The 57671-nt window shown below is 55.0% G+C and carries 46 protein-coding genes and 3 rRNA genes (2 of these 49 running past the window's edge); 35 read left to right on the forward strand and 14 right to left on the reverse strand.

What is annotated here, in order from left to right:
• The 14 genes from AC4EYZ_RS16815 to AC4EYZ_RS16880 form a co-directional block, all read left to right on the forward strand.
• Positions 1–557, forward strand: the 3' portion of a protein-coding gene (locus tag AC4EYZ_RS16815) for a GNAT family N-acetyltransferase (RefSeq protein WP_035538127.1). It extends 55 nt beyond the left edge of the window; 557 of the gene's 612 nt are visible here — the last part of the coding sequence; its start codon lies off the left edge, out of view; it ends in the stop codon at positions 555–557.
• 100 nt (positions 558–657) lie between these two features.
• A complete protein-coding gene (locus AC4EYZ_RS16820; protein WP_155706023.1) occupies positions 658–795 on the forward strand; it encodes a hypothetical protein in 138 nt (45 codons plus the stop codon).
• Positions 788–3022, forward strand: a complete 2235-nt coding sequence (locus AC4EYZ_RS16825) for a type VI secretion system Vgr family protein (protein ID WP_490203922.1) — start codon at positions 788–790, stop codon at positions 3020–3022. Before AC4EYZ_RS16820 ends, AC4EYZ_RS16825 begins: the two co-directional genes overlap by 8 nt.
• Before the next feature lie 3 nt (positions 3023–3025).
• Positions 3026–4180: a DUF2169 family type VI secretion system accessory protein gene (locus AC4EYZ_RS16830; RefSeq protein WP_490203923.1), complete on the forward strand. Its 1155-nt coding sequence runs from the start codon at positions 3026–3028 to the stop codon at positions 4178–4180.
• Positions 4170–4883 (forward strand): hypothetical protein, encoded by a 714-nt coding sequence (locus tag AC4EYZ_RS16835; RefSeq protein ID WP_490203924.1) that lies wholly within the window; start codon positions 4170–4172, stop codon positions 4881–4883. The genes AC4EYZ_RS16830 and AC4EYZ_RS16835 overlap by 11 nt, the downstream gene beginning before the upstream one ends.
• 223 nt (positions 4884–5106) lie before the next feature.
• A complete protein-coding gene (locus AC4EYZ_RS16840) occupies positions 5107–5571 on the forward strand; it encodes a hypothetical protein (protein ID WP_490203925.1) in 465 nt (154 codons plus the stop codon).
• Complete coding sequence (locus AC4EYZ_RS16845; protein ID WP_490203926.1) at positions 5572–5961, forward strand: DUF7674 family protein; 390 nt, start codon at positions 5572–5574, stop codon at positions 5959–5961.
• Between the two features lie 279 nt (positions 5962–6240).
• Positions 6241–6579: a DUF2169 domain-containing protein gene (locus AC4EYZ_RS16850; RefSeq protein WP_490203927.1), complete on the forward strand. Its 339-nt coding sequence runs from the start codon at positions 6241–6243 to the stop codon at positions 6577–6579.
• 318 nt (positions 6580–6897) lie between these two features.
• A complete protein-coding gene (locus AC4EYZ_RS16855; protein ID WP_490203928.1) occupies positions 6898–7317 on the forward strand; it encodes a hypothetical protein in 420 nt (139 codons plus the stop codon).
• A 36-nt stretch (positions 7318–7353) separates the two neighbouring features.
• Positions 7354–8370: an IS30 family transposase gene (locus AC4EYZ_RS16860; protein ID WP_317998401.1), complete on the forward strand. Its 1017-nt coding sequence runs from the start codon at positions 7354–7356 to the stop codon at positions 8368–8370.
• Positions 8371–8726: 356 nt separating this feature from the next.
• Entirely contained in the window at positions 8727–10139 is a 1413-nt protein-coding gene (locus AC4EYZ_RS16865) for an SEL1-like repeat protein (protein ID WP_474191893.1), read from the forward strand.
• Between the two features lie 82 nt (positions 10140–10221).
• On the forward strand, positions 10222–10965 hold the full coding sequence (locus AC4EYZ_RS16870; protein WP_027956896.1) for a hypothetical protein: 744 nt from the start codon (positions 10222–10224) through the stop codon (positions 10963–10965).
• Between the two features lie 186 nt (positions 10966–11151).
• Complete coding sequence (locus AC4EYZ_RS16875; protein ID WP_474191892.1) at positions 11152–12363, forward strand: YeeE/YedE family protein; 1212 nt, start codon at positions 11152–11154, stop codon at positions 12361–12363.
• A 191-nt stretch (positions 12364–12554) separates the two neighbouring features.
• Positions 12555–14234: an NAD-dependent malic enzyme gene (locus tag AC4EYZ_RS16880; protein ID WP_039859571.1), complete on the forward strand. Its 1680-nt coding sequence runs from the start codon at positions 12555–12557 to the stop codon at positions 14232–14234.
• Positions 14235–14298: 64 nt separating this feature from the next.
• Here AC4EYZ_RS16880 and acnA read toward each other — a convergent pair whose 3' ends face one another.
• On the reverse strand, positions 14299–17031 hold the full coding sequence (gene acnA / locus AC4EYZ_RS16885; RefSeq protein WP_027956894.1) for an aconitate hydratase AcnA: 2733 nt from the start codon (positions 17029–17031) through the stop codon (positions 14299–14301).
• 272 nt (positions 17032–17303) lie between these two features.
• On the opposite strand from acnA, the gene trxB reads away from it, so the two are divergent.
• Positions 17304–18254, forward strand: coding sequence for a thioredoxin-disulfide reductase (gene trxB, locus AC4EYZ_RS16890; RefSeq protein ID WP_009287549.1), 951 nt, complete (start codon positions 17304–17306; stop codon positions 18252–18254).
• A 43-nt stretch (positions 18255–18297) separates the two neighbouring features.
• On the opposite strand, the gene AC4EYZ_RS16895 is transcribed toward trxB, so the two are convergent.
• A complete protein-coding gene (locus AC4EYZ_RS16895) occupies positions 18298–18834 on the reverse strand; it encodes a GspH/FimT family pseudopilin (RefSeq protein WP_474191891.1) in 537 nt (178 codons plus the stop codon).
• A gap of 134 nt (positions 18835–18968) precedes the next feature.
• Between AC4EYZ_RS16895 and thiO the strand changes: the two genes are divergently transcribed.
• The gene (gene thiO, locus AC4EYZ_RS16900; protein ID WP_009287551.1) at positions 18969–20084 is read left to right on the forward strand and encodes a glycine oxidase ThiO; all 1116 of its coding nucleotides are present in this window, start codon (positions 18969–18971) and stop codon (positions 20082–20084) included.
• On the opposite strand, the gene AC4EYZ_RS16905 is transcribed toward thiO, so the two are convergent.
• Positions 20081–20353 carry a PP0621 family protein gene (locus AC4EYZ_RS16905; protein ID WP_039859573.1) on the reverse strand — a complete coding sequence of 91 codons (273 nt, stop codon included), beginning with the start codon at positions 20351–20353 and terminating at the stop codon, positions 20081–20083. The two genes, thiO and AC4EYZ_RS16905, sit on opposite strands and share 4 nt — an antisense overlap.
• 143 nt (positions 20354–20496) lie before the next feature.
• Here AC4EYZ_RS16905 and AC4EYZ_RS16910 point away from each other — a divergent pair, with 143 nt between their 5' ends.
• Positions 20497–22131, forward strand: coding sequence for an NAD+ synthase (locus tag AC4EYZ_RS16910; RefSeq protein WP_141440682.1), 1635 nt, complete (start codon positions 20497–20499; stop codon positions 22129–22131).
• Between the two features lie 27 nt (positions 22132–22158).
• Here AC4EYZ_RS16910 and AC4EYZ_RS16915 read toward each other — a convergent pair whose 3' ends face one another.
• The 3 genes from AC4EYZ_RS16915 to AC4EYZ_RS16925 all read right to left on the reverse strand — a co-directional run bounded on the left by AC4EYZ_RS16915 (position 22159) and on the right by AC4EYZ_RS16925 (position 27167).
• Positions 22159–24315: a putative bifunctional diguanylate cyclase/phosphodiesterase gene (locus AC4EYZ_RS16915; RefSeq protein WP_490203929.1), complete on the reverse strand. Its 2157-nt coding sequence runs from the start codon at positions 24313–24315 to the stop codon at positions 22159–22161.
• An 89-nt stretch (positions 24316–24404) separates the two neighbouring features.
• Positions 24405–26114, reverse strand: coding sequence for a methyl-accepting chemotaxis protein (locus AC4EYZ_RS16920; RefSeq protein ID WP_027956889.1), 1710 nt, complete (start codon positions 26112–26114; stop codon positions 24405–24407).
• Positions 26115–26351: 237 nt separating this feature from the next.
• On the reverse strand, positions 26352–27167 hold the full coding sequence (locus AC4EYZ_RS16925; protein WP_022522020.1) for an outer membrane protein assembly factor BamD: 816 nt from the start codon (positions 27165–27167) through the stop codon (positions 26352–26354).
• Between the two features lie 199 nt (positions 27168–27366).
• On the opposite strand from AC4EYZ_RS16925, the gene rluD reads away from it, so the two are divergent.
• From rluD to clpB, 3 genes are all read left to right on the forward strand, one after another.
• Entirely contained in the window at positions 27367–28326 is a 960-nt protein-coding gene (gene rluD, locus AC4EYZ_RS16930; protein ID WP_342584634.1) for a 23S rRNA pseudouridine(1911/1915/1917) synthase RluD, read from the forward strand.
• Positions 28323–29078 (forward strand): peptidoglycan editing factor PgeF, encoded by a 756-nt coding sequence (gene pgeF, locus AC4EYZ_RS16935; protein WP_041159232.1) that lies wholly within the window; start codon positions 28323–28325, stop codon positions 29076–29078. Before rluD ends, pgeF begins: the two co-directional genes overlap by 4 nt.
• A gap of 166 nt (positions 29079–29244) precedes the next feature.
• Positions 29245–31842 (forward strand): ATP-dependent chaperone ClpB, encoded by a 2598-nt coding sequence (gene clpB / locus AC4EYZ_RS16940; protein WP_474192371.1) that lies wholly within the window; start codon positions 29245–29247, stop codon positions 31840–31842.
• An 87-nt stretch (positions 31843–31929) separates the two neighbouring features.
• On the opposite strand, the gene AC4EYZ_RS16945 is transcribed toward clpB, so the two are convergent.
• Positions 31930–33309, reverse strand: a complete 1380-nt coding sequence (locus tag AC4EYZ_RS16945; RefSeq protein ID WP_474192372.1) for a sugar porter family MFS transporter — start codon at positions 33307–33309, stop codon at positions 31930–31932.
• Between the two features lie 720 nt (positions 33310–34029).
• On the opposite strand from AC4EYZ_RS16945, the gene AC4EYZ_RS16950 reads away from it, so the two are divergent.
• From AC4EYZ_RS16950 to rrf, 6 genes are all read left to right on the forward strand, one after another.
• Positions 34030–35754 (forward strand): acetolactate synthase 3 large subunit, encoded by a 1725-nt coding sequence (locus tag AC4EYZ_RS16950; protein ID WP_027956886.1) that lies wholly within the window; start codon positions 34030–34032, stop codon positions 35752–35754.
• Positions 35754–36245: an acetolactate synthase small subunit gene (ilvN, locus tag AC4EYZ_RS16955; protein WP_009287561.1), complete on the forward strand. Its 492-nt coding sequence runs from the start codon at positions 35754–35756 to the stop codon at positions 36243–36245. Before AC4EYZ_RS16950 ends, ilvN begins: the two co-directional genes overlap by 1 nt.
• Positions 36246–36461: 216 nt before the next feature.
• Positions 36462–37367 (forward strand): CDP-diacylglycerol--serine O-phosphatidyltransferase, encoded by a 906-nt coding sequence (gene pssA / locus AC4EYZ_RS16960; RefSeq protein ID WP_035538112.1) that lies wholly within the window; start codon positions 36462–36464, stop codon positions 37365–37367.
• 508 nt (positions 37368–37875) lie between these two features.
• Positions 37876–39408: ribosomal RNA gene (locus AC4EYZ_RS16965) — 16S ribosomal RNA — on the forward strand.
• Between the two features lie 307 nt (positions 39409–39715).
• Positions 39716–42613 (forward strand): 23S ribosomal RNA (locus AC4EYZ_RS16970).
• A gap of 134 nt (positions 42614–42747) precedes the next feature.
• Positions 42748–42863: ribosomal RNA gene (rrf, locus tag AC4EYZ_RS16975) — 5S ribosomal RNA — on the forward strand.
• The 16S, 23S and 5S rRNA genes sit together here, the layout of an rRNA operon.
• 144 nt (positions 42864–43007) lie before the next feature.
• Here the strand turns inward: rrf and hisC are convergent.
• Positions 43008–44066 (reverse strand): histidinol-phosphate transaminase, encoded by a 1059-nt coding sequence (gene hisC, locus AC4EYZ_RS16980; protein ID WP_474193198.1) that lies wholly within the window; start codon positions 44064–44066, stop codon positions 43008–43010.
• Between the two features lie 166 nt (positions 44067–44232).
• On the opposite strand from hisC, the gene AC4EYZ_RS16985 reads away from it, so the two are divergent.
• The 4 genes from AC4EYZ_RS16985 (at position 44233) to mnmH (ending at position 48395) form a co-directional block, all read left to right on the forward strand.
• Positions 44233–44679 carry a copper resistance protein NlpE N-terminal domain-containing protein gene (locus tag AC4EYZ_RS16985; RefSeq protein ID WP_022522027.1) on the forward strand — a complete coding sequence of 149 codons (447 nt, stop codon included), beginning with the start codon at positions 44233–44235 and terminating at the stop codon, positions 44677–44679.
• A 154-nt stretch (positions 44680–44833) separates the two neighbouring features.
• Positions 44834–46204, forward strand: a complete 1371-nt coding sequence (gene radA / locus AC4EYZ_RS16990; RefSeq protein ID WP_053857190.1) for a DNA repair protein RadA — start codon at positions 44834–44836, stop codon at positions 46202–46204.
• Positions 46205–46260: 56 nt separating this feature from the next.
• On the forward strand, positions 46261–47298 hold the full coding sequence (gene selD / locus AC4EYZ_RS16995) for a selenide, water dikinase SelD (protein WP_039860823.1): 1038 nt from the start codon (positions 46261–46263) through the stop codon (positions 47296–47298).
• Positions 47295–48395: a tRNA 2-selenouridine(34) synthase MnmH gene (mnmH, locus tag AC4EYZ_RS17000; RefSeq protein ID WP_490203930.1), complete on the forward strand. Its 1101-nt coding sequence runs from the start codon at positions 47295–47297 to the stop codon at positions 48393–48395. Before selD ends, mnmH begins: the two co-directional genes overlap by 4 nt.
• Positions 48396–48415: 20 nt before the next feature.
• Here mnmH and AC4EYZ_RS17005 read toward each other — a convergent pair whose 3' ends face one another.
• A complete protein-coding gene (locus tag AC4EYZ_RS17005) occupies positions 48416–49105 on the reverse strand; it encodes a type 1 glutamine amidotransferase (RefSeq protein ID WP_490203931.1) in 690 nt (229 codons plus the stop codon).
• Between the two features lie 122 nt (positions 49106–49227).
• Here AC4EYZ_RS17005 and AC4EYZ_RS17010 point away from each other — a divergent pair, with 122 nt between their 5' ends.
• Complete coding sequence (locus AC4EYZ_RS17010) at positions 49228–49830, forward strand: YjaG family protein (RefSeq protein WP_022522032.1); 603 nt, start codon at positions 49228–49230, stop codon at positions 49828–49830.
• Positions 49831–49833: 3 nt separating this feature from the next.
• Here AC4EYZ_RS17010 and AC4EYZ_RS17015 read toward each other — a convergent pair whose 3' ends face one another.
• The 5 genes from AC4EYZ_RS17015 to hisB form a co-directional block, all read right to left on the reverse strand.
• Positions 49834–50340: a hypothetical protein gene (locus tag AC4EYZ_RS17015; protein WP_474192441.1), complete on the reverse strand. Its 507-nt coding sequence runs from the start codon at positions 50338–50340 to the stop codon at positions 49834–49836.
• 28 nt (positions 50341–50368) lie between these two features.
• Positions 50369–51142, reverse strand: a complete 774-nt coding sequence (gene hisF / locus AC4EYZ_RS17020) for an imidazole glycerol phosphate synthase subunit HisF (protein WP_008957631.1) — start codon at positions 51140–51142, stop codon at positions 50369–50371.
• Positions 51139–51885 (reverse strand): 1-(5-phosphoribosyl)-5-[(5-phosphoribosylamino)methylideneamino]imidazole-4-carboxamide isomerase, encoded by a 747-nt coding sequence (hisA, locus tag AC4EYZ_RS17025; protein ID WP_138799834.1) that lies wholly within the window; start codon positions 51883–51885, stop codon positions 51139–51141. The genes hisF and hisA overlap by 4 nt, the downstream gene beginning before the upstream one ends.
• Before the next feature lie 11 nt (positions 51886–51896).
• Positions 51897–52538 (reverse strand): imidazole glycerol phosphate synthase subunit HisH, encoded by a 642-nt coding sequence (gene hisH / locus AC4EYZ_RS17030; RefSeq protein WP_474192440.1) that lies wholly within the window; start codon positions 52536–52538, stop codon positions 51897–51899.
• A 76-nt stretch (positions 52539–52614) separates the two neighbouring features.
• Positions 52615–53208 carry an imidazoleglycerol-phosphate dehydratase HisB gene (gene hisB / locus AC4EYZ_RS17035; protein ID WP_009288591.1) on the reverse strand — a complete coding sequence of 198 codons (594 nt, stop codon included), beginning with the start codon at positions 53206–53208 and terminating at the stop codon, positions 52615–52617.
• Between the two features lie 197 nt (positions 53209–53405).
• On the opposite strand from hisB, the gene AC4EYZ_RS17040 reads away from it, so the two are divergent.
• From AC4EYZ_RS17040 to AC4EYZ_RS17055, 4 genes are all read left to right on the forward strand, one after another.
• Positions 53406–53888, forward strand: coding sequence for a GNAT family N-acetyltransferase (locus AC4EYZ_RS17040; protein WP_009288590.1), 483 nt, complete (start codon positions 53406–53408; stop codon positions 53886–53888).
• Positions 53888–56227, forward strand: a complete 2340-nt coding sequence (locus AC4EYZ_RS17045) for an AsmA family protein (RefSeq protein WP_474192439.1) — start codon at positions 53888–53890, stop codon at positions 56225–56227. Before AC4EYZ_RS17040 ends, AC4EYZ_RS17045 begins: the two co-directional genes overlap by 1 nt.
• A gap of 139 nt (positions 56228–56366) precedes the next feature.
• Positions 56367–57461 (forward strand): A/G-specific adenine glycosylase, encoded by a 1095-nt coding sequence (mutY, locus tag AC4EYZ_RS17050; protein WP_009288589.1) that lies wholly within the window; start codon positions 56367–56369, stop codon positions 57459–57461.
• 59 nt (positions 57462–57520) lie between these two features.
• Positions 57521–57671, forward strand: the 5' portion of a protein-coding gene (locus AC4EYZ_RS17055; protein ID WP_027958863.1) for an oxidative damage protection protein. The gene runs 125 nt beyond the window's last position; 151 of the gene's 276 nt are visible here — the first part of the coding sequence; it begins with the start codon at positions 57521–57523; the stop codon falls past the right edge of the window.

Here is a 57671-nt window from a genome sequence, read left to right on the forward strand (position 1 = left end):
ACCCAGGTGGTCATGTGGATAGCGGCCCTGATGTTAATGGCCAAGCATCTTCCCGCGCGCTTGAAAGCGCCCGCGAAGGGGATATCGATAGTTTTATCGAAGCCGTCCAGCGTGCCGATGCAAAAGGGCATTCGCCCTGGGTACTGCGTGACAAGGCCTACCTGGATACGCTGCGCCGTGCTCTGGAATTTACCTTGCATCGCCAGGTGTGGTTGCAGCGCGAGCAAGAGCACGTTGAGCACTGGCAGGGGCGTTTACTCGCCCTGCGCCATGGGGATGGCCCGCCCCTGGGCATGGTGTTGGCGTGCCGACCCGATGACGAAGCCGCCTGGCAACTGCGTTTCTTCTTTATTAGCCAGGAATGGAAAGGCAGTGGCCATGGTGCACGTTTGCTGACCGCTGCCCGGCTGAGTTTAAGCGGTGTGCCGCTACAAACGCGGCTACCACTGGGTTGCCACACGGCGATTCAAAGCCTGGAAGCGGCGGGGTTTCAGCGCATGTACGTCGATGCTTTTGAGGTGGCGAGCTACGAAGCGCCAGCAAAATGGGATGAGTAAGGCAGCGGCAGCCAAGGCTTTTAAGCGCCGATTGTGAAGCGCTGCTGATAGCCACAACTGCCGTCACCCTGTCTAGAAAAACAGCAGCGGAGGAACAGTAATGGGACGAAAAAAGGTAGTGGCTGGTCGCTTAATCATCACGCTGGACGATAAGCCGGTTGCGCTGACCAATCATGCAGTTTTCTGCGGCGGTATTTTAATCGGCAGTGGCCGCGAAGAGGGGGCTTACAATGGCTGATAATACGGGTCTTCAGTTTACCTTGACCCTTCCCGGGGCTACTGACACGGCGGTGGTGAGCTTTACCCATCGCGAAGCGCTGTCGGAGACGTTTGCGCTCACCGTTGAGTTCGCCAGCCGCACCCACGACCTGTCGCCCAGCGACTGTTTGGATCAAAATGCCACGCTCACCATTTGGCAGGATGGCGAGCCGCTGCGCCGAGTCCATGGCATTATCGCTGAGCTGCATCGCGGCGATCGCGGGCACCGGCGCAGCTTTTACCGCGTGGAAATTCGCCCCGCCCTGTGGCGACTATCGCTACGGCATAACTCGCGTATCTTTCAAGACACCATCCCTCATGATGCAATCAAAACGTTAGCCAGCGAGCGCGGCCTCACCGATATCGAGTTTGCCACTACGCGCACGCCGCCCAGCCGTGAATTTCTGGTTCAGTACCGCGAGACCGATCTGGCCTTTATCGAGCGCCTGGCCGCCGAAGAGGGCTGCTTCTATTTCCATGAGTTTGAGAACGCCGAAGGCGGAGCCCATCAGTTGGTGTTTGCCGATGCGACGGTGGTACTGCCTAACATCGGCGAGCGTACCTACCACGGCCGCGCCGGGGGCACGCCGCCCCGACGTCACTTGCGCAAGCTACGCCAGGTCAGTCGGGTACGCCCCGCCTCAGCCACACTCAAAGACTACAGCTTCAAGAACCCGCCTTACGCCCAGCTACACGAACACCAGGCGCCCAATCTAGGGGAGCACGCTCAGCGAGAGGATTACGAACACTACGACTACCCAGGGCGCTATAAGAAGGACGCCTCCGGCAAGCCGTTTACCCGCCACCGGCTAGAATCGCTGCGCGCTGACGCTACCACCGCCGAAGCGGAAAGTGACCTGCCTGAACTCGCCCCAGGCACCTGCTTTACTCTCACCGACCACGATATCGATAGCCTCAACCGTGCTTGGCAGGTGGTATCGGTGGTGCACCACGGCGAGCAACCTCAGGCACTGGAAGAGGATGGCATGGCGCGGGGTGGCTATGACAGTAGCAATGGGGGGAGCAGCTCAGCGCAAGCAGGCGAGCTGATGACCCGCTACCACAATGAAGTGGTGATCATGCCCCGGGATCAGACCTTCCGCCCGGTGCCCAACCCCAAGCCGCGGGTCGATGGCCCTCAAGTGGCCTTTGTGGTCGGGCCAGCAGGCGAAGAGATCTACTGCGACAAATATGGCCGGGTCAAAGTACAGTTTCCTTGGGATCGCTACTCCGCCTCTAACGAAACCGCTAGTTGCTGGGTGCGCGTCGCCCAGGGCTGGGCGGGTGGCGGTTACGGCAGCATGGCGATCCCCAGGATCGGGCATGAGGTCATTTTGTCGTTCTTGGAGGGTGACCCGGACCAGCCGCTGATCACTGGGCGCACTTACCACGCGGTTAATCGGCCGCCCTACCCGCTGCCGGCCTACAAAACCCGCACGGTCATCCGTACCCAGAGCCACAAGGCGGACGGCTTTAACGAGCTGCGCTTTGAAGACGAAGCAGGCGAAGAGCAAATCTGGGTGCACGCCCAAAAAGACCTCGATCTGCTGACCCTCAATGACCGCACCGAGGACATCAAGCGCGATAGCACCCTGCACGTCTATCGTGACCGCACCACCGATATCGACCGCGACGAAACCCGTACTGTCCATCGCCATGAAGTCCATACGGTGCATGGCAACGAGACCCATACCGTGGACGGTAACGAAACCTTTACCGTGCACAAGAACCGCCGCAAGACGGTGGATGGCAACGAAACCGACCGGATCGGTAAAAACTGGTCGAGCAAAGTCGGCAAGAACAAAACCGAAACCGTTGGTAAGGCGTATCTGCAGAACGTCGGCATGGGCCGCATGGAAAACGTCGGCCTGGGCTACAGCCTCAACGTCGGGGCGATCATGAACACCCTGGTCGGGCTCAGCAAGAGCACCCAGGTGGGGCTCAACCACTCGCTCAATGTCGGGCGCAACATCACCCTCAAGGCCGGCAACCAGCTCACCCTGCAGGTAGGCAACAGCCGGCTGGTGCTCACTGAGGACGCCATCTACCTGGATGCGGGCGAGATCCACGTCAAGGCGGGCACCAAGGTGCATGTCGACGGCCCCGATGACGTCCTGCTCAACACCGGCACGGCCCAACCCGCACCGGGAAGTGCCGAGGAAAGCGATGGCCCTGAACCAAGCGACGCTAAGTCGCCGGGGTGGTAGTACATGGCGCAAGTGATTAATCCAACGTCGTTCCCCCATGCGCTGTATCGCAAGCTCGGCCCGGGCGACCAAGAGTATGATGTGGTGGTGGTACGCGCCACCTACCGCTTCACCGAAGACAACTGGCCGCTGTTCGAGTCCAGCCACCAGCAGCCGATTCGCTGGCAGCCCACTCTAGAGGGTGACAGCGACAACCTGTATGCCCAGGTCATCACCGATGACCGCGACGTGCTGCTCGGCAAACTCAGCACCGAAGTGCACGTGCATGGCACCCTGCGCTCGCCCACCGGGCAACCGCGCAGCACCTGGCAGGTGCGGGTACAGGTAGGCCCGGTGGGCAAACGCCTGATCGTGCGTGGGCCACGGGAGTTCCGCTGGCAACTGCTCGGTGGCTGGCGGGTCACTGACCCCACACCGGTCAGCGAAGTCCCGCTGGACTACCGCTACGCCTTCGGCGGCCACTACAGCCTGCCCGACGGGGACGCCCTCGCTAACACGCTCTACTACCCCGACAACCCCGCTGGGCGGGGCTGGTTGCCATCACGTGCTGACTATAAGCGGGTGTCCAGCGAGGTGGCCCGGTACCTAAAACCTGACCTTAACGCTGTGACACGGCTACCCGCCCCCCAACTGGAAGACCCAGACTGGCTGGTCACCTCACCCTTTGACCGCCCGGCCCCGGCAGGCTTTGGGCCCATCGCCCCCTGGTGGGAGCCCCGGGTGAGTTATCAAGGCACCTTCGACGATCACTGGAAAACCCAGCGGTTGCCCTACTGGCCCGAAGACTTCGACTATCGCTTTCACCACAGCGCCCCGGCGGATCTGGTCGCGCCTGACTACCTGCGCGGGGACGAACTGATGATCCTCACCAACTGCCTGCCCAATAGCCGCGCGATCATGGTGGGAGACCGCCAACGCTTTCGCCACCGTACCCGGCTACCGGGCATCGCCCTGCAAGCCCTTACCGACCATGCCAGTGGCCAGCGCGGCAATACCCCGCTAGCCCTCGACAGCGTGGTGATCGACCTGGATCGGGAAGACGTTAGCCTCACCTGGCGGGCGCTGTTCCCGCTGGATGACCCGCTCAAGCAGGTACGCATCCGGCGCACACCGCTGGCGGCGTTATCATCTACCGGAGGGGTACGCCATGTCGGATGACAGCAACACGCCACCAGACTCTCAGGGGCAAGCCCGTAACGGCCAGGCTCGCCACGCCGGTAATGCGGAGGCCCGATGGAGAGCGTTGACCAGCTACCCTGATTTTTGCCAAGTGGGCGACAAGATCATAGGTTTCGATTCCGAGGCGACGCTCGGCAACCCGGTGAACTACTCGCCCAACGTGATCACCGCCGGGCAGCGCACCTATCGGGTCGGCGATTTATGCCAAGGCACTGAGGGTAATGACGGGGCGGGAGTGGGCTCTGGCACCTCCCAGGGCAGTGGCCACGTGCTGTTTTTAACCGGGCACGACAATGTCAAAGCCAACGGGCAACCGGTTGTCCGCGACGGCAGCGAATGCATGATCAACTGCAACGCCGCCGGGGTAGGCGGCGCCAAGGGCTATGTCCACACCAACACCGAGACCGTCAACAGCCAGCCCGAAGAGACCAGCGAGTCACTCAGCGTGGCCGAGCAATTACAGCAAGAGGCACAAGCCAACCTGGAACGCGTGGGCGAACTACGCGACGCTTTGAACGACAACCCCACAGGCAAAACCTCGGAACAAGCCCTGGCGTTGCGGGCGCAGGTAGAGGAGCTTTCCCAGACGGTGGAGCACCAGCAGCAAGCGATGATGGAGGCCTATCGCAACGGCACCCTCACCGACGATGAGCTGCATGATTTGATGGACTACAGTAATTGAAGCTACCACCAGCGTTGGAGAGTTGCGAGAGAACGCTGGACGGCAGACCGCGCGTGCCAATGTCAAAGGAACATGGGTTGATTTTCTTATTGGTTTCAACCCCGTTATAGCGGGAGCACAGTTGCTTGAGGGAGTGGGAGATGGTGTCAGGTCAGGCCAATACGGCCAAGCCATTTTGCCTGTGTTACTTGATGCCACGCCCATCGGGCGCTCTCTCGGTTCCATGGTTAACAAGGTGTTTGGTGGTTTCAAAAAGCCCAAGAGGGTTGACAGAGATTCGTCTAGTAAAACTGACGACACCTCGACCAACCAGCGAGAATCTGGTCAGGACAATGAAGGGCTGCGGGTGGAGGAAAATGGAGCAGCTAACCGCGCATCCCACGAAGAATATAAAACCCAACTTAGACGACAGATGTCTAAACCTAGTGTCAGCGATCCAGAATTAAGTGAAGTCGTAGATGAGTTATATAGACCTAATGCCACAATTGGTAGTGGCAGTACAGCAGATGCCATAAGGCATGAGTTGGCCACTGGGCAAGCTGTCGGTGGCCGTATGCATTCACAAAAAGGACTTGATTCGATAAGATTTCTCAATAGGTGGCTTGATAGAAATCCAAATGCTAGTTTAGGTGATCGTGCTGCTGCAGAAAATATCATTATGGATTTACGTAACGCATTGGGGCGCTAAATGATTACATATGAAAATTGTATTGAGCTTTTTTTAAATAAAGTTCCAGGATTTGAACCTGCTTGGCAGGCTCATCTTGAGTTCTGGGGAAATGATACACCAGGGCTGTCAAACGATATTTCAAAGCTTTCTTCTTATTTGATAAATAACTTGCATCTAATGTCGAGTGATAAAAGGGAGGAAGTTTTTTTGCTTGTGGAAAGCTGCTTAGAAGAAGGCGATGAAATGGTTAAGAATGCGGTAGCTACATGTTTGTTAGAAAATATGATTAATGCCGTTTCGTCAGGGAGAGTTGAAGCTCATTTATTTGTAGGTTTGCTGGGTGAAGAGTCTCGAAATTTCTGCAAAGCGTGGGATGATTTCACAGGGACTCATACGCAAGGCCTATAGAGAATGTTCGATACTTTGTGTCAATTTATTCACCGTCTTGTAGGGGCGTTTAACTAGTCAGACCAAAGTCCCAAGGATCGCTACTCCGCCGCTAACGAGACCGCCAACTGCTGGGTGCGCGTGGCCCAGGGCTGAGCGGGCAGCGGCTATGGCAGCATGGCGATCTCGTGGATCGGCCATGAAGTTATAGAATGAACGCTTACCCACCAACAACACGCTCTACTACCCCGACAATCCCGCCTGGCGGGGCTGGTTGCCATCACGCGCTGACTATAAGCGGTGTCCAGCGAGGTCGCCCGGTACCTAAAACCTGACCTTAACGCCGTCACGCAGTTGCCCGCACCTCAACTGGAAGACCCGGACTGGCTGGTCTCCTCGCCCTTCGACCGCCCGGCCCCGGCAGGCTTTGGACCCATTGCCCCCTGGTGGGAGCCCCGAGTGAGTTATCAAGGCACCTTCGACGACCACTGGAAAACCCAGCGTTTGCCCTACTGGCCTGACTTGAGGATGCCACCGGCGAGGAGCAAATTTGGCTCCATGCCCAAAAAGATTTCGACTGCGGTGAAACCCATACCGTGCATGACAACGAGACCTACTGCATGGGCAAAGATTGAATAAAGTCGACAATAATCAAACCGAAATGGGGCAGTCTGTACCTAAAAAAGGTTGGTCACAAACTATTCAAGTAAATCGTTAGACGCTTTAGTGGCTTCTCTACTCGAAGGTTGGTATTGCTTGCCCCTCGCACCATGGTTGTCGATATATAGATATTGCCACTTCAAACCGTCCATGGCTAAGGCAAAGTGGATTTTACTTGAGATTATAGAAAAATTAGTGTATTTAAAAAATTGTGGCGAAGTATTATGAGGATGCTAGTGGGTGAGTGTGGTAAGATTCGCTATCACCATTTTTGGATCAATGAAGAGAGGGATCGAAATGACTGAGAGGGACTTACCTTACCCCAACAAGCCAGTAGGTGTAGGTGGTTGGTTGATGTTTTATATATGGGTTGTATGCATCATTCTTCCATTTATCTTTGTGGTCAAAATTCTAGAGTTTTTAAGAGAACAGGATGTTGTTGAAAATGCTGATTGGTTTAATTATTTTTTAGAAACGCTGCCTTACACTTCTGCTTTTTTTGTGTTTTGCCATTTATGCATGGTAGTTGTTTTATATGCGAGTAATAAGAAAGTTACGCGTTACATCGTCGTGTTGCTAATATGGCTTTCCGGCCCTTTGTTGAACGCTAGCCTTCTTGCCTTCTGTGTTGTGACTATGCCACCTGAAGCTGGGGAGTATTTCCTTGCGATGAGAATCCCACCTTCCATTTTTAATCTGCTTGGCCGCAGAAATTGAGTGCAACACCTGAGCATTTCGCTAAGGTGTTGTCCCATGTCTTACCTCGAACTCAGCATTGAAGAACGTGCCAGCATCCAAGTGGGTCAAGCCCAAGGGATGAGCCTTCGGCATATTGCCCAGCTCTTAGGGCGAGCTCCTTCAACCATCTCTCGTGAAATACGCCGTAACCAAATAGCCCAGAACGGTTACTGTGCCCGGCACGCTCAACGTCAGCGAGAAAAGCGTCGAGCTGCCTGTCGCCCGACACAGAAGCTTGTGCCGGGCACGGAGCGTTTTGACCTCATCGTTTATATGTTGCGACAACGCTTGTCTCCTGAACAAATTAGCGGCAAGCTCAAAATGATGAAACTACCTGATTTGCGCGATGCCTACGTCTGCCGAGAAACCATCTACACGGCCATTTATGCCTTGCCTGTTGGCCACCTTCGCAAGGAACTGATTCACTGCTTGCGACAAGGTAAAACCACACGCAAGCCTCGCCGTGGCGAAGTGGATCGACGTGGACAGATCCCTGACATGGTCAGCATTCACTTACGTCCGCCCGAGGTCAGTAAGCGTGAAATGCCCGGCCACTGGGAGGGCGATCTGATTAAAGGTAAGAATAACGCGTCTGCGGTAGGCACCTTGGTAGAACTTAGTAGTGGCTATCTGATACTCGCAAAAATGGATGACGCCACCGCCACATCCGCCGTCGCAGGCTTTAGTGCTGCCCTGAACCGAATGCCGACCACCGCTCGAAAAAGCATGACTTATGATCAGGGGCGTGAAATGGCACACCATGCAAAAATTACTCAAGAAACCGGTGTTGCGATTTACTTTTGCGATCCCCATAGCCCCTGGCAGCGGGGGGCCAATGAGAATATCAATGGCCTAATCCGTCAATATTTACCGAAAGGAACGGATCTTTCAGTGCATAGCCAGGAAGAGCTAGACGCCATTGCCTTTGAGCTAAATATGCGACCTCGAAAACGCTTTGGGTTTAAATGTCCGATAGAAGTGATGAGCGAGCTGATGACCAAGTACCATGAAAGCCCATCAACCATCCAGTGAGTGTGTTGCACTCAGAGTCTGCATCCGCCCTGGTATGGTCAGTTATCTGGACTCTTTATTTTTTACGCTCTAAGAGAGTGGCTAACACCTATTGGCGAGATGAAAAGGCTATAAAGAATTCGGCAGCTTAAGCGGCGTCGTAGTACGGGTAAAACGATCATGCTGAACTAAGCCTCGGAGTTTGCTGACCACGAGGCTGTTACAAAGGCGGTTAGCGCCTCTGTTTATTTCTTGATCCTTGTTACTCAGGCCCTTGTGGGAGTCATGAGATCAAGAGAATGAGTGGTTTGTATAGAAATCCAACAAATAGTCTGAGAAGATAAGTAGAATTAAGATCAGTGCAGGGATTGCATGCCATGCCTCACCTTATTGCTATATCACTTCTGAGTCTCACCCTTTTCTTATGCTCCTCACCCGCATTAGCCCAGCCGATGAATGAAGCGCTTAGCGATTATACTGACGATCAAGTTAATGCAGGTTTTGATCAGCTTGTCGCACGCGCTAAGCAAGGTGATTCGGAGTCACAGTATCAGCTTGGTGCTATGTATCGTCACGGCGATGGCGTATCCAAAAATACTAACAAAGCCATCACGTGGCTTAGACTCGCGACAAAACAGGGGCATCCTGACGCCCAATTTATGCTGGCAGGGATGTATTACTTAGGGATTGGGCTCCCTCAAAGCTCTAGTGACGCGGCCGAGCTATATTTTCTCGCCGCTGAACAGGGTGTTCCCGATGCACAGTATAACTTAGGTGTTATGTATCGCGATGGCGAAGGCGTAGTACAGGATTTTAGTAAAGCCATCGAGTGGTTTCAGTTAGCCGCCGACCAAGAAGTGGTTGATGCCTATAATAACTTAGCCTGGCTTTACTATCGGGGCGAAGGCGTTACTCAAAGCATGAGTGACGCCTTAAGGCTATTTAATCTTGCGGCTGAGAACGGCCATATGGGCGCTCAAAACCAACTGGGGTATATGTATGCCAATGGCGAGGGCGTTACCCAGAATGAGGATACCGCGACTGAGTGGTATCGCCGGGCCGCAGAACAAGGGGATGCCGATGCGCAGTTTAGAGTGGGCTACCGGTACGATACCGGCCTGGGCGTTGCTCAAAATAGCCGCAAGGCGTTGGGTTGGTATCGCCAGGCTGCTGAGCAAGGCCATATTTCTGCCCAGTTCAACACGGGCATCATGTACCGAGACGGAGAAGGCGTTGAGCAAGACGCGCGAGCAGCGGCAGACTGGTTTCGGCTGGCCGCCGAGCAGGGCGATGCTGATGCACAGTTTGAATTAGGCTATATGTATGATTTTGGTGCAGGTATTCCCCCAAACCCAGAAAAAGCGATGATGTGGTACCGTCGCGCCGCAGAGCAGGGTGACGTCATGGCTCAATTCAACCTGGGGGCTATGTACCGTTACAACCCAGGCGTTGAACGAGACGATCATGAAGCGGCGCACTGGTACCGTCTTGCCGCCGAACAGGGAGATACTGATGCTCAAACCATGCTAGGCGCTATGTACCAGTTTGGTGAAGGCGTGCCTATTAACCGTGTACTCGCCCTGCAGTGGTATCAACAAGCGGCCATTCAGGGCAATGCTATGGCCCAATACAATTTAGGCAGTATGTACCTTCGCGGCGAAAGCATTCCCGAGAGCCGGAGCGACGCCATTCGCTGGTTTGATCTTGCCGCCCGCCAAGGGGAACCGAATGCCCAGTTTACGCTTACTCTCATTTACGTCGAATCACTAGGGCTTTTAGCAGGTGGCTAGCTCGTAATTAGTTCACTTATTATCTGCAATCAAGAAGACAATTAGGCTACGACTAAGCTCTGTCTTACACCAAGGACAAAATATGCGACTACTTATTGCCATCTTGCTGTTTCTTACTTGTGCGGTCTTTACACTCGCGACTCCTAATGGTTATGTTAGCTACGAGGGATTGATTGTAGATATTATCTTAACGGCTATTTTAATCCCATCATTGATGGCGCTTCCTTTCTGCCTACCCAAATCTGGTAGAAACGTTAGGCGTTTCCTCAAAGCATATAATATCGCCGTGCTTGTTGTTATTTTATTTCAAGTTAAAGACCTTCCTGTTGGTAAAGAAAAAGCCATCGCTTCCACAGAGGATGCCAATAACTCTGAAGTGATCAGTAGCGACGCAACAAAAAAAATTACCAATGGCGAGTTCGCTATATCCGTTCCACTTACCTGGGCCATTTATGCGCCCAGCGGGAAAGACTATATTTTAAGAACAAAGAGTGAAACAGGTGAGTTAGAAATGTTCATTGGTTTCGATCAGAATGATGCCTCTCTTACCTTAGAAGAGTACGGTTTATTGCTTGAAAGCAGTTTCCAATATCATGTGCCGGGCGATATTTTTGTATCGACCTCGGCCAATTGCGGAGTAAAAGACATCGAGTGTCTTTATCAAGTCGTAAACATTGTAGATGGCGATCAAGAAACATCTACCCTCGTTGCTTCTTTAGCCGCTCCTAATGGGCACTATAGAATAATGATAAACACCTTTACTGCGTCGTGGGAGGAACAGAGCGCCACAATATTCAAAGTACTGCATTCTTTTAGGTTGCTATAGCAGGGTGATTCTTGCGCTAGACTGGTGCGTTGCTCCATCATCCATATATTCCCCAAAGATATAACTACCTTTAAATAAAGAATTTCCCGCACTCTACAGCTATCGTTAGGCTTATAACTATTGTCCATGTCTACCAAAAGCGCCTGTTTGTTAACAGGCGCTTTTGGTGCTGCTAAAGGTGAATGTATGTCTACAACGACGGTTGCTGCGCCGCAGAGCTATCGCGTGCCGCTGATAGCCACAGCGGCGATTGTGCTGGGTGCGTTGCTTATTGGGGTTGTCTTTGACGCCAACATTGGCCTGTTGATGATTGTCGGCGGGCTATTTGGCATGGTGCTGTATCACGCTGCCTTTGGTTTTACCTCAGCGTGGCGGGTATTTATTACTGAGCGGCGCGGGCGTGGCCTGCGTGCCCAGATGGTGATGCTGGCGATTGCTGTGGTGCTGTTTTTCCCTGCCTTGGGGGCGGGTTCCCTGTTTGGCAACGAGGTGTCGGGCTTTGTGGCGCCCATTGGTATTTCTGTGTTGGTAGGGGCGTTCCTGTTCGGTGTGGGCATGCAGTTAGGCGGCGGCTGTGCCTCTGGCACGCTGTTTACCGCAGGCGGTGGTAACGCGCGCATGCTGATCACTCTGGTGTTCTTTATTGTCGGCTCGGTGATTGGCTCGGCGCATTTTGCCTGGTGGCAGAGCTTACCGGCCTTTCAACCGGTATCGCTGGTTAACGTCGCCGGGGTCAGTGGGGGGATCGCTATTAGCCTGGTGCTGTTTGCTGCTATTACGGCGTTTACCTGGGTGATGGAGAAGCGTCGTCACGGTCAGTTAGAGCAGGCGTCCATGGTCGATAAGCATGGGTATGCGCGTTGGTTAACTGGGCCTTGGCCGTTAGTGGCGGGCGCGGTGGCGTTGGCGTTGCTCAACTTTGCCACCTTGGCACTGGCAGGCCGCCCTTGGGGAATTACCTCTGCGTTTGCGCTGTGGGGTGCTAAAGGCTTTGAACTGGTGGGCGGCGATGTCAGCCAGTGGGGCTATTGGCAGTCCCCTGGCAACGCAGCGGCCCTTAAAGCCAGCGTATGGAGCGACATCACTACGGTAATGAATGTCGGTATTATGCTGGGCGCGCTGGCTGCCGCCAGCTTGGCGGGTCGCTTTGCACCTAACTTCAGAATCCCGTTGAAATCTATCTTGGCCGCGGTCATCGGCGGCATCTTGCTAGGTTATGGCGCGCGTTTGGCGTTTGGTTGCAATATTGGTGCTTACTTCAGCGGCATTGCCTCTGGCAGCCTTCACGGTTGGGTATGGCTGGTAGCGGCGTTTGCGGGCAACATGTTTGGCGTTAAGCTGCGGCCGTTCTTCTTCGCTGGCGTGGAGGGGCGCAAACCCACCGCTAAAACTTGCTAGGGCATCGTTAGATCACTAGTTAATCGCGCCATCACGCCTCGGTTTAGGCTTCCTAAACCGAGGCGTTTTTTTATCAACATGGTCGCTCTCTTCCACCTTTGTCGCAGGAGCATGTTACATTACGCTCAAACGCCGCAAACGCCCGATGTTGCTGCATTGCAGCAGTGATTGACATAAAAAAGAGAGTGCTTATGACTACCGAGAGTAGACGCCCCCTATACCTTCCTTACGCCGGTCCTTCTTTGCTCGAAATGCCGCTATTGAACAAAGGCAGCGCGTTTACTCAGCAGGAGCGCTTGGCGTTTAACCTGATTGGTTTGCTGCCGCAGAAGGTAGAAACTATTGAGGATCAGCTAGAGCGGGTCTACCGCCAGTACCAACAATGCCATAGCGACCTCGAAAAGCACATCCACCTGCGCGCCATTCAAGACGACAACGAAACACTCTATTTCCGTATGGTTTCCCAGCATCTTGAAGAGATGCTGCCGATTATTTACACCCCCACGGTAGGGCAGGCGTGTCAGGAATTTTCCAACATTTACCGTAACCACCGCGGCCTGTTTATTAGCTATCCTGACCGCGAACATATGGATGATATCCTGCGCAGCGCCACCAAAGATAATGTCAAAGTGATCGTAGTGACCGATGGTGAGCGCATTCTAGGCCTCGGCGACCAGGGCATCGGGGGCATGGGTATCCCGATTGGTAAACTGGCGTTGTATACCGCCTGTGGCGGTATTAGCCCCGCCTACACGCTGCCGATCATGATTGATGTGGGCACTAACAACAAAGCGCTGCTGGATGATCCCATGTACATGGGCTGGCGCCACGAGCGGGTAGGGCAGGAAGAGTACGATGCGTTCATGGCAGAATTTATCGCTGCTGTGAAGCGCCGCTGGCCGAACGTGCTGCTGCAGTTTGAGGACTTTGCCCAGGCCAATGCGGTGCCGCTGCTAGAGCGCTATCGCAACGAGCTTTGCTGCTTCAACGACGATGTGCAGGGGACTGCCTCTGTGGTGGTGGGTACGCTAATGGCGGCTTGTCAGGCCCGGGAAGAGACCATTGCCCAGCAGCGTGTGGTGTTTGTAGGTGGCGGTTCCGCGGGGTGTGGAATCGCCGAGCAGGTGGTCGTAGCGATGGAAGCGGAGGGCTTGACCGAAAGCGAAGCACGGTCGCGTATTTACATTGTCGATCGCGACGGCTTGATGACCAGCGATCAAGAGTGGCAGCGCGACTTCCAGCGCCGGTTAGCCCACGACCCTTCGCTAGTCGCCGAGTGGAATGGCCAGGGTCTGGAAGAGACGATTGCTCAGATCAAACCAACAGTGCTGATCGGTGTCTGCGGCCAGCGCGGTATCTTCACCGAGCAGGTGGTGCGCACCATGCACGCGGGCTGTGAGCACCCGGTCATCATGCCGCTCTCTAACCCTACTTCCCAGGCAGAGGCCGTGCCAGAGGATGTTATTCGCTGGACCGACGGCCAAGCCTTGGTAGCCACCGGTAGCCCCTTTGCGCCGGTGGTTTACAACGGCCGTACTTATCCGATTGCCCAGTGCAACAATGCCTATATCTTCCCAGGCATTGGGTTGGGCGTGATTGCTGCCAGTGCCAATCGAGTCACCGACGAGATGCTGATGAGCGCCTCGCGGGCGCTGGCCCGTGAAGCGCCGCTGGTTAAAGAGGGCAAGGGTGCTTTGCTGCCGCCGCTATCGCGTATTCGCGATATCAGCAAGTCGATTGCTTTTGAAGTGGCTGCCCAGGCACAGCAGAATGGCGTGGCACTGAAAACCAGTGGTACGACGCTACGGGAACTGATTGAAAAGGCGTCCTGGTCGCCAGATTATCGCACCTATCGCCGTCGCGCTTTTTAATCACTCGGCTAAAAAAAGCCCCCACCGAGGTGGGGGCATGCAAGCATTGGTAGGTTTTACCCTTTTAGGCTGCGCCGATCATCTTGCGCAACACGTAGTGAAGGATACCACCGTGACGGTAGTAAGCCAGCTCGTTTACCGTATCAATTCGGCACTTGGCATCAACGCTACGTTCCCCGTCGGCATTTTTGATCACGATTTTGACCGTGCCACCTGGCGTCAGGTCGCTTAATCCGGCAATCGAAATCTCTTCATCGCCGGTTAACCCCAACGTTTTACGGCTTTCGCCTTCGGCAAACTGCAGCGGTACAACGCCCATGCCGATCAGGTTAGAGCGGTGGATGCGCTCGAAGGATTCGGCAATCACCGCGCGAACGCCCAGCAAACGGGTGCCTTTGGCCGCCCAATCCCGTGAGGAGCCGGTGCCGTACTCTTTACCGGCGATCACGACGAGCGGTTTGCCTTCCTCTTTGTACTTCATGGCCGCATCGTAAATGGCCATCTGCTCGCCGCTGGGTACGTGGCGTGTTTCACCGCCGACCACACCGTCGAGCATCTCGTTTTTGATCCGCACGTTGGCGAAGGTGCCGCGCATCATGACTTCATGGTTACCCCGGCGTGAGCCGTAGGAGTTGAAGTCGACCGGCCTGACGCCGTGTTCTTGCAGATAGCGCCCGGCGGGGCTGTCAGGCTTGATGGCACCGGCAGGGGAGATATGGTCGGTGGTCACCGAATCACCCAGCATGGCAAGCACGCGGGCACTGTGCACATCTTCGATGGCATCCGGCTCGCGGCCCATGCCTTCAAAGAAGGGCGGGTGCTGAATGTAGGTGGATTCAGGCCACTGATAGACCTTGCTTTCTGACACGTCGATGGCTTTCCAGACATCGTCACCCTCAAACACTGCGCCGTATTCTTTACGGAACATGGCGGTGTTGACCTGCTCGACGGCGCTGGCAATCTCGGCCTGACTGGGCCAGATATCTTTGAGGTAGACCGGGTCGCCGTTGCTATCTTTGCCCAACGGCGCCTGGGTAAGGTCAAGCTGGACATTACCCGCCAGGGCGTAAGCCACCACCAGGGGCGGCGAGGCCAGCCAGTTGGTTTTGACCAACGGGTGTACACGGCCCTCAAAGTTACGGTTACCGGAGAGCACCGAGGCCACGGCAAGATCGCCGCTGTTGATCGCTTTTTCGATCTCATCAGGCAGCGGGCCGGAGTTACCGATACAGGTGGTGCAGCCGTAGCCGACGAGGTTGAAGCCCAGTGCATCCAAGTCATCGTTTAATTCAGCGGCTTCCAGATAATCGGTGACCACTTTGGAACCTGGTGCTAAGGAGGTTTTCACCCAGGGCTTCGTGGTTAACCCCTTTTCACGCGCTTTACGTGCCAGCAGCCCAGCGGCCATCATCACGCTGGGGTTGGAGGTGTTGGTGCACGAGGTAATCGCCGCAATCACCACCGCCCCGGGGTCAAGGCTGAAATCATGGTCATCAAGCGTAACGGCCTGGCTGGTGTCATGCTCGAAGCTGCGCCTCACCCCCACGGCGGTTTGGCCGCCTTCAGAAGAGAGTTCCCCCTTTGCGTTGGCATCCGCGTTGACGTCTTCCTGCATGAACTTGTCAAAGGCCGCCGCCATGTCTTTCAGCGCCACGCGATCCTGCGGACGTTTGGGGCCGGCCAGGCTGGCCTCTACCTCGGTCATGTCCAGTGCTAGGGCGTCGGTGAAGATCGGCTCGTCATTAGGTTCACGCCACAGCCCTTGGGCCTTGCTATAGGCTTCCACCAGGGCGACTTGCTCATCTTCACGCCCCGTCAGGCGCATATAGTTCAGGGTTTCTTCATCCACTGGGAAGAAACCACAGGTAGCACCATACTCGGGGGCCATATTGGCGATCGTGGCACGATCCGCCAGCGGCAGGTCTTTCAAACCATCGCCGTAGAACTCGACAAATTTACCCACCACGCCTTTTTTACGCAGCATCTCGGTAACGGTGAGTACCAGGTCAGTGGCGGTAATACCTTCGCGTAGCTTGCCGGTTAATTTAAAGCCAATCACTTCGGGGATCAGCATCGACACCGGCTGACCGAGCATGGCCGCTTCGGCTTCAATACCGCCCACGCCCCAGCCAAGCACGCCCAGGCCGTTGATCATGGTGGTGTGAGAGTCAGTGCCCACGAGGGTGTCGGGGTAGGCAAAGGTCTTGCCGTCTTCGTCCTTCGTCCATACCGTTCTGCCTAGGTACTCCAGGTTGACCTGGTGACAAATACCGGTACCGGGGGGAACGACGCTAAAGTTATCAAACGCCTGCTGGCCCCAGCGTAGAAACTCGTAGCGCTCGCGGTTGCGCTGCATTTCGATATCGACGTTCTCTTGAAACGCCGCCGGGTTGCCGAACTTATCGACCATTACCGAGTGGTCGATAACGAGATCGACGGGGGAAAGCGGGTTGATCTTCGCCGGGTCTTCGCCCAGCTTTTCTACCGCGGCGCGCATGGAGGCTAAATCCACCACGCCGGGCACGCCGGTAAAGTCCTGCATGAGTACCCGCGCCGGGCGGTAGCCGATTTCGCGGCTGGATTTGCCCTCGGCCTGCCAGTCGACCAGGGCCTGCATATCTTCCTGATCTACGCTTTCGTCGTCGGCGAAGCGCAGCTGGTTTTCGAGTAGAATCTTGAGCGTCTTGGGTAGCCGGTCAATGCTGCCCAGGGTCTCGGCCGCGTGGGGCAGGCTGTAGTAGTGATAGGTTTTACTACCAACCTCTAGGGTGTTTAGCGTATCGGGTATCTTGCTCATATCTCTCTCCTCTGGTTGCTGAGCGCAGCGCTCAGCATGACGGTCACGATCTTTCTTTAGTATAGATTTCCCCCCAGTATGGCGTTGATTTAGTAATAACACATGGGTCTTTGCACAGAGGCTTTCAAGGTTTCTTCGCCTAATAGCGTAGATGAAACCTTGCAATAGCTTGTACTTGGCACCATTTCAGGCAGACTCTGTGGCTAATTTTTTCAAAGCTATTAACACAGCTAGCGACAAAGCTATCAGTCAGATATTTACAAGGTGGTGTCATGGAAACTCGTCATGAGCGTTTGATTATTCTTGGATCCGGTCCCGCAGGCTATACGGCTGCCGTCTATGCTGCTCGGGCCAACCTGAAGCCGCTGCTAATTACCGGTATTCAGGCGGGTGGCCAACTGACCACCACAACCGATGTGGATAACTGGCCCGGCGACGCTCAAGGCGTACAGGGGCCGGAGTTGATGGAGCGCATGAAGCAGCACGCCGAACGTTTCAATACAGAGGTGCTGTTTGATCACATCAATGAGGTTAGCTTAAGCGAAAAACCGTTTACCTTAAAAGGCGATAGCGGTATTTATACCTGCGATGCGTTGATCGTGGCCACCGGCGCCAGTGCCCGTTACCTGGGTCTGCCCACTGAGCAGCAGTTTATGGGTCAAGGGGTGTCGGCCTGCGCTACCTGCGATGGTTTTTTCTACCGCAATCAGGAAGTCATTGTGGTGGGCGGCGGCAATACCGCCGTGGAAGAGGCGCTCTATCTCTCTAACATTGCTTCCAAAGTGACCCTGGTACACCGCCGTGACACGTTGCGGGCGGAAAAAATCCTCCAAGATAAGCTTTTCGAGAAAGCTGAGGCGGGCAAAATCGTTCTTGAGTGGTTCCAGGAAGTCGAAGAAGTGCTCGGCGATAACTCCGGTGTTACAGGCGTTCGGGTTAAATCCACTAAAGATGGTTCAAGCAAAGAGATTCATGCGCCTGGACTGTTTATTGCCATTGGCCATAGCCCCAACACAGGGATCTTTGCGGGTCAGTTGGACATGAACGGCGGCTATATCAAAGTGCATTCAGGCCTTGAAGGGAATGCAACCGCGACTAGCGTACCGGGCGTATTTGCCTGCGGCGACGTGATGGATCACATTTATCGTCAAGCAATCACTTCAGCTGGCAGCGGCTGCATGGCAGCGCTGGATGCCGAGCGCTATTTAGACGGTATTGCTTAAAACCATTGTCACAACGCCGTGAATGAGTTGAAGCGCCTAATGATTAACAGTCGATAGGCGCTTCATCAATCCTTAGCCGCCCTAATTGGCTAAGTACCAGCTTTTTACCCTTAGAGCCCACGGCGCCGCTGGTTGAGCAAATAGCAAAACTGCCGTTATAACCGCTGGTATAGCCCAGCGGGCTGTAACGGATACGCGACCAGCCCCGGTTGTAGGTCACTTGTGTGCCTTGTTGCGCGGGCACAATGCGCAAAATGTCTTCTTCAGTGATGCTATCGGTTTTATTGCCCCACACAATCATAAGCTCTCCACCCCAGTCATTAGCGCAAGCCTCACGGTTCTGCAAGGCTGGGCAAAGCGTCAGCTGGCGGCGTTGGCTAATCGCTGTATTACGCGCGAACGAAAACGCACTCTGGAATCGATTGACCTCGCTAGTCTGTGCGGTACGCTCCCCCAATGCTTGAAAATTGGGTAGCCCCCAGGCGGCGATGATTCCAACCAACAGCAGGGTGATCAGTAGCTCGAGCAGTGTAAACCCGTTTTCAGGTGTGGTGTGCGTCTTGACGTAAAAACTGCTCATCGCCTCTCCTCACTTGACCTTGTTATCGCCCGCGCTATGCTCACTCTCCTTTACCAGTAGCGAACATATCGTCGTTAATAGGTCATCCTAGGCGGCGCTACGCTTTTTTTATGTAAGCCAAAACGGACAATTTTGTGAGCGATTTCTTAATTATTGGCGGCGGCGTGATCGGTATGATGACAGCGCTGCAGTTAGCCGATGCCGGTCACCAGGTCACACTGGTTGATCGTGGTGAGTGCGGTAAAGAGGCATCCTGGGCGGGCGGTGGTATCGTTTCGCCGCTCTATCCCTGGCGCTACGACTCTGCGGTATCGCAACTTTCCCGCTGGTCGGAAGGCGTTTACCCCTCTTTGGCCCTGCGCTTATTGGAAGAGACCGGTATTGACCCCGAATATCGTCAAAAAGGGCTGCTCTACCTAAATGTGGACGATGCCGACCAAGCGCTGCAATGGGCACGCCAGCTGGGGAAACCGCTAGAGCGGGTAGGGGCAGACTTTGTTCACGCTAAAGAACCTGGTGTGGCAATGGCTGACGATAGCGCGCTATGGATGCCGACGCTGGGCAGTGTGCGCAATCCGCGTTTAGCCAAGGCGTTGAAGGCGCGGTTAGCGGCGATGCCCCAGGTAACGCTGAAAGAGCAGTGCGAGGTCAGTGGTTTTATTCAACAGGGTGGCAAAGTAGAGGGCATCGTTGAAGGCGTGGTGACGTCTCAGGGGCTGATAACGGCTGAACGCATTATTGTTTGCGGCGGCGCTTGGGCTGCGCAGCTCTTGTCGCAGTTGAATGTGCAGTTGCCGGTAAGACCCGTTAAAGGTCAGATGATCGCTTACCAAGCACCCAAAGGGTTGGTGCAGCGCGTGGTGTTAAAAGATGGGCGCTATATTATTCCGCGTGCAGATGGCTTGCTATTGGTCGGTTCTACATTGGAAGAGGCGGGGTTTGACAAGCGCACCGATGAGGCGGCATTGGCGTCGCTAAAACAGAGTGCTGAAGCGATCCTGCCCGCTTTGGCAACGTGCCCGGTAGCACACCAGTGGGCCGGCCTGCGGCCTGGATCCCCAACGGGCATTCCCTTTATCGGCGCGCTGCCTGAATGGAGTAACGTCTTCGTCAATGCCGGGCACTATCGCAACGGCTTGGTGCTGGCGCCTGCTTCGACCCATTTACTGGTGGATCAACTGCTGGGGCGCGAGCCACTAATTGACCCCGCGCCTTACCAACTTACGCCAGAGCGGCTAATACAGGCTTAAGGTGTGCCGTCTTTATCCTGCTGCTCCTGCAGGAAGCGGTCGCGATGGGCGCTGGAGCAGAACCACTGCTCCTGGTCACGCAGTGCTTCGTCTTCAGGAACGTGCACCTCACACCAGCGGCAGCGCACCATTTTGCCACCCTCGTGGCGGTTGACTTTTTTATGCTGCGCTTCATGCTCAAGCTTACGTTGCCGGTATATGCCGTATAGCTTTAAACCGGCATAGAATATAACGGCGAAGATAATCAGCCGAATGATCAAGAGGTTCATCCTTTTGTGTCTCCCAAAGTGGGAATCTAGGCACAAGGCGTTAGGATAGACCCGCAGCCTTTGCCAGTTGGCGGCCCTTGCGGGACAATACGACTATGTTGGTGTAACCCTATTTTAAAGATTCTCAAGAGATTTTGACGCCCATGCAAGACTTAACGCTGGTAATGGCCCAACTCGATCCTCTGGTCGGGGATATTCCCGGCAATGCCGCACGCGCGATTGAAGCAGTGCGCGAAGCGCGGATTGAGCATGGGGCGGATATTGTTGTCTTTCCAGAGCTTTTTTTGTCAGGCTACCCACCGGAAGACCTGCTGCTGCGCCCCTCAATGGAAACCCGCCTGCGTGAAGCTCGCGCGCTAATGGCATCGAAGGTCGCCAGTGATGTGTTGGTGATCATTGGCTATCCCGGCGTGCGGGAAGGCCGCTGTTACAACTTGGCGGGCCTACTTTACAACGGCCAGTGGGAAGCTGAGTACGCCAAGCAGGCGCTGCCTAACTACCAAGTGTTCGATGAGCAGCGCTATTTCACGCCCGGCACTGAAACGCTGGTGTATGAGCATAAAGGCGCCAAACTGGGCATCGTGATCTGCGAAGACCTATGGGATGGCGCGCCGGTTAAGGCCGCTGCACAAGCGGGTGCTGAGGTACTGGTTTCCTTGCACGCCTCTCCCTATCACCAGGACAAGCCCGCGGAACGGCTGCGCCTGTTGGAGAAACACGCTCAGGATACGCAGCTTCCAATTGTGTATGTGAACACCATCGGTGGCCAAGATGAACTGGTCTTTGATGGCGGCTCTTGCTGCGTTAACGCCAGCGGTGAGCTGCAGGTGCTGGCACCGTATTGGCAGGCGGGCCTGATGCCGGTTCAGTTTTTGCAAACCAGCGCGACGGTCTGGGAACCCCAAGCCGGAGAGATTGACCCCGAGGTAGAACCGGAAGAGAGCCTTTACTGTGCGTTAGTTACCGGGCTGCGCGATTACGTCAACAAGAGTGGTTTTGAGGGCGTTGTGTTGGGGCTTTCCGGCGGTATCGACTCAGCGCTTTCGCTGGCGATTGCGGTTGACGCACTGGGCCCTCAACGGGTGCAGGCGGTGATGATGCCGTACCACTACACCGCGGATATCTCCAAGCAGGATGCTGCAGAACAGGCCAAAATGCTCGGCGTCCACTATGAGATCATGCCGATCGAGCCCATGGTAGAAGCCTTTATGGGCACGCTGGCAGAGAGCTTCGCGGGAACTGAGCGAGATACCACCGAAGAGAACCTACAGTCCCGCTGTCGCGGCGTACTGCTGATGGCGATCTCCAATAAAAAAGGCTTGATGGTACTGACGACTGGTAACAAGAGCGAAATGGCGGTGGGCTACGCCACGCTGTATGGCGATATGGTGGGCGGTTTTAATGCCATCAAAGACGTGTATAAAACCTGGGTGTATCGCTTGGCTCGCTGGCGCAATACGCAATCACCTGCGATCCCCGAGCGGGTCATTGAGCGCCCACCCAGTGCGGAGCTGGCGCCGGATCAGCAGGATAGCGACTCTTTACCCGATTACGACGTGCTCGACGCTATCCTATTAAGCTATATCGAAGGCGACATGAGCGCTGAAGCGATCATCGCTGGTGGCTTTGACGCTGAAGACGTCTATAAAGTGGTGAAGCTGGTTGACCGCTGCGAGTATAAGCGCCGCCAGGCGCCCATTGGTGTCCGGGTGACGCCTCGGGGCTTTGGTCGCGACCGCCGCTATCCGATCGTCAATGGTTGGCAGCCCGGTGAGTAAGCCTTTATGACGGGGACTACCTCCGTATTAGGCGAGCATTGGTGGTGCAGCCAAACTGCGCTGTATCATCTCTGCAGCGGATACCAGCTTGCAAAAATAATATCCTTGGAAGGCATGACACTGGTGTTCGTTTAGGTGGCGCCAGTGTTCTTGGTTTTCGACACCTTCGGCGATAACCTGCAACCCGAGCGAACGCCCCATGGCAATAATGGTTTGTACGATGGCCTTATCGTCCGTGTCTTTATGCAGGTTGCGCACAAACGATTGATCGATTTTGATTTGATCTAAAGGGAGCCGTTTGAGGTACTGCAGCGACGAGTAGCCAGTGCCGAAATCGTCCAAGGAAAAGCTAACTCCCAGCGCTTTCAGCTGGTGCATGCGGGCAATGATGTCATCTATTTCGCCAATCATAGTACTTTCTGTCAGCTCCAGCTTTAGCCGGTGGGCCGGAGCACCGCTTTTGGTTAGCACGCCGCAAACGGTGTCCACGAAGTCGGGCTGTTGAAACTGTTTGGCGCTGACGTTGACTGCTAATGTTAGATGCTGCGTGTTTTCGTCATTTGCCCAGATGACTAACTGTTCACAGGCTGTTTCGAGTACCCAGTTGCCAATCGGCATGATTAGACCCGTTTCCTCAGCTAGGGGGATAAAAGTACCCGGCGAGACAAACCCATGACGCGGGTGTTGCCAGCGGATCAATGCTTCTGCGCCAATCGCCCGCCCAAGGCTGTCTACCTGCATTTGATAGACGAGTATAAATTCATCTCGCTCAATAGCCAGCCGCATATCATGCTCTAACTCAATGCGGGCTTCTAAATCGGCTTGTACCTTTGGGTCGTAAAAACGAATGTTATTGGGGCCTGATTTTTGGGCTAAGTGAACGGCAGCGTTGGTATATTGAAACAAGTTGTCGACCGTGTGCTGTGGCCCGTTAAACAATGCAATACCCATGCTCAAACTAAGAAAATGTTCTTGCCCTTCTAGCTGGAAAGGCTGATTGAGTTTGTGCTGTATCTGTTCGGCCAATACCTCGGCTTTTTCGGCCGCTTTTAGGTGTTCTCCAGCCAGGCCGTCTAATATGACCATGAACTCATCGCCGCCAAGGCGGCCAATGGTGGCGCCTTCGACTTGTAGGTCGGTAAGGCGCTGGGCAATAAGCTTGAGGAGGTTATCGCCCACGCGATGGCCGCTGCTATCGTTGATGCGCTTGAAGTTATCCATCCCCAGATACACTAGCGCGCCAAATGTGCTGGCCTGTTGGTTGGTATCCAACGAATGCTGTAGATGCTCTTTCATCAAGCGCCAGTTAGGTAGTTTAGTTAGCGTATCGTAATAGGCGAGCCGGTGAATCTTTTGCTCGGCTTCACGGCGCTGCTGCTCGGAATCCTTGAGCGCGATCAATGCGGTGGCAATCCGCTTCAAGGGGCCGCTATGCTGCTGTCTCATCTGCTCAATAGCGTGGAAGTCCGGCAACGGCTGTCGGCGCTTAGAAAGCGATAAAATAGCGTCTCCCACTACCATCAACCGTTTATTGATGCGCCAGGAAGCAAAAAATGCTGCGCTGATAAGCACACCCATCATGGCAATGCCCAGCCAGATGGTGGTGCTATGAGAGCGTGTAAGTGCATCAAATGAAAGGTCATGACGCTCCTTGGCACGCAGGGTTAAGGCTTCGAATATTTGCTGGGAGAATAGCGTAAAGGTGTTGAAGTGGTTTTGCGCTTCTTTGAGGAAGAGGGCGGGGTCGCCCAGTTCTCGTGCTGCTGACTCATTGGCCATACTGACAAAACGCTGATATTGCCGGAACGCACTTTGAAGGGCGGCGGTACTGTCCTGGCTTAAGTCGATAAGCAGGGGGGAGGTCGCCAGGGTGTCCACGCTTTGGCCGATCTGGTTAAGCTCTTGCGCAATCTGACTGTAGGCCGTATAGCGTTGCGAAGTACTTAGCTTTGTTACTTCAGTGTCGATCAATAAAGCAGTGATACGTTGGTGTAAGTCGCTAAGCTGGCGATCAAAGGTCGCCATTTGAACCAAAGTGTCTAAATCATTGGTCTGTAAAAGGTTGCTTTGCTGCGACTGTTCTTCCAGCACCTTCATGGCGATTGTCAGCATCAGCAGGGCAGGTAGTACCACCATTAAAATAGGTAACAAAAAAACCATTAAAAGGCTTTGGGTGGATTTCATTACAACCTCGGGCAAGGCAATAAAGAACGGCTCCTAACCCTTAGGAGCCATTTCTCTCTACACTATAAACGGCCAAAATCGTTATTAGTTTAGAAGTTTTCCCACTTAGGTTCGCTTGGCTGAGGTTTCGCAGCCGCGAGTGTAGGTTTGTTAGTGCCTGGAATGCGTGCAGGTGCAGGTGCCAATGCAGTGTGCTGCGGCTGTGCATTTTGAAGGGTCTTCGGCAGCTTGAAGACTTCCATGGCATGCAGTAGAGAGTGGGCATTCTGACGTAGGTTATTGGCGGAGGTGGCGCTCTCTTGTACGAGTGCGGCGTTCTGCTGAGTGACTTGATCCATCTCGGTCACCGCCCGGCCCACTTCTTGTACACCGGTACTCTGCTCAGCACTGGCGTAACTAATCTCCTTCATGATACTGGTTACCCGCTCGATAGCCGCGACAATCTCTTCAGTCGATTTACTGGCTTCTTCAGCGCGCTCATTGCCGTGGTTTACCCGCTCAAGGTTGCTGGAAATCAGAGCGTTAATTTCGCGTGCCGCATCGGCACTGCGCTGGGCGAGCCTGCGTACCTCTTCCGCGACTACTGCGAACCCCCGGCCATGCTCGCCAGCACGGGCGGCTTCGACCGAGGCGTTAAGCGCCAGAATGTTGGTTTGGAAAGCAATTGCATCGATAGTGGAGATGATACCGGCAATTTCCTGTGAGCTTTTGTTGAGATCATTCATGGTAGCAACGACCTGACTAACCGCTTCACCACCTTGCTTGGCTGTACTGGACGCGCTGGTAGCCTGTTGGCTGGCCTGCTCGGAATTATCAGCATTCAGTTTTACCGTGCTGTTGAGTTGCTCCATTGCCGAGGCCGTTTCCGCTAGTGCACTTGCCTGCTGCTCGGTGCGTGAAGAGAGGTCGTTATTGCCTTCAGCAATTTGCTCGCTGTTGCTGGCCACCGCCTCCGCTGAGGCGCGCACCTGGGTCACAATGGTTTGTAGCTGATGCGCCATCGCGACCTGTGACGCCATGATGCTGCGGGTGTCGCCCTTCTTAAGCTGCCCATGACTGGTTAGCTCGCCGCGGCCAATCGCTTCCGCAAACGCTTTGACTTCGTGGGGCTCGGCGCCCAGTTCACGCAGTAGCTGGCGGGATAAAAACACTGCAATCAAGCCGCCAACCAGTAAAGCGAACAGTGTTAGCCCCAGCATCTGCATCTGGAAGCCGGAGGCGGTATCGCGGGCTGTTGCCGTGGTGGTGTCGTTCAGTGCTTGCTGAAGCTCGATAAACTGATTAATCCGATTAAGCCACTCGGCGTAAGCAGGCCCCGCTTCTTCGAGTAACAGTGTCTGTGCATCGGCAAATTGATCCTTTTGGCGAAACTCCATGACTTGCTGGGTGAGTGACAGGGTTGTGGCGGCTTGGGCGTCAATGCTGTCTAGAATGTTTCGCTCTTCTTGACCGCTGGGGTACTCGCTAGACACTTGATGTTCGCCTTCGGATGCCGTCACGTAGTCACTGCTTAGGCGCTCCATTTCACTGCGTAAAGCATCTAACCGAGTATCGTCTTGGGTGAGTACCACATCGCGCAGGGCAATGGCTCTATCATGCACGCTGCCGCGCATATCTACTGCAAACCCAAGCTTGGTACCGTTAACATCATTAATGGTCGTTAAGTCGCGATCAATTTGATTGACTTGGTAAATACCTACGGCTGTTAGCAAAACCAACAGCCCGAGTAAGGCAGAAAAACCGAGCGTTAAACGCGTGCTTATTTTGGTGTTGCTGGAACCGGCGTTAAGAAGTGGCATTGATTGCTCCCTTAGGCGCCGTTAAGACGCTTTATCATGTAAGACGAGCTAATTATACCCCGTTGTACAATATTTGTATAGAAAATAGTGTTATCTGTATAATATCACCATCCTGTTTGTATTTTCCCCTTTAAAGTTATTCGCTTACTGTTCTTTTTGAATAAAAAAAACCACGCCGAGGCGTGGTTTGGTAGGTAAGTGTTGTACAGCTTTTAGCGATTGAAAGCTCGCAATGGTTTAATCATTTTGACCTAAATGCTTGGGAACAAAGCGGCTGCCCTGCAATTGCTCATGATCAGGCGCGTTCTCGCGCAGTACTGCGAGGACTTCATTGGCGCGGTCATCCATGTCTAGGCCTTGATAGCCTTCCACCATGGTGGCTAGGGCATCCCGGGTAGCGTTCGACTCTGGGTAGTTTTCGATTACCCAGCGGCCGCGTTCAACCGCTGCTAGATAAGCGCCGCGGCGCAGGTAGTAATCGGCAACGTGCAGTTCATGGCGGGCCATCAACTCACGTAAGTAGACGATACGCTGCTGGGCATCAGCGGCGTATTCACTCTGCGGATAACGCTGAATCAGCTCGCGGAAGTCATTGTAAGCATCACGGGAAGCACCCAGGTCGCGCTTGGAAATATCAATCAGGCGCAGGCGCTCCAGGCTGAAGCGGCCTGCTTGCCAGGCGGAAAGACCACGTAGGTAGTACGCGTAATCCACCTGGGGATGGTCAGGATGAAGGCGAATAAAGCGGCTAGCCGCTGCCCGGGCTTCTTCCCAATCGCTGTTTTCATAGTAGGCATAGATCAGCTCGAGCTGTGCTTGCTCAGCATGGACACCAAACGGGTAGCGGGTATCGAGTGCTTCTAAACGCTCTATCGCAATCGGGTAGCGGTTGCTGTCGAGGGCTGTGCGGGCCAGCTCATAGAGCTCACGCTCCTGAACCCCAGCAAATTCATCGTCCTCTTCTTCACTTGTATCGTTACTCGCACAGCCCGCTAGAAGGGCAAGGCTTAGGGCTAGAGCACCAAAGCGGTTGGCAGCTGAAATAACGCGCATCATCATCCTCGTTGCAAACAAGCCTCGATCACCAAAAAGCGACGATGGCCATAAGTAGAAATGGTAGAATAGGTCGCAGTCCGCCCACTATAAAACACCTCGGCTCAAAACGCAGGCTTAGCGACGTTTCGTCGGGTGTTGTCACAGCTTATTTTTCCATGTCGGGGCTGGGGGTTTTTGCGTCTAAAAGAGGTTTTTCATGTCTCGAACAGTTGAAGACACGCAGCGCGTGCCCGCTACGTTGGCCGGTGCGCGATTAGACCAAGCGGCGGCTGAGTTGTTCAGCGATTACTCCCGCGAACGCTTAAAAGCGTGGATTAACGCTGGTGAGTTGACGGTGGACGGCGTGCAAGCCAAGCCGAAAGCCAAGCTGCATGGCCATGAAGTGTTGGCGCTTCAGGCCACCATCGAAGACGACACACGCTTTGAAGCCCAGGACATTGCGTTGGACATCGTTTACGAAGACGACACGGTGATGGTCATCAACAAAGCTGCCGGTATGGTGGTGCATCCTGCCGCAGGCAACCCGGATGGCACACTATTAAATGCACTGCTGCATCACCAGCCGTCGCTTGCCGAAGTGCCCCGGGCAGGCATTGTTCACCGTTTGGATAAAGATACGACCGGTTTGATGATGGTAGCGAAAACGCTGCCCGCCCAGACGGCTCTGGTTGAACAGTTGCAGGCGCGCAGTGTGTCGCGTCAGTACGATGCTGTGGTCATTGGCAAGCCGGTGTCGGGTAGCACTATCGATGCACCCATTGGTCGTCACCCTAAAGACCGTAAACGCCAGGCCGTGACGGCTTCGGGTAAACCTGCCATTACCCATTTTCGCGTGGTTGAGCGCTTCCGTGCTCACACTCATGTGCGCTGTAAGTTGGAAACGGGGCGCACCCACCAAATTCGTGTGCATATGGCCCATGCTCGCTATCCGTTAATTGGTGACCCCATGTACGGCGGTCGTGCCAAGTTACCGCCTGGCGCCGCTGAGCCGTTGAAAGAGATCCTGCGCGAGTTCCCTCGTCAAGCCCTTCACGCGCGTAAGTTGATTTTCAAACATCCGGTAAGCGGCGAAACATTAACTTTTCAGGCAGACCTCCCTGATGATTTGTTAATGTTGTTGGATTACCTGCGCGAAGATAATGAGACTATGCGATGAGCGATGCCATTAATTTACGGCCAACGCTTTTAGTGCCCGACTGGCCAGCGCCGACCAATGTGCGTGCCTTTGTGACGACCCGTGAATCGGGGCCTAGCCAGGGTGATTTCGCTGCCTTTAACCCCGCCTCCCATGTCGGCGATAATGCTGATCATGTGGCGTTGTGTCGTCGTTTGCTGCAAAAGGAAATTGGCGATGAGCGGCCTCTGCTGTGGCTGAACCAGACCCACGGCGCCCGTGTGCAGCAGTGTTATCAGCCCGAGGCTGCCGACGCGGATGCCGCCCTTGCGACCTCCAATGAGTACGCCTGCGTGGTGCTGACGGCAGACTGCCTGCCGGTGATGTTCTGCAATCGAGCGGGTACCCAGGTGGCGGTTGCCCATGCTGGCTGGCGGGGGTTGGCGGGCGGTGTTCTGGAAGCAACCATTGCCGCGATGAACACTGACCCAGACGATATTCTGGTGTGGTTAGGGCCTGCTATCTCCAACGCTCAATTTGAGGTTGGCCCAGAAGTTTATGGCGCCTTTGTTGCCGTTCACCCGGATACTGCGGACGCCTTTGACCATAGCCCTTACCGGTTGGGTCATTACATGGCCGACTTATACCGGCTGGCGCGCTTTCGGTTAGAGGCACTGGGCGTCAATCACATAAGCGGCGGTCACTTCTGTACCGCCTGCGAGTCGCGCTTCTACTCCTTCCGTCGTGATGGCGGCAAAACCGGGCGAATGGCAAGCGTGATCTGGATCAATTAATGTGAATTTAAGCTTCCATAAGTCAGTGGTTTACACCGCCACCTCTTGAAAAGCATGGAACTGACGCCATTTAACTTGTCAAGCTAATAGTGATTTAGCACGTCTAATGACACGTTATCGGGTCACGCGGTGCGTCCAAACGCACGGCTACCCCAGGAGGAATTCCATGCGTTTTGATAAATTTACCGCCAAGCTTCAAAGTGCGATTGCCGAAGCGCAGTCGCTGGCCGTTGGCCGCGGTCATAATCAGCTAGACCCAGCACACCTGCTGTTGGCCCTGCTTGACACCAAAGACACCGGTATTAAAGCCCTGATTGAAAAAGCCGAGGGCAATCCTTCGCGTCTGCGCGATGGGTTGGTGCAGCAGTTGGATAACCTACCCAAGGTGGGGCAGTTCGACGGCGAAGTGCAGCCATCGCGGGACTTCATCAAGCTTTTTAACTTAACCGATCGCGAAGCGCAGAAGCGCGGTGATCAGTTTATCGCCAGTGAACTCGTTCTATTGGCAGCGCTGGAAATGAATTCAGCGATTACCAAGCTGCTTAAAGACGCGGGGATTAACCGTAAATCTCTTGAAGCCGCCATTAACAGCCTGCGTGGCGGTGCTACCGTCGACGATGCCAACGCCGAAGATCAGCGCGAAGCGCTCAATAAATACACCATGGATCTTACCCAGCGCGCGCTGGACGGCAAGCTCGACCCGGTGATCGGCCGCGACGACGAAATTCGCCGTACCATTCAAGTGCTGCAGCGGCGTACCAAGAACAACCCGGTGTTAATCGGTGAGCCGGGGGTGGGTAAAACCGCCATTGTCGAGGGGTTGGCCCAGCGCATCGTTAACGGCGAAGTGCCGGAAGGCTTAAAAGAGAAGCGCGTGCTCTCGCTGGATATGGGCTCGCTATTGGCGGGTGCCAAATTCCGTGGCGAGTTTGAAGAGCGCTTGAAAGCGGTACTCAAGGAGCTTTCCCAGGAAGAAGGCCGGGTGATCCTGTTTATTGACGAGCTGCACACCATGGTCGGGGCAGGCAAAGCTGAAGGCGCCATGGATGCGGGCAATATGCTCAAGCCTGCCCTGGCCCGCGGCGAGCTGCACTGCGTGGGGGCGACCACCCTTGATGAGTACCGCAAGTACATTGAGAAAGACGCCGCCTTGGAGCGCCGCTTCCAGAAAGTGCTGGTTGATGAGCCTTCCGAAGAGGACACCGTGGCTATCCTGCGCGGCCTAAAAGAGCGCTACGAAGTGCACCACGGCGTGGATATTACCGATTCGGCGATCATTGCCGCGGCCAAGCTCTCGACCCGTTATATCACTGATCGCCAGCTGCCTGATAAAGCCATCGATCTAATTGATGAGGCCGCCTCGCGGATTCGTATGGAACTGGACTCCAAGCCAGAGGCGATGGATCGCCTTGATCGCCGCCTGATCCAGCTCAAAATGGAGCGTGAGGCGCTTAAGAAAGAGACTGACGAGGCCACTAAAAAACGCCTGGAGGCACTCAATACCCAGATTCACGACCTAGAGCGCGAATACGCGGATCTTGATGAAATCTGGAAAGCCGAGAAAGCCAGTATTCAAGGGGCTGCTCAGTTTAAAGCTGAGCTTGAACAGGCACGCATTGACCTTGAACAGGCCCGCCGCCAGGGCGACTTGGGTCGGATGTCGGAAATTCAGTATGGCAAGATTCCAGAGCTAGAGAAGAAAATTGCCGAAAGCGCGGAAGGTGAAGCGGATACCTCAAGCCATCAGTTGCTGCGTTCTAACGTCACTGAAGAAGAGATCGCCGAAGTCGTCTCCCGCTGGACGGGCATTCCGGTCTCCAAAATGCTGGAAGGCGAGCGCGATAAGCTCTTGCGCATGGAAGAGGCGTTGCACCAGCGGGTGATTGGCCAGGATGAGGCCGTCGAGGCGGTGGCCAATGCGGTACGCCGCTCCAGGGCCGGGCTTTCTGACCCTAATCGCCCCAACGGTTCGTTTCTGTTCCTCGGCCCCACCGGGGTGGGTAAAACCGAACTGTGTAAGTCACTGGCGAACTTCCTGTTCGATACCGAAGAGGCGATGGTGCGTATCGATATGTCGGAGTTTATGGAGAAGCACTCCGTGGCCCGCTTGATCGGTGCGCCTCCTGGCTACGTCGGCTACGAAGAGGGTGGTTACCTGACCGAAGCCGTGCGCCGCAAGCCTTATTCGGTGCTGCTGCTGGATGAGGTGGAGAAAGCCCACCCGGATGTCTTCAACATCCTGCTGCAGGTATTGGAAGATGGCCGCTTAACCGACGGCCAGGGCCGCACGGTAGATTTCCGCAACACCGTGATCGTGATGACCTCGAACATGGGCTCTGACATTATCCAGCGCATGGGTGGTGACGTCAGTGCTGATAAAGACAGCGACTATGAGTCGATGAAAAACATGGTCATGGAGGTGGTGGGTAACCACTTCCGGCCTGAGCTCATCAACCGCATCGATGAAGTGGTAGTGTTCCACGCCCTGGGCCAAGAGCAGATTCAAGCCATTGCCGGTATTCAGCTTGAGCGCTTGAAAGTGCGCCTTGCCGAGCACGACCTGAAGCTTGAGGTCAGCCCAGAGGCCATGGCGCAACTGGCGGTGGTGGGCTTCGACCCTGTGTACGGGGCGCGGCCACTCAAGCGGGCGATTCAGAGCCGTATCGAGAACCCGCTGGCGCAAGACCTGCTGGGTGGCAAATTTGCCCCTGGCGATACTATCCATATCAACGCAGAAGAGGGTAAGTTGGTGTTTAGCTCATAATTGAGCTGCCACTTCGGCTAATTGAGTAGGTAAAAAGCCTCGCTAGCTTTGCTGGCGAGGCTTTTTTATTGGCTTCTTGTGGGTGGGTCAGACTTTAACTCTGGCACCTGATAGATGAACCCTACGTAGTTTGACGTCGTTACCTACCAAGTGTTTTTGCAGTTCTTCAAGAGAAACATTGCGTGTTTCCGGCATCAGGATCAGCACGAATACTAATTGCAGCAACATCATGATGGCGAAGAAGGCGAACACCGGGCCACCACTAAAAGTGCCCAGTACCCAAGGCATGACCAGGGTAATCAAAGCTGCGAAGACCCAGTGGATTGAGCTGCCAAAGGATTGACCGCGAGCACGCACATGGTTGGGGAACACCTCTGCAATGAAGACCCAGATCACCGCCCCCTGACTGATAGCATGGGCAGCAATAAACAGGGCCAGTAGCAGCGGCACCTCGATACCGCCCAGGGAATCGGTAAAGAAGGCACGTGAGATCAGAACTAATGACAACAGGTACCCTGCGGAACCGATGAACAGGAGTGTGCGCCGTCCGAACCGGTCGATCAGCGACATCCCGATCATGGTGAAGACCAGATTGACTAAACCAATGCCCGCGGTGGACAGCAGTGCCGCTTGGCTACCGAGCTGAGCGGCCTCAAGCACGCGTGGCGCGTAGTAGATGATGAAGTTGATACCCGATAACTGATTGAAGAAGGCGATCAGAAAGGCAAGCAGGATCGGCAGCCGATAGCGGCGAGAGAAGAAGCGTGCATTAGCGGAGCGCTCCTCGTTCTCGGCGGCTCGCATGGTGGCAATTTCTGCATCAACATCCACGTCTGGGTCGATCATCCGCAGCACGCGACTTGCTTCTTTGACGTCATTGCGCTTGAGGATGAGCCAGCGTGGGCTACGCGGAACACGGGTAATCATCAGAGTGTAAATCAGAGCCGGAATGGCCTCGATGCCCAGCATCCAGCGCCAGGCGATATCCCCGTCTATCATACTGCCGATGACATAGTTGGAAACGAACGCCATGAGGATACCGAAGACGATATTGAACTGGTACATGGCCACCAGTACACCCCGATGTCGAGGTGGGGCAATCTCGGAAATATAAATCGGGGCGGCGACCGAAGAGACGCCCACACCAATGCCACCGATGAGGCGGAAGAGGGCGAAGACCCAGGGGTCGGTGGCCACGGCGGATCCTATCGCCGATACCAAGTACAGAACACCAATCAACAGCAGAGTCATGCGCCGACCGAGGTGGTCGGTAGGCCAGTTACCGAAGATGGCGCCAAGTACAGTGCCCCATAAAGCCATCGACATGATCAACAGACCATGCTGCAGGTCACTGAGGCCCCAGAGTGTTTGAATGGGCTTGTCGGCCCCAGAAATTACTGCCGTATCAAAGCCGAACAGGAAGCCGGCTAGTGCCACGGTAATGGACCATTGCACAATGCGTGACATGAGCTTTTCCTCGCGCTACTTGTTGCTGTAGTAGGTCAGTTGGCTGACCCTTCGTTGTTTGATGAATCGATTCACCTAATGAGCGCTAACCATCTCCAAGTAGGCTGAATTTAGAAAGCCTATGAGAAGCAAGGAAATGCTGGCGATGTTTCCTCGGAAGTGCACTTCCAGACAGTGCTGTAAATGTCAGAAATAAACTTTAGATGAATCGTGTCACCTAAAATATTACATCAGTCACACAGGCGATATGCGAATTTCTCGGCTTAGACATTGGTCTCGTGCGTCGAGAATCGTATTTGGATTACCGCAACTCTGAGCCGAAAAGGGGCTCATGGGCGCATTCAGCGAGCAATGGCGGTTGACAGGGTGGGGCTGCTAATGGAATCTTGTCAGTTCCTGATTTGCGGGCGCGGATCCAACGGGCAACCCCTAATTCCCGCGCGAAGGGTAGGCGAGAGCCTCTACCCGCCGAAGGACTTCCGGGCTTGGGCTAACCGCCCAACCTGGCCAACGCCCCGACACGGCGAACTGCCGTGTAAGGGAGCGGGTGATTTATGTCGACATAAGGCACCCTCTCCCGACAAGAGTGCAGGCCCTAACCGGGCCATCTGCCAGGGTTTGGCATCAGGTGCCGGCAAGGGCCGGCAGCGGCATACCGCCGCACTCGACACCGCAGGATGTCCTGCGGATCGCACTCGAGACCTCCAGGGGAGAAATACAGTGGAACTGCTTTCCGGCGCAGATATGATCGCCCGCTTCTTGCAAGATGAGGGCATCGAATACATTTATGGTTACCCCGGCGGTGCAGCGCTGCATATTTACGATGCACTCTTCCGCCAGGACAAAGTGAAGCACATTCTGGTGCGTCACGAACAAGCGGCTACTCACGCCGCCGATGGCTATGCCCGTGCATCAGGCAAGCCCGGCTGCGTACTGGTTACCTCAGGCCCCGGTGCCACCAACGCCGTCACCGGCATCGCCACCGCCTACATGGACTCCATTCCCATGGTAGTGCTGTGTGGCCAGGTGGCAAGTCATCTGATCGGTGAAGACGCCTTCCAGGAAACCGATATCGTCGGCGTGACGCGGCCCATCGTGAAGCACAGCTTCTCGATTCGTCACCCGTCTGAAATCCCGGAAGTGCTCAAAAAGGCGTTTTATTTAGCAGCTACAGGGCGTCCGGGCCCGGTGGTGGTCGATATCCCAAAAGATATGACGGCTCCCACTGAGCGTTATGAGTACATCTATCCGAAAAAGGTCAAGATGCGCTCGTACAACCCTGTTACGCGTGGCCACACAGGGCAGATCAAAAAAGCCGTTGAGATGATACTCAAAGCCAAGCGCCCGGTGTTCTATACCGGTGGCGGCGTGGTCACGGGCAAAGCCAGCGAAGGCTTGACTGATCTGGTCAAGCAGCTGGGCTACCCGATTACCACCACGCTGATGGGCATTGGCGCGTATCCGCAAAGTGACCGGCAGTGTTTGGGTTGGCTGGGCATGCATGGCTCTTATGAGTCGAACATGGCCATGCACCACGCCGATCTGATCATTGCCATTGGGGCGCGCTTTGACGACCGCGTGACCAACAGCACTTCGAAGTTCTGCCCGACAGCTAAAATCATCCACGTTGATGTTGACCCAAGTTCGATCTCTAAAACGGTGCGTGCCGATGTGCCGATCGTGGGCCCGGCATCCAGCGTTATCAATGAGATGATCAGTTTGGTGCAGGGGCATAAAATTGCCCATCCTGAAGCACTGACTGAGTGGTGGGAAAAGATTGATGGCTGGCGTGCCGACCGTGAAGGCAAGCTTTATGAGCCTTCCAAGGTGGGTGAAGCGCTTAAGCCACAGGAAGTTATTGAAGCGCTTTGTCGGGTAACCCGAGGCGAAGCCTACGTGACTACCGATGTTGGTCAGCACCAGATGTTCGCAGCGCAGTACTACAAGTTTGATAAACCCAACCGACTGATCACCTCAGGTGGTTTGGGCACCATGGGCTTTGGTTTCCCCGCCGCCATGGGTATCAAGCAGAACTACCCGGATGATGACGTAGTGTGCGTCACCGGTGAAGGAAGCTTCCAGATGATGATGCAGGAGCTCTCCACCTGTAAGCAGTACGGGGTGGGCGTTAAGATCGTCAACCTTAACAATGCGTCGTTGGGTATGGTACGTCAGTGGCAGGACTTGAACTATAAGTCACGCCACGCGCACTCCTATATGGAGTCGCTGCCGGACTTCCATATGCTGATTGAGGCGTATGGGTTTACCGCCATTACCGTCAATACGCTTGATGAATTGGAGCCTGCACTGGAGCGTGCGTTTGCTGATAAGCACGAGCTGGTCTTTCTTGACGTGAAGGTCGACCCTTTTGAGCACGTCTATCCGATGCAGGTGCCGTTAGGTGCCATGCGCGACATGCTGCTGTCTAAAACGGAGCGTACCTGATGCGTCATATCATCTCGATTCTGTTAGAAAATGAACCGGGTGCGCTGTCACGTGTAGTCGGGTTGTTCTCCCAGCGTAACTTCAACATTGAAACGCTTAACGTGGCACCCACTGAAGACCCGTCGCTATCGCGTTTAACGGTCACCACCATAGGCGACGACCGGGTGATCGAGCAGATCACCAAGCACCTCAATAAGCTGATTGATGTGGTTAAGCTGGTGGATCTAACCGAAGGCAACCATATCGAGCGCGAGCTGATGTTGGTTAAAGTGAAAGCGCTAGGCGCGGCCCGCGATGAAGTGAAGCGCACGGTGGATATCTTCCGCGCGCAGATCGTCGACGTAACGCCAAGCCTGTATACCGTGCAGATCACCGGTGATGCGGGCAAGCTTGATGCTTTCCTTCAGGCCATGGCGCCGGTGGGTATTCTTGAGGTCGCCCGTACTGGGGTCTCGGGTATTGCCCGGGGCGATAAGGTGTTGTCGCTTTAAGCACGAAAGTACTTAGCCTTTACAGTCAGCACTTAAATGTAAACATAAGCGTCGCTTCTTTCCCGGAGCGGCGCTTTTTAGTTATTAACCTGTTAGCGCTCGCTGATGCAGACCGCGCAGGGCATCAATGCAGCAATTGGCTGGCTGAGTGGCACTCACCGTGTAGAATGAAAGCGACTACGGTTCCCGTGACTTCTCTTTTAATGGATGAAAACTATGACACAGGACGCTCGCGACCAAGAGCACTCAAACTCTGATCAGTCAAACCCAGGCCAGCCAGACTCGGCTCCGTCTGATAAAGCTGAGCAGCCAGACAGTGCTCATCAGTCAGAAGTGGGCGACAATGAAGATTTGGCGGCTGCCTTCTTGCGTGAAACCGAAGTAGTCGAAGAGGCCGTAGAGGACGGTAAAAAGATTCGCCGTCGAGGCATCTATTTGCTGCCCAACCTATTTACCACTTCGGCGCTTTTTGCCGGTTTTTTTGCAGTAGTGGCAGGCATTAATGGTGAGTTTACCTCGGCTGCCGTTGCGATCTTTATTGCCATGGTACTGGATGGCCTGGATGGCCGCGTCGCCCGTATGACCAATACGCAAAGTGAATTCGGCGCTGAGTACGACAGCTTGGCTGACATGGTCTCCTTTGGTATGGCGCCCGCTTTAGTTGCCTTTACCTGGATTCTTCAGGACATCGGTAAGACGGGGTGGGTAGTGGCCTTTCTCTATGTTGCCTGCGCGGCGCTTCGCCTTGCGCGCTTTAACGTACAAATTGGTAGTGTTGATAAAAAGTGGTTTATCGGTTTGCCGAGCCCTTCTGCAGCCGCGCTAGTGGCGGCCAGTGTATGGACGTTCCATAGCTTTGATGCCGATGCCTTTGGTTTCAAACTATTGATGTTAGTAGTAGTAGCTGCGGCGGGTGTGTTGATGGTGAGTAATATCCGTTACTACAGCTTCAAGGATCTCGATTTTAAAAAGCCGGTACCTTTTGTTGTGCTGCTAGCCATAGTGCTGGCGTTTGTGTTGATCTCGGTCGAGCCTTCAGTGATGCTGTTATTGCTGTTTGGTACCTACGTGGCTTCAGGCCCTGTATTAGCCGTTATGCGTAAGGCTAAAACGAGTAGATAGTACTTTTCTCCACTTTTTTGACAGTTATTTCAAAACAGCCCTTGCCAACCCGTCAGCGAATCCGTAAAGTACGCATCCGCTGCCGGGGACGCCAAGCGTTACCAGCGGTGAATGAAGTGTAAAATCTTCGGTTCGTCAAAGAGTTAGCGGTTTTGGATGTGGTCAGGTTTGCATCGAAAACAACACCCTTGACAACCACCAGGGAATGCGTAGAATACGCCTTCCTCGCTGAGGCAAGCCAGTTCAACGGCAAGCCGTGTGGCCCAGTTGGTTTATTAGCTAGCCACCGCAGCGAAACAGCTCTTTAACAATTTGATCAGGTAATTCATGTGGGCGCTTGCTGACGTTGGTGACAAATCACTCAATATCAAGGCAAGCGACTCAAGCAATTAAGGTTTTAAAGGATTCGTCCTTTGATATCTGTTTTGAATGAATTCGTTTGAACCTTGAGCCAAGTTTGATCCGCTTTTGTTGCCCTCGGGTGACATGTAAGGATCACATAGATCTTAAACTGAAGAGTTTGATCATGGCTCAGATTGAACGCTGGCGGCAGGCCTAACACATGCAAGTCGAGCGGTAACAGGGGTAGCTTGCTACCCGCTGACGAGCGGCGGACGGGTGAGTAATGCATAGGAATCTGCCCGATAGTGGGGGATAACCTGGGGAAACCCAGGCTAATACCGCATACGTCCTACGGGAGAAAGGGGGCTTCGGCTCCCGCTATTGGATGAGCCTATGTCGGATTAGCTAGTTGGTGAGGTAATGGCTCACCAAGGCAACGATCCGTAGCTGGTCTGAGAGGATGATCAGCCACATCGGGACTGAGACACGGCCCGAACTCCTACGGGAGGCAGCAGTGGGGAATATTGGACAATGGGGGCAACCCTGATCCAGCCATGCCGCGTGTGTGAAGAAGGCCCTCGGGTTGTAAAGCACTTTCAGCGAGGAAGAACGCCTATCGGTTAATACCCGGTAGGAAAGACATCACTCGCAGAAGAAGCACCGGCTAACTCCGTGCCAGCAGCCGCGGTAATACGGAGGGTGCAAGCGTTAATCGGAATTACTGGGCGTAAAGCGCGCGTAGGTGGCTTGATAAGCCGGTTGTGAAAGCCCCGGGCTCAACCTGGGAACGGCATCCGGAACTGTCAGGCTAGAGTGCAGGAGAGGAAGGTAGAATTCCCGGTGTAGCGGTGAAATGCGTAGAGATCGGGAGGAATACCAGTGGCGAAGGCGGCCTTCTGGACTGACACTGACACTGAGGTGCGAAAGCGTGGGTAGCAAACAGGATTAGATACCCTGGTAGTCCACGCCGTAAACGATGTCGACCAGCCGTTGGGTGCCTAGAGCACTTTGTGGCGAAGTTAACGCGATAAGTCGACCGCCTGGGGAGTACGGCCGCAAGGTTAAAACTCAAATGAATTGACGGGGGCCCGCACAAGCGGTGGAGCATGTGGTTTAATTCGATGCAACGCGAAGAACCTTACCTACCCTTGACATCTACAGAAGCCGGAAGAGATTCTGGTGTGCCTTCGGGAACTGTAAGACAGGTGCTGCATGGCTGTCGTCAGCTCGTGTTGTGAAATGTTGGGTTAAGTCCCGTAACGAGCGCAACCCTTGTCCTTATTTGCCAGCGAGTAATGTCGGGAACTCTAAGGAGACTGCCGGTGACAAACCGGAGGAAGGTGGGGACGACGTCAAGTCATCATGGCCCTTACGGGTAGGGCTACACACGTGCTACAATGGCCGGTACAAAGGGCTGCGAGCTCGCGAGAGTCAGCGAATCCCTTAAAGCCGGTCTCAGTCCGGATCGGAGTCTGCAACTCGACTCCGTGAAGTCGGAATCGCTAGTAATCGTGAATCAGAATGTCACGGTGAATACGTTCCCGGGCCTTGTACACACCGCCCGTCACACCATGGGAGTGGACTGCACCAGAAGTGGTTAGCCTAACGCAAGAGGGCGATCACCACGGTGTGGTTCATGACTGGGGTGAAGTCGTAACAAGGTAGCCGTAGGGGAACCTGCGGCTGGATCACCTCCTTAAACGATGCGTCACAGTTGGTAAGCGTCCACAATGAATTACCTGATCAGAATACTGTTGATACGCAGTGATAAGTGGCTCTGTTTTTTTCACGTTAAAAAGAAAAAATAGCTTTTAAGGTCTTAAAGGTCTTTTTCTTTTTTAATATGAAAGAACGCTTATCACTGCTTATAGCAGTCGCTCTTTAACAATGTATATCATGCTGACAAGAACACTTCGCAAGAAGTGGTCTTAAATTGTGATACGCGTCAGCGTATCCGGCAAAATGAAACGTGATCATTGCGACATCCAGACTCCTTCGGGTTATAGGGTCAAGCAATGAAGCGCACACGGTGGATGCCTAGGCAGCCAGAGGCGATGAAAGACGTGGTAGCCTGCGATAAGGCTCGGTGAGGTGGCAACAACCTGTGACCCGGGCATTTCTGAATGGGGAAACCCACTCATCACAAGATGAGTATCGTGCACTGAATACATAGGTGTACGAGGCGAACCAGGGGAACTGAAACATCTAAGTACCCTGAGGAAAAGAAATCAACCGAGATTCCCCTAGTAGCGGCGAGCGAACGGGGACCAGCCCTTAAGCATGTGACTGATTAGGCGAACACGCTGGGAAGCGTGGCCGTAGCGGGTGATAGCCCCGTAGTCGAAAATCTGATCATGTGAAATCGAGTAGGTCGGGGCACGAGAAACCTTGACTGAAGACGGGGGGACCATCCTCCAAGGCTAAATACTCCTGGCTGACCGATAGTGAACCAGTACCGTGAGGGAAAGGCGAAAAGAACCCCGGAGAGGGGAGTGAAATAGATCCTGAAACCGTGTGCGTACAAGCAGTAGGAGCAGACTTGTTCTGTGACTGCGTACCTTTTGTATAATGGGTCAGCGACTTATATTCAGTGGCGAGGTTAACCGTATAGGGGAGCCGTAGGGAAACCGAGTCTTAACTGGGCGACACAGTCGCTGGATATAGACCCGAAACCGAGCGATCTATCCATGAGCAGGGTGAAGATTGAGTAACATCAATTGGAGGCCCGAACCAGGATCTGTTGAAAAAGATTTGGATGACTTGTGGATCGGAGTGAAAGGCTAATCAAGCTCGGAGATAGCTGGTTCTCCTCGAAAGCTATTTAGGTAGCGCCTCACGTAGTACCGCCGGGGGTAGAGCACTGTTTCGGCTAGGGGGTCATCCCGACTTACCAACCCGAGGCAAACTCCGAATACCGGTGAGTAACGCGTGGGAGACACACGGCGGGTGCTAACGTCCGTCGTGAAAAGGGAAACAACCCAGACCGTCAGCTAAGGTCCCGAAATCCTGGTTAAGTGGGAAACGATGTGGGAAGGCTCAGACAGCTAGGAGGTTGGCTTAGAAGCAGCCATCCTTTAAAGAAAGCGTAATAGCTCACTAGTCGAGTCGGCCTGCGCGGAAGATGTAACGGGGCTAAACCAGGTACCGAAGCTACGGGTGAGTTTCTATTTCGATAGGAATTCGCGGTAGAGGAGCGTCGTGTAAGCCGATGAAGGTGAATTGAGAAGTTCGCTGGAGGTATCACGAGTGCGAATGCTGACATGAGTAACGATAAAGGGTGTGAAAAACACCCTCGCCGGAAGACCAAGGGTTTCTGTTCGACGCTAATCGGAGCAGAGTGAGTCGGCCCCTAAGGCGAGGCCGAAAGGCGTAGTCGATGGGAAACGGGTCAATATTCCCGTACCGGACATGGTTGCGATGGGGGGACGAAGAAGGCTAGGTGAGCCAGGCGTTGGTAGTCCTGGTGAAAGTGAGTAGGCCGAGACCTTAGGTAAATCCGGGGTCTTAAAGCCGAGACACGAGACGAACTGACCACGGTCAGGAAGTCACTGATGCCACGCTTCCAGGAAAAGCCTCTAAGCTTCAGATCATGTGCGACCGTACCCCAAACCGACACAGGTGGTCAGGGTGAGAATCCCAAGGCGCTTGAGAGAACTCGGGTGAAGGAACTAGGCAAAATGGTGCCGTAACTTCGGGAGAAGGCACGCCGGCATAGGGTGAAGAGACTTGCTCTCCTAGCCCGAACCGGTCGAAGATACCAGGTGGCTGCAACTGTTTATTAAAAACACAGCACTCTGCTAACGCGCAAGCGGACGTATAGGGTGTGACGCCTGCCCGGTGCCGGAAGGTTAAATGATGGTGTTAGCCGCAAGGCGAAGCTCTTGATTGAAGCCCCGGTAAACGGCGGCCGTAACTATAACGGTCCTAAGGTAGCGAAATTCCTTGTCGGGTAAGTTCCGACCTGCACGAATGGCGTAATGATGGCCACGCTGTCTCCACCCGAGACTCAGTGAAATTGAAATCGCCGTGAAGATGCGGTGTACCCGCGGCTAGACGGAAAGACCCCGTGAACCTTTACTATAGCTTCACACTGGACGCTGATGTTGCCTGTGTAGGATAGCTGGGAGGCTTTGAACTCTGGACGCCAGTTCGGAGGGAGCCAACCTTGAAATACCAGCCTGGCATCATTGGCGTTCTCACTCAGGTCCGTTATCCGGATCGAGGACAGTGTGTGGTGGGTAGTTTGACTGGGGCGGTCTCCTCCTAAAGAGTAACGGAGGAGCACGAAGGTACCCTCAGCACGGTCGGACATCGTGCATTGAGTGCAAGAGCATAAGGGTGCTTGACTGCGAGACAGACACGTCGAGCAGGTGCGAAAGCAGGTTCTAGTGATCCGGTGGTTCTGTATGGAAGGGCCATCGCTCAACGGATAAAAGGTACTCCGGGGATAACAGGCTGATACCGCCCAAGAGTTCACATCGACGGCGGTGTTTGGCACCTCGATGTCGGCTCATCACATCCTGGGGCTGAAGTCGGTCCCAAGGGTATGGCTGTTCGCCATTTAAAGTGGTACGCGAGCTGGGTTTAGAACGTCGTGAGACAGTTCGGTCCCTATCTGCCGTGGGCGTTGGATGTTTGAGAAGGGCTGCTCCTAGTACGAGAGGACCGGAGTGGACGACCCTCTGGTGTTCCGGTTGTCACGCCAGTGGCATTGCCGGGTAGCTATGGTCGGACGGGATAACCGCTGAAAGCATCTAAGCGGGAAGCCCCCTTCAAGATGAGACATCCCTGAGGCCTAGAGCCTCCTGAAGGGCCCAGCGAGACCAGCTGGTTGATAGGCACGGTGTGGAAGCGCTGCAAGGCGTTGAGCTAACGTGTACTAATGGCCCGTGAGGCTTGACCCTATAACACCCAAGGGGTCTGGTCGTGATGATGACGAAGCATTAAAAAGCCGGATACGCAGCGTGTGGCCTGACTCAAACGAGCAGGCGGCACAATGAGACGATCACAAACAGCATGATGTACATTAACAGTTACGCCTGACGACCATAGCACGCGTGAACCACCTGATCCCTTGCCGAACTCAGAAGTGAAACCGCTTAGCGCCGATGGTAGTGTGGGGTCTCCCCATGCGAGAGTAGGTCATCGTCAGGCACTTATTATGAAAAATCCCCCAGGGCTGATGCCTTGGGGGATTTTTTTTGCGTGAGGGGGAGGTTGTGAGGGGTAAATAGTAAGGAGTAAAGGGTGTGAGCTGCCAGCAAGGCTCTCCTCACTCCTTACACCCCTCACCCTTTACTAGAGAAGCATCTCTAACGCTTCAATCAGGCTATCCATCTCATCATCGGTGCCGATGGTGATGCGTAGGAAGTTGTTGAGGTCTGAGGTATTAAAATGGCGCACCAGAATGCCCCGCTCGCGTAGGCCAGCAAATAGCTGCGCGCCTTCGTGGTTAGGGTGCTGGGCGAGCACAAAGTTAGCCTTAGAGGGTAACACTTCAAAGCCCAAGGCTTCAAGGCGCCGGCGAGTGCGTTCACGGGTGGTAATAACACGCTCGCGGCAGGCTTCAAAATGCTCGACATCTTTGAGTGCGGCGATGCCTACTAAGCTTGCCAAACTATCCACTGGAAAAGAGTTAAAGGAGTCTTTTACCCGCAACAGGCCATCGATCAACTCCTCTGAGCCCACCGCATAGCCTAGCCGCAAGCCTGCCAAACTGCGTGATTTAGAAAACGTACCGGTGACGAGAAGGTTAGGGTAGCGATCAATCAGCGAAACAGCACTCTCTGCGCCGAAATCGACATACGCCTCGTCCACCAGCACTACTCGATCAGTGACGCGCTTTAGCAGCGCCTCGATAGCCGCAAGCGAATGCGCGTGGCCAGTAGGAGCGTTGGGGTTAGCGAAAATAACGCCGCTACGGTTAGCATCAGCCGCAAGAGCATCAATATCGACTTCCCACTGCTTATTGAGCGGATGCTTTCGCAGCTCAACGCCATAAAGGTTGGCGTAAACGGGGTAGAAACTATAGGTGATCGTGGGTACGTCTAGTGGTGCGCCATGGCGGAAAAATGCCTGAAAGGCAAACGCCAGCACCTCATCGGAACCATTACCGACAAACACTTGGCTACTTGCTACCTGAAACGTCTCCGCTAACGCTTCACGCAGCGCTGCAGAGGTTGGGTCAGGGTAGAGGCGTAGATGATCGGTCGCGTAGTCACGCAGTGCCTCACCGACACCTGGCGCAGGTGGGTAAGGGTTTTCATTGGTATTGAGCTTTACAAGCTGCTCGCGTGGCTGCTCGCCGGGCACGTAAGGCGTAAGTTCGCGAACGGCCGGACTCCAGTATTGGCTCATGTGGGTAACCTGATTATCCTAGCAAGGTACACCATGGTCGCTTGAAGGCTAACTAAGCGCAAGCATTCGCATCACTAGGGGTGTGCGTCGCACCTTGTAGCGGTTATGCTGTCATAAGTGCGCGTAAATAAATGTGATGTCCAACACGAGATTAAGGAGACACTCTATGCAACTTAAGAGTTTGCTGGCCGGTTCGGCCATGTTGGCACTGCTGGCTGGCTGTGCAAGCAGCCCCATGGAGCAGCAGCAAGAAGAGGCAGCTGCCGCACAGCAAAATTACCAAGGTTCATTACCTTGCCGCAATTGCGATGGTATCGATCTGGATGTCACGATGGTGGGTGAAGAGATGAGCGCGGCTGAAGAGCGTACCTTCACACTGAACGCTTCTTACCGTAACCACCCTCAAACACCGCCGGATGAAAACTACGCGGGTAACTGGGAAGTGCTAACCGGTACGCCTTCCGATCCGGACGCCACTGTTTACGAACTGACGCCAGATGGCGATGGTCAAATCTACTACTTCATGCGTATTGATGAGAGCACGTTGGAGTTGATTGATCCAGAGCGTCGCCGCTTTGAAAATGGTGAAATGCTGCAGCTAAAGCGTCAATAAGACGTTAGCCAGTAGTACAAAAGGCGGCCACTGGCCGCCTTTTGTGTTTGCTGGCACTCATGAATATAAAGTACGCGACAGTAAGTGATGAATACTAGCGGCAGCCAAGCGTAAGTTGCCACTTAGTGACGGCAACAGTAGGAGTGTAATGGCAGTGGCCAAAGCCAAAAGCGCCTTTGTGTGTACCGAGTGCGGCGCCGAATACCGTAAATGGCAGGGGCAATGTAGCAGTTGCCAAGAGTGGAACACGCTCAGTGAAGTGCACTTGGCGAGCGCTCGCCCTGGTGGCGGCGCAGCCCCCGGTCGATCTGGTTACGCGGGTGATCTGTCACGCGAAGTGATCGACCTGGGCAATGTGGATCTTAGTGAAGTGCCGCGTATGAGCTCGACGTTCGCGGAGTTTGATCGCGTGCTAGGCGGAGGGTTGGTGCCCGGGTCAGCGGTTCTGTTGGGTGGTAATCCTGGGGCGGGCAAATCGACCCTGCTGCTGCAAACGGCCTGCAAGTTGGCCCAGCAGCGGCGTATCCTCTATGTGACCGGTGAGGAGTCACTCTCCCAGGTAGCGATGCGTGCGCACCGCCTACAGTTGCCCACCAATGGTTTGAAAATGCTGGCCGAGACCAGTGTAGAAACTATTCTGGCGGTGTCTGAGCGGGAGAAGCCAGAGATTCTGGTGATTGACTCCATCCAAACCATGCATCTGGAAGATATCAGTTCTGCACCCGGTGGCGTTGCCCAGGTGCGCGAGTCAGCCGCGGCGCTAACGCGCTTCGCCAAAAAGACTAATACGGTTTTGCTACTGGTAGGCCACGTCACTAAGGACGGTTCGCTGGCGGGCCCTAAAGTGCTTGAGCATATGATTGATGCCTCGCTGCTATTAGAGGGGGGCGCCGACTCACGCTTTCGTACCCTGCGAGGGCAGAAAAACCGCTTTGGCGCCGTCAACGAGCTAGGTGTTTTCGCCATGCTTGAACAGGGCCTTAAAGAAGTTAAAAACCCCAGCGCAATCTTTCTTTCTCGCCAGGAGGAGCAGGCGCCAGGTAGTTTAGTCATGGTGGTCTGGGAAGGCACACGGCCGATTCTGGTGGAGGTACAGGCGCTGGTGGATGAGTCCGCGCTGGGTAACCCTCGCCGTGTCGCCGTCGGCGTTGATCAAAACCGCCTGGCTATGCTGCTGGCAGTACTTAATCGCCACGGTGGATTGTTCACCGGTGACCAGGATGTGTTCTTGAATGTCGTCGGCGGTGTCAAAGTGCTCGAAACCAGCGCCGACTTGGCGGTGTTGCTAGCCGTGGTTTCTAGCCTGCAAAATCGCGCGCTACCCAAAGAGCTAGTGGTGTTTGGTGAGGTTGGGCTATCGGGCGAGATACGCCCGGTGCCCAGTGGTCAAGAACGCATTGCCGAAGCGGCCAAGCACGGTTTTCTCCGCGCCATTGTACCGCGCGCTAACGCACCCAAGCAGGCGCCTAAGGGTATGGAAGTGATCGCTGTTGATAAACTCAGCGATGCGCTGGACGCCCTGTAGCCTGGACGATACTGGGTTAAACTGATGATATTCCCCAAGTGCCAAGGAGAGACACGATGAGTTCGATTCGCTTGACCCAATATAGCCACGGCGCGGGCTGTGGCTGCAAAATCGCCCCAGACGTGCTGGATGGCATTCTTGCCAAGGCGGGGCCAGCGGCGGGCCATAAGCGGCTTATCGTCGGCAATCAGGGACGCGAAGATGCGGCTGTCTACGATCTGGGCGATGGGCGGGGCATGATTGCCACCACGGACTTCTTTATGCCCATTGTCGATGATCCCTTCGATTTTGGGCGTATCGCGGCGACCAATGCCATCAGCGATGTTTACGCCATGGGCGGCACGCCGGTGATGGCGTTAGGTATTCTCGGTTGGCCGCTGGATAAGCTCAGCGCTGAAGTGGCTGGTGACGTAATGGCCGGCGCCCAGGCGGTATGTCGCGAATTAGGCGTTGCCCTGGCGGGCGGTCACTCCATTGATGCGCCCGAGCCGATTTTCGGACTCGCGGTAAACGGCTTAGTCGACCTGGATAAGCTCAAGCTAAACAGCACCGCCAAGCCGGGTGATCTACTGTTTTTAACCAAGCCGTTAGGCGTAGGCATGCTAACCACAGCAGAGAAACGTGGCTTGCTGGAAATGGGCCACCATGGTCTTGCCCGTGAAACGATGCTCAAGCCCAATAGTATTGGTGTGAAGCTTGCCAATGTAAAAGGGGTGAATGCCATGACTGATGTTACTGGTTTTGGCTTGGCGGGCCACCTTGCTGAAATGTGCCAGGCCAGTAACGTCATGGCCCAGATTGATTTCCGTAAGTTGCCTCGTCTGGCCGAGGCAGAGTCCTACCGCCGCCAAGGCGCTGTGCCTGGTGGTACGCTGCGCAATCGTGATGCGCTGGGGGAAAGCCTGCCAGCCATGGATGAAGCCCACTGGCAGTGGTTATGTGACCCTCAGACTTCCGGCGGCCTGCTGCTCAGCGTTGACCCCGCCTGGGAGGATGACGTTGAGCGTATTGGTCGCGAATTCGGCCTGTCGTTACAGTCATTCGGCGTCATGAAGGCGCGCCAGGGTAAAGTCTCCATCGAGGTGGTCGGGTGACACTGGCCACAACTCCAGCCACCACACCGGCGGTATTGGGTTTAATTAGAGAAGAGCGACCGCTAATGGATGTGCGCGCCCCGGTGGAGTTTGCCCAGGGCGCGCTGCCCGGTGCCGTCAATCTGCCCTTAATGGTCGATGACGAGCGTCATCAGGTGGGTATCGCTTATAAGAAGCATGGTCAAGCCGCGGCGATTGAGCTAGGTGAGCGTTTAGTCAGCGGCGAGGTCAAGCAGGCTCGGGTCGCAGCGTGGCAGAAGTACTTAGCCGAATACCCAGATGCATTGATTTACTGCTTTCGCGGTGGACTGCGCTCGCAAATTGCTCAGCAGTGGCTGGAAGAGGCCGGTATCTCAAGGCCACGGCTGGAGGGTGGCTGGAAGGCTATGCGCCAAGCGCTCTGTGAGCGCATTGATACGGCCGCGCTTCAGCCAATGCTGGTTGTTGCAGGGCTCACTGGGTGTGCAAAAACAGCGCTGATTAATCAGCTCGATAATGGCGTCGATCTGGAAGCTTATGCGCACCACAAAGGTTCTGCTTTTGGGCGCAGACCTGAAGAGCCTGCTACTCAAATCAACTTTGAGCATGCGCTGGCCAAGCGGCTAATCGGGCTGATGGAAGGGCTGGTCATCGAAGATGAGTCCCGTCAGATTGGCAGCGCCAATATTCCCTTGAACTTCTGGCGGGCGCAGCAGCAAGCGCCGCGGGTGCGTATCGAAATGCCGCTGGATTGGCGCCTTGCTCAGATTCAGCAGGACTATATTATCGACCTGGAGCAGGCCTATGCCGCTCGTCATGGGGCCTACCAGGGCTGGCAATTAATGCAGGCGCAGTTAAGTAATTCCCTTATCCGACTAGGAAAACGCTTGGGTAACGCGCGCCTTCAGCGCTTACAGCGGCTGCAGGCGCTGGCATTCAAAGAGCATGCCCAGGGCAACCCCCAAGCCCATGAAGCCTGGCTTGCGCCGCTGCTCACCGAGTACTACGACCCGCTCTACCGCTACCATTTAGAGAAGCAGCGCGACGCTGCGCCGCCAGAGATTCATGTGGGCGATTGGGATAGCTGCCTAGAGGCCGCCAGGCAGTGGAACCGCTGACGGCCTTATAGCTTGTACTGTTACGCTGCTTTAAGCCACTGGGTCATCAGTCGGTCGAGCTGTGGCGCGAGGTGAATAAAGCGGTTGGGGTCTTCTAATATTTGGGCCGCATCCTGAACATAGCGGGTAGTGGAAGGTGACGCTTCAGGCCACTCGGCTGTGCCCAGTAGCTGTTTCACGCTAGCCGCAGTGGCTTCCAGGTGGCACAGCAGGCCGATGACACGACCTCTGTCCCATGCAAACCCTTGTAGCGGTGCAGCTTTGCTACCGCCTAGGGGCAGCGCATCGTCGGGTAAACTGAAGACATAGCGATGCCACATAAAAGCGCTGAATGTTTCGGGTAAATCCAGCGAGCTTTCCGGCGCTAGGGTGACTGTATGCCAGCCTGTTTCAGTATAGGTACCAGGCGCTACCACCGAGCCCAGTGCCTGGGCTATCCAGTGGGCGCCTACGCCAATACCCAGCAGTGGTTTTTGGCCATCCAAATAGCGGTTGATGAGCTTATCTTCGGCTTTAAACCACGCAGGAGGATGGCTGAGTAGCTCTTCTGGGCCATCAAGTATAATCAGTGCATCAGACTCGTTTGGGCGGGGCGTTAGCTCGCCTGCGTAGAGATGAAAAACGGTGTAACTATGGCCCATACTGGTTAGCCAATCGGTTAAACGGGCGGGGCCATGGTCAGGGCCGTGCTGTAGCAGATGAATATGCATGGTAATCTCCTCGCCGGCCGTACAATCATCAAAGCGCTGGGGATCGCCCCAAGCGTAGAGAGACGATAACGTACCCGCTAACTTTCACCAATATCCCACGTCAAGCGATCCAGGAAATCAGTATGGTGTCGAAACCTCAGGGCTTTTACCAACGGTTACAAGAACTCCCACTACCTGCCCAGCAAGCCTTCATGGCGGCGTTGTGTGAGCGTTTGCTGCCTAACTATATGCTTTATCAGCAAACCACCGGCCAGGGTGATAGCCATACGCTAGGCACCGTGCTGAGTTTGGTCTGGGAGCGGCTTAATGTGCCCAATGCCAGTATCGACTTTGCCCGCCAAGCGGAAAAGCTAGCCGAGTGTGAGCCGCCCGAAGAGGATGACAGCTTTGGTGCCCGGCGCGCCCTGGATGCAGTAGTATCGGTCTCAGCGCTGCTGGACACCCTGCAAGGCGACTCCCCAGAGGCCGTGCTGGATGTTAGCCGCACATCCCGAGCGGGCGTACGCGCCTTTATAGAGCTTACTGAAGGCGAGGTTGACGCACAGAAGCTAGCGCTGATTATTCGCGACCACCCGCTGATGGACGACGAAAACGATTTTCAGGATGCCGTATTGGAAGCCGTCAGCGAACCGCTGGATAAGGCGTCGCTGAAAGAGGTGCGTGAATTAGGCCGCAATGGTGGCATCAGCAATCTGGGTTTATCGCTAGACGATGTTGAGGAGTAGCGACTAAAAGCGCACCCCTGTGGTTAGCATCATGCCTGCGGTGCCGAAAATGATCAGGTCTGATTCAAACCGGCCCCATTGCACACCGATACTGGGGAGTGCGGCCGGGGCGATTTCCAAGTGATTGAGCGGAATTTTGTCGCGATACTCGCCTTTATAGCCGCGCAGGAGTCCGCCAGTGAGTTTGGCGCGCACGTTTATCCCCTGATCGGTTTGCCAAAGAGGGAACTCCCGCCCCGCATAGAAGTACCAAGAGGGCTGATCGAAGGAGTTTTTGAACCAAGCCCCGCCCGCTAACCAGTGATTCGGATTATGCAGTTCAATGCTAACCAGGTCTTGTTGGTTAGTGTGTTCCGGGTCGGGGCTGAAGTGGCGGGTATAAAGGCTGGTTTGCACCAGGGTGTGATCCCACTCCAACGACGGTGGCCAATCAGGTAGCGTGAAGGCAGTAGCAGGCGTGCTTAATAGCAGGCCTGCTAGCCATCCCATCCATGGGTGTAAACGAAACATTCGAAGCTCCTGGTTGATAGAGAGTATTTTAAAGCCGCATTTCGATACCGCGTTCGGCCATATAGCGCTTAGCTTCAGGGATGGTGTATTCGCCAAAATGGAAAATACTGGCGGCCAGCACTGCATCGGCACCACCTTTGAGTACGCCATCCACCAGGTGATCCAGGTTGCCCACACCGCCTGAGGCTATCACCGGAACGCTCACCGCTTCGGAAATCGCGTGGGTCACGCCCAGGTCAAAACCAATCTTGGTGCCGTCGCGATCCATGCTGGTGAGCAGTAGCTCGCCCGCCCCGAACTCAACCATCTTCTTCGCCCATTCAACGGCATCCAGGCCTGTTGGGCGGCGGCCGCCGTGAGTGAAAATCTCCCAACGGGGCGTTTCACCCTCTTTGGAAACCCGTTTAGCGTCAATCGCCACCACAATGCACTGGCTACCAAAACGCTCGGCGGCTTCGCGCACAAACTCTGGGTTAGTGACCGCTGCGGTATTGATCGATACTTTGTCCGCCCCGGCGTTCAGCATAGTGCGAATGTCGTCACAGCTGCGAATGCCGCCGCCGACGGTTAGCGGAATAAACACTTCGCCAGCAATGCGTTCAACCATCTCCACCGTCGTGTCGCGGTCTTCGTGGCTAGCGGTAATGTCGAGAAAGGTGATTTCATCGGCGCCCTGCTGGTTATAGCGTTGGGCAATCTCCACCGGATCACCGGCATCGCGAATGCCGACAAAATTAACGCCTTTGACCACGCGCCCGGCGTCTACGTCGAGGCAGGGGATAATGCGTTTGGTAAGGCTCATGAATCGCCTCCCGTCAGTTGGTCGCTCAGCCGCTGAGCTTCGGCAACATCCAGGCTGCCTTCGTAAATTGCCCGACCGGTAATAGCGCCCAGGATACCGCTATCAGCAACCTCGCAGAGTGCTTTGATATCGTCCAGGTTGGTCACACCACCGGAGGCGATCACCGGCAAACCGCCTTCGCGGGCAAGCGCCGCGGTGGCTTCCACATTGACGCCTTGCATCATGCCGTCGCGGGCAATGTCGGTGTAGACAATGCTGGAGACGCCGTCGTTGGCGAAACGCTTGGCAAGCTCAGTGGCTTTTACCGTGGAGACCTCTGCCCAGCCGTCGGTGGCGACATAGCCATCTTTGGCATCAAGTCCAACGATCACATGGCCGGGAAAAGCGCGGCACATCTCGCCCACAAAAGCGGGTTCTTTAACTGCCTTGGTGCCGATAATCACATAAGAGACACCGGCGCTTAAGTAGTGCTCGATGGTTTCCGCACTGCGAATGCCGCCACCAATTTGAATCGGCAGATCCGGGTAAGCGCGGGCGATAGCCGTCACGGCGTCACCGTTCACCGGTTTGCCTTCAAAGGCGCCGTTCAAATCTACCAGGTGCAGGCGACGGGCGCCTGCTTCTACCCAGCGCGCCGCCATGGCCACCGGGTCATCGCCGTAAGACGTCGCGTCTTCCATGCGGCCCTGCTTCAATCGGACACACTGGCCGTCTTTGAGATCAATAGCGGGAATTACCAACATACAAAATCCTCTCAGGGCGTCCAGGTGACAAAGTTTTCAAGCAGGCGAAGGCCCGCGCGAGAGCTTTTTTCGGGGTGAAACTGCACCGCGAAGGTCGCGTCACGGCCAATGGCCACATGGGCGGTTACCTTGCCGTATTGGGTCGTACCAAATACTTGTGCATCTTCATCGGCATTAACGTAGTAGCTATGCACGAAGTAGAAGTGTTCGCGATTATCAATACCTGCCCAGAGTGGGTGTTCATGGTGCTGCTCTACCACGTTCCAGCCCATGTGCGGTACTTTCAAGCGCTGCTCGTGGACGTCGCGCATATCGCCAGGAAAACGATCTACACTGCCTTTAAAGAACCCCAGACACTCTACGCCGCCATTCTCTTCGCTGCGCTCCAGTAGCATCTGCTGACCCACGCAGATACCCAGCAGCGGTTTGGCCTGGCGGGTTAAGATATCCTCCACCAGCCCGCGTAATTCGGTGCGCTCAAGTTCGCCAACGCAGTCACGAATGGCCCCTTGGCCCGGTAGCACTAAACGCGTTGCGCCGAGGATACGGCGCGGGTCGCGGGTAATGACGACATTCTCATGGGTCACATGCTCCAGCGCTTTGGCTACAGAATGAAGATTGCCCATTCCATAGTCGATCACAGCAATGGTCATGAAGCGCTCCTTGTGGAGGTAGACAAAATGTGGCTAGCAGCATAGTCCGTCATATAGCCCGTCATATGGCGCAGCATTACAAGCTCCCCTTGGTGGAAGGCATTTGGCCTGCCATACGCGGATCTTCCATCACGGCCATGCGGAGTGCTCTGCCAAAGGCCTTGAAGATCGTTTCCGCCTGGTGGTGAGCATTAAAGCCTTTGATGTTGTCGATATGCAGCGTCACGCGGGCGTGATTGACAAAGCCCTGGAAAAACTCCCAGAACAACTGAGTGTCCAGGCTGCCGATAGTGTCGCGGGTGAATTCAACATTCATAAACAGACCTGGCCGACCGGAAAAGTCGATCACTACCCGGGAGAGTGCTTCATCAAGAGGAACATAGGCGTGACCATAACGGTAAATGCCGCGTTTATCGCCAATTGCTTCAAAAAAAGCTTGGCCTAGCGTAATACCCAGGTCTTCTACGGTATGGTGGTCGTCAATATGCAGGTCGCCAGTGGCATTGATGTCGAGATCGATCATCCCGTGGCGAGCAACTTGATCAAGCATATGATCCAGGAACGGAACGCCGGTTTGGCAGCTAAGACGGCCTTCGCCGTCGAGATTGACGCTGACCTTGATCTGCGTTTCGTTGGTGTCACGGCTAACCGTGGCAATACGCGCTGACATGTTGCATCTCCTGCGCTGAAGCGCACTCTGAGGGATGGCTGGTGGCGATCATCAACTTACCACTGATTTGATCGGCCTGTGGCGAAGCGACCATTATAGTGAATCGGCGCCCTCATCCGCTACAATGCGCGAAATGTAGCCGCAATCAATTGCGGCAGAAATAGCAGCCAGGCTGCTTTGGCGAAGAGGATTTCACCATGCCGGTGACACTGCACCATGTCGACCAGGCCCGTTGGGAAGCCGATGAGCAGGTGCGCCTTGATCTTATGCGCATCTATCAGGATGCGCCCCAAGAGCGTATGCCCACCCCAACGGTTGAGCCATTTATTGAGCAACATTTTGCAGGCCAGCACTTTTTTGCCTGTGCACTCTTCAACGATCGGCTGCTGGGGGCCGTCGCCGTTCAGGAGGGCGCAGACCGGGCGTGGTGGCTATCTGAGCTCTGCGTGCGCAAAACCACCCGTCGCCGTGGCGTCGGTTCGCGCTTGATGGCGCTGCTTGGCGAGCAAGCCAAGCAGGAAGGCCGTGTCCTGCGCATTGAAACGTCCACTTTACCACTGGCCGACCGCGTGCTGCTCTCCAAGCTAGGTTACCGGCCAATGGCCAATCCAGAAACGCCGGCAGCGGGTATGCCCGCCACCAGTGATTTTGTTGAGTTAGACCCACAAGGGAAAGGGTAATGAAACAGCTATTACGTATCTTGCTGGCAGCGGTCGGCATTCTCGCCATCGTTGCGGTCGCCGCCGTGGTCTACGTGACCACCTTTCTGGATCCAGAAGACTTCAAGCCCCGTTTAACTGCTGTCGTGGAGGAGCAAACGGGACTCAACTTGGCGTTGGAAGGCCCGATTACTTGGTCATTCTACCCGCGTATCGGCGTCAGTGTAGAGAAAGCCCGCGCCTGGTTGCCCGAGCAGGCTGAAGAGAGTGCTGCCTTTGCGGCTATTGACCGCGCCGAGGTGAGCGTGGCATTCGGCCCGCTACTGCGCGGGGAAATTGCCGTCGACGGCCTAACCCTGGACGGTATGCGCCTTAACTTAGAGCGCGATGAACAGGGTGAGGGTAACTGGGAGCCCTTGTTAGAGCGCCTTTCTGAGCACAATGAAAGCGCGGCTGAAACGGTGCTGGCGCCCGCCAGTGCTGGCCCCAATGCGGACGCCGGTAGCTTAGCCGTGGTGTTGAGTATTGCCAGCGTTGAAGTGAAAAACGCCGACATTCGCTTCCGCGATGCGCAAACCCAAGCACTGTGGCGTATGCAGCAACTGAATATCTCGGGTAGCAACGTTAACCCGCTGCGCGCCTTTCCGCTGAAGGCTATGTTCACACTGACCAAGCATAACCGGCTCGATGCCGAGGTATTGGAGCGTGCCCCTGATTTGACCAGCGATATCAATCTTGAAACACGCGTGCGGCTTGGGTTGGCAGATAAGCTTTTCGCCCTGGAAAATATGGCACTGACCACTCGAACCACCAAGGGTACCGAGAGTGAGCCACAGCAGCTGAGTTTGAAGGCCGCCGAGCTGGTTGCCCGTATGGGCGAGCAGCAGCTCACCATTAAAGAGGGGCTGCTCGAAACGGGCCTGCGTAATGCGGATAACTGGCAGGGCAGCTTGGCGTTGGCGCTCGCCTTTGGCCTGGAGGGCGACTGGCAGGCACAAACGGCGCAGTTGAAAGACTTGCAGCTCACCGGGCCGGATGGCCTAAGGGTGAGTGGGCACCTTAATATTGAGCAGTTGCGCGATGCCCCCCGTTATCGTGGTCAGCTAACCGCTGCCCCCTTTACGCTACGCCCCTGGCTTGCCCGTGCTGGCGTTACCCTAACCACCGCGGGCGAGGCTGCGCTCAGCGATGTAGCCATGACCAGTCCTATCGAAGGTGATGCCGAGCAACTCTCTTTGCCTAGCCTCTCGTTGGTCGTCGACGACAGCACCTTTACCGGCGAGCTGACGGCGGCGCTGAATGGCTCACGCCTGGCGTTCGATTTAGCCGGTGACCAACTAGACCTTGATCGCTATCTACCCGGTGAGGCCACCGCCAAACAGGCGAGTCGCGGTTTACTGCGTAAAGCTTTTGCTCAGGAAAACAACACACTAGTGCCGCAATCATTACTCAGCGGGTTGGCGCTAGAGGGCGACCTGAGTGTCGATACGCTTATTTTTGCGGGCCTGACCTTCAACAATCCACGCTTGCAACTGCGTGGCGACGACGGCGTTCATCGGTTAACGGCGTTTGAGTCAGGCTTCTACGAGGGTGAGCTCAGCGCGACCGGCCAGGTTGATGCTACGGATTCCATCCTTGAGTGGGCGCTATCGCCGACTATTAACAACGTTCAGGTGGCGCCGTTGATTGAAGCGATCAGTGAAAAAGAGGAAGCATCACCACTGCGTGGTCGCTTTAATTTAACCGGGGATGTCACCAGTCAGGGCAATACCCGTGAAGCGCTTATCGGCAACCTCAATGGCGCGCTTAATGCTCGTCTAAACGAAGGCGCCATTTTAAATACCAACATTTCCAAGCAGATGTGTGAACTGGTTGCCCAGTTAGAGGGGCAGGGCACTTTGCGGGATTGGCACACCGATACGCGCTTTGAGCGTTTTGATGCTACCTTCCAAATCAGTAACGGCTTAGTGGAGAGTGACGACCTGCTGATTACCCTGCCCGGCATCGATGTGCGTGGAGAAGGTGAACTGGATCTCGCCAGCTTGAACTTTGATACCCGTGCTAATGCTCGTTTGGTCGACACCGCTGACGCGGCCTGTGAAGTTAACCCGCGCCTGGAACAACTGCCGCTGCCCGTACGCTGTGAAGGTAATCTTGGCGATGAACGCACCGAGTGGTGCCGGTTCGACCGTGAGATGTTCCAGACCGCCGTGGTCGACCTACTGCGCAACGAAACGGGGGATCGTGTTAATGAAGAGCTGGAGGAGCGTCTAGGCGACTCTTTAGATGAGCTAGATGAACGCCTTGGCGAAGGCGCTGCTCAAGAGCTTCGCGATGGCCTACGCAGTCTGTTTAACTGAGCATCGACGCAGGATGTAAAGTGACGCATTTATCGAAACAGTAAGTGCTGCGCCGGCCTAAACGCCGGCGCTTTTTTATATTGGCACTGGTGTATGCCCATTGCTGTTTCATATACCCATTTCTGTTTAAGGAGCGTGCATGGCAGATATGCCCACGCCGCGGCTAGCGGCAAACGAATTCCAACAGCGCTTACTGGATTGGTTTGACCGCTACGGCCGTCACGACTTACCGTGGCAGTCGCCGCGTAGTGCCTACCGCGTGTGGGTGTCGGAAATCATGCTGCAGCAAACCCAGGTTGCCACCGTTATCGGCTATTTTGAGCGTTTCATGGCGCGCTTTCCTACCCTGGAGAGTCTCGCCAAGGCCCCACAGGATGAAGTGCTGCACCTCTGGACGGGCCTTGGTTACTATGCCCGTGCGCGCAACTTGCATAAAGCTGCCCAGGTTGCGTTAGTGGAGCACAATGGCGAGCTGCCGACGGAAAGTATCGACGCATTAGTCGCTTTGCCTGGTATTGGCCGCTCCACCGCTGGCGCTATCATTGCCCAAAGCACGGGGCAGCGTGCGGCTATTTTAGATGGCAATGTAAAGCGCTCGCTCACTCGTTTGCATGCGCTGCCCGGTTGGCCGGGTAAGCCAGATGTGGAGAGAAAGCTGTGGTCGCTGGCGGAGTACTACACCCCAACAGAGCGCCTGGCGGATTACACCCAGGCGATGATGGATTTTGGCGCTACGCTATGTAAACGCAGCAAACCAGACTGCCTGAGCTGCCCATTTAACGATGTCTGTTTGGCCTACGCCCAAGGCGAACCAAAGCGCTACCCGGAATCCAAACCCAAAAAGGCGCTGCCCACACGACAAACGATCATGCTGATGCTGCGTGACCCGGAAGGCCGGATATGGCTCGAGAAACGCCCTCCCAGCGGTCTGTGGGGCGGGTTATGGAGTTTGCCGCAGTTTGAGAAGCACAGCGAGCTCAACGACTGGCTTGAAGACAACGCTGTGAACCCTAAACGGGGAACTACATCGCCTAGCTTTTACCACACCTTCAGCCATTTTCGCTTAGAGATTACCCCGCAGCCGGTGAGCTGCGATAGGCTGGGCGGTGTTCGTGAAAGCGGCGTATGGTACGACGTTAACCGTCCGCCTGAACTGGGCCTTGCTGCTCCCGTTAAAGCGCTGCTCAGCCAGCTAACGCCCTTTAGCCTCAATCCGACACCAGGGCACGCTTAAGCGTTTGCTAGCTGATTGGATGAGATCATTGAATGAAGTCGCAGAACCAGGAGCACGTTATGAGCAATACCGTTTTTTGCCGCAAGTACCAAAAAGAGTTGGAAGCACTGCCATTCCCACCTTTGCCGGGTAAGCAGGGGCAGGAGATTCAGGCCACCGTTTCCAAGCCCGCTTGGGAAGCCTGGCAGGCGTTGCAAACCCGCCTGATCA

It is taken from the genome of Vreelandella sp. 162(4c), from assembly GCF_058152265.1.

What these genes read in the sequence shown, in the direction of transcription:
- AC4EYZ_RS16820 (WP_155706023.1), top strand. Translation starts at nt 658, where the DNA reads ATGGGACGAAAAAAGGTAGTGGCTGGTCGCTTAATCATCACGCTGGAC.
- AC4EYZ_RS16825 (WP_490203922.1), top strand. Translation starts at nt 788, where the DNA reads ATGGCTGATAATACGGGTCTTCAGTTTACCTTGACCCTTCCCGGGGCT.
- AC4EYZ_RS16830 (WP_490203923.1), top strand. Translation starts at nt 3,026, where the DNA reads ATGGCGCAAGTGATTAATCCAACGTCGTTCCCCCATGCGCTGTATCGC.
- AC4EYZ_RS16835 (WP_490203924.1), top strand. Translation starts at nt 4,170, where the DNA reads ATGTCGGATGACAGCAACACGCCACCAGACTCTCAGGGGCAAGCCCGT.
- AC4EYZ_RS16840 (WP_490203925.1), top strand. Translation starts at nt 5,107, where the DNA reads ATGGTTAACAAGGTGTTTGGTGGTTTCAAAAAGCCCAAGAGGGTTGAC.
- AC4EYZ_RS16845 (WP_490203926.1), top strand. Translation starts at nt 5,572, where the DNA reads ATGATTACATATGAAAATTGTATTGAGCTTTTTTTAAATAAAGTTCCA.
- AC4EYZ_RS16855 (WP_490203928.1), top strand. Translation starts at nt 6,898, where the DNA reads ATGACTGAGAGGGACTTACCTTACCCCAACAAGCCAGTAGGTGTAGGT.
- AC4EYZ_RS16860 (WP_317998401.1), top strand. Translation starts at nt 7,354, where the DNA reads ATGTCTTACCTCGAACTCAGCATTGAAGAACGTGCCAGCATCCAAGTG.
- AC4EYZ_RS16865 (WP_474191893.1), top strand. Translation starts at nt 8,727, where the DNA reads ATGCCTCACCTTATTGCTATATCACTTCTGAGTCTCACCCTTTTCTTA.
- AC4EYZ_RS16870 (WP_027956896.1), top strand. Translation starts at nt 10,222, where the DNA reads ATGCGACTACTTATTGCCATCTTGCTGTTTCTTACTTGTGCGGTCTTT.
- AC4EYZ_RS16875 (WP_474191892.1), top strand. Translation starts at nt 11,152, where the DNA reads ATGTCTACAACGACGGTTGCTGCGCCGCAGAGCTATCGCGTGCCGCTG.
- AC4EYZ_RS16880 (WP_039859571.1), top strand. Translation starts at nt 12,555, where the DNA reads ATGACTACCGAGAGTAGACGCCCCCTATACCTTCCTTACGCCGGTCCT.
- acnA (WP_027956894.1), bottom strand. Translation starts at nt 17,031, where the DNA reads ATGAGCAAGATACCCGATACGCTAAACACCCTAGAGGTTGGTAGTAAA.
- trxB (WP_009287549.1), top strand. Translation starts at nt 17,304, where the DNA reads ATGGAAACTCGTCATGAGCGTTTGATTATTCTTGGATCCGGTCCCGCA.
- AC4EYZ_RS16895 (WP_474191891.1), bottom strand. Translation starts at nt 18,834, where the DNA reads ATGAGCAGTTTTTACGTCAAGACGCACACCACACCTGAAAACGGGTTT.
- AC4EYZ_RS16905 (WP_039859573.1), bottom strand. Translation starts at nt 20,353, where the DNA reads ATGAACCTCTTGATCATTCGGCTGATTATCTTCGCCGTTATATTCTAT.
- AC4EYZ_RS16910 (WP_141440682.1), top strand. Translation starts at nt 20,497, where the DNA reads ATGCAAGACTTAACGCTGGTAATGGCCCAACTCGATCCTCTGGTCGGG.
- AC4EYZ_RS16915 (WP_490203929.1), bottom strand. Translation starts at nt 24,315, where the DNA reads ATGAAATCCACCCAAAGCCTTTTAATGGTTTTTTTGTTACCTATTTTA.
- AC4EYZ_RS16920 (WP_027956889.1), bottom strand. Translation starts at nt 26,114, where the DNA reads ATGCCACTTCTTAACGCCGGTTCCAGCAACACCAAAATAAGCACGCGT.
- AC4EYZ_RS16925 (WP_022522020.1), bottom strand. Translation starts at nt 27,167, where the DNA reads ATGCGCGTTATTTCAGCTGCCAACCGCTTTGGTGCTCTAGCCCTAAGC.
- rluD (WP_342584634.1), top strand. Translation starts at nt 27,367, where the DNA reads ATGTCTCGAACAGTTGAAGACACGCAGCGCGTGCCCGCTACGTTGGCC.
- pgeF (WP_041159232.1), top strand. Translation starts at nt 28,323, where the DNA reads ATGAGCGATGCCATTAATTTACGGCCAACGCTTTTAGTGCCCGACTGG.
- clpB (WP_474192371.1), top strand. Translation starts at nt 29,245, where the DNA reads ATGCGTTTTGATAAATTTACCGCCAAGCTTCAAAGTGCGATTGCCGAA.
- AC4EYZ_RS16945 (WP_474192372.1), bottom strand. Translation starts at nt 33,309, where the DNA reads ATGTCACGCATTGTGCAATGGTCCATTACCGTGGCACTAGCCGGCTTC.
- ilvN (WP_009287561.1), top strand. Translation starts at nt 35,754, where the DNA reads ATGCGTCATATCATCTCGATTCTGTTAGAAAATGAACCGGGTGCGCTG.
- pssA (WP_035538112.1), top strand. Translation starts at nt 36,462, where the DNA reads ATGACACAGGACGCTCGCGACCAAGAGCACTCAAACTCTGATCAGTCA.
- hisC (WP_474193198.1), bottom strand. Translation starts at nt 44,066, where the DNA reads ATGAGCCAATACTGGAGTCCGGCCGTTCGCGAACTTACGCCTTACGTG.
- AC4EYZ_RS16985 (WP_022522027.1), top strand. Translation starts at nt 44,233, where the DNA reads ATGCAACTTAAGAGTTTGCTGGCCGGTTCGGCCATGTTGGCACTGCTG.
- selD (WP_039860823.1), top strand. Translation starts at nt 46,261, where the DNA reads ATGAGTTCGATTCGCTTGACCCAATATAGCCACGGCGCGGGCTGTGGC.
- AC4EYZ_RS17005 (WP_490203931.1), bottom strand. Translation starts at nt 49,105, where the DNA reads ATGCATATTCATCTGCTACAGCACGGCCCTGACCATGGCCCCGCCCGT.
- AC4EYZ_RS17010 (WP_022522032.1), top strand. Translation starts at nt 49,228, where the DNA reads ATGGTGTCGAAACCTCAGGGCTTTTACCAACGGTTACAAGAACTCCCA.
- AC4EYZ_RS17015 (WP_474192441.1), bottom strand. Translation starts at nt 50,340, where the DNA reads ATGTTTCGTTTACACCCATGGATGGGATGGCTAGCAGGCCTGCTATTA.
- hisF (WP_008957631.1), bottom strand. Translation starts at nt 51,142, where the DNA reads ATGAGCCTTACCAAACGCATTATCCCCTGCCTCGACGTAGACGCCGGG.
- hisA (WP_138799834.1), bottom strand. Translation starts at nt 51,885, where the DNA reads ATGTTGGTAATTCCCGCTATTGATCTCAAAGACGGCCAGTGTGTCCGA.
- hisH (WP_474192440.1), bottom strand. Translation starts at nt 52,538, where the DNA reads ATGACCATTGCTGTGATCGACTATGGAATGGGCAATCTTCATTCTGTA.
- hisB (WP_009288591.1), bottom strand. Translation starts at nt 53,208, where the DNA reads ATGTCAGCGCGTATTGCCACGGTTAGCCGTGACACCAACGAAACGCAG.
- AC4EYZ_RS17040 (WP_009288590.1), top strand. Translation starts at nt 53,406, where the DNA reads ATGCCGGTGACACTGCACCATGTCGACCAGGCCCGTTGGGAAGCCGAT.
- AC4EYZ_RS17045 (WP_474192439.1), top strand. Translation starts at nt 53,888, where the DNA reads ATGAAACAGCTATTACGTATCTTGCTGGCAGCGGTCGGCATTCTCGCC.
- mutY (WP_009288589.1), top strand. Translation starts at nt 56,367, where the DNA reads ATGGCAGATATGCCCACGCCGCGGCTAGCGGCAAACGAATTCCAACAG.